Origin of the sequence: Peribacillus sp. NPDC097895 (assembly GCF_050277555.1) — a bacterium.
In the GTDB taxonomy this organism is placed as follows: Bacteria; Bacillota; Bacilli; order Bacillales; family DSM-1321; genus Peribacillus.
Genome location: NZ_JBNNSH010000002.1, coordinates 346,029 through 403,699, shown reverse-complemented (window position 1 = coordinate 403,699; position 57,671 = coordinate 346,029). Strand labels below are relative to the sequence as shown.

The 57,671-nt window shown below is 38.9% G+C and carries 53 protein-coding genes, 1 pseudogene and 2 riboswitches (2 of these 56 cut by a window edge); of the genes and pseudogenes, 35 read left to right on the top strand and 19 right to left on the bottom strand.

What is annotated here, in order from left to right:
* Positions 1-581 carry the 3' portion of an aldose 1-epimerase gene (locus ACQKMH_RS13245; protein WP_427587930.1) on the top strand. Its footprint begins 391 nt before the window's first position, so 581 of the gene's 972 nt are visible here — the last part of the coding sequence; its start codon lies off the left edge, out of view; it ends in the stop codon at positions 579-581.
* A gap of 41 nt (positions 582-622) precedes the next feature.
* On the opposite strand, the gene ACQKMH_RS13240 is transcribed toward ACQKMH_RS13245, so the two are convergent.
* On the bottom strand, positions 623-2,011 hold the full coding sequence (locus ACQKMH_RS13240) for an amino acid permease (protein ID WP_427587929.1): 1,389 nt from the start codon (positions 2,009-2,011) through the stop codon (positions 623-625).
* Between the two features lie 524 nt (positions 2,012-2,535).
* Here ACQKMH_RS13240 and ACQKMH_RS13235 point away from each other — a divergent pair.
* From ACQKMH_RS13235 to ACQKMH_RS13225, 3 genes are all read left to right on the top strand, one after another.
* Positions 2,536-2,703: a YezD family protein gene (locus tag ACQKMH_RS13235; RefSeq protein WP_230157719.1), complete on the top strand. Its 168-nt coding sequence runs from the start codon at positions 2,536-2,538 to the stop codon at positions 2,701-2,703.
* A gap of 180 nt (positions 2,704-2,883) precedes the next feature.
* On the top strand, positions 2,884-3,669 hold the full coding sequence (locus ACQKMH_RS13230) for a serine hydrolase (protein ID WP_427587928.1): 786 nt from the start codon (positions 2,884-2,886) through the stop codon (positions 3,667-3,669).
* A gap of 134 nt (positions 3,670-3,803) precedes the next feature.
* Positions 3,804-4,388 (top strand): YdcF family protein, encoded by a 585-nt coding sequence (locus tag ACQKMH_RS13225; RefSeq protein WP_427588504.1) that lies wholly within the window; start codon positions 3,804-3,806, stop codon positions 4,386-4,388.
* Between the two features lie 61 nt (positions 4,389-4,449).
* Here the strand turns inward: ACQKMH_RS13225 and ACQKMH_RS13220 are convergent, their stop codons facing one another.
* On the bottom strand, positions 4,450-4,710 hold the full coding sequence (locus tag ACQKMH_RS13220; protein ID WP_427587927.1) for a hypothetical protein: 261 nt from the start codon (positions 4,708-4,710) through the stop codon (positions 4,450-4,452).
* A gap of 335 nt (positions 4,711-5,045) precedes the next feature.
* Here ACQKMH_RS13220 and cspC point away from each other — a divergent pair, with 335 nt between their 5' ends.
* Entirely contained in the window at positions 5,046-5,246 is a 201-nt protein-coding gene (gene cspC, locus ACQKMH_RS13215) for a cold shock protein CspC (RefSeq protein WP_010331195.1), read from the top strand.
* A gap of 127 nt (positions 5,247-5,373) precedes the next feature.
* Here cspC and ACQKMH_RS13210 read toward each other — a convergent pair whose 3' ends face one another.
* Positions 5,374-5,541 carry a hypothetical protein gene (locus tag ACQKMH_RS13210; protein ID WP_169792904.1) on the bottom strand — a complete coding sequence of 56 codons (168 nt, stop codon included), beginning with the start codon at positions 5,539-5,541 and terminating at the stop codon, positions 5,374-5,376.
* A 1,127-nt stretch (positions 5,542-6,668) separates the two neighbouring features.
* On the opposite strand from ACQKMH_RS13210, the gene ACQKMH_RS13205 reads away from it, so the two are divergent.
* Positions 6,669-6,914: a hypothetical protein gene (locus ACQKMH_RS13205; protein WP_427587925.1), complete on the top strand. Its 246-nt coding sequence runs from the start codon at positions 6,669-6,671 to the stop codon at positions 6,912-6,914.
* 463 nt (positions 6,915-7,377) lie between these two features.
* Here ACQKMH_RS13205 and ACQKMH_RS13200 read toward each other — a convergent pair whose 3' ends face one another.
* Together ACQKMH_RS13200 and ACQKMH_RS13195 are read right to left on the bottom strand one after the other, a co-directional pair.
* Complete coding sequence (locus tag ACQKMH_RS13200) at positions 7,378-8,610, bottom strand: aminopeptidase (RefSeq protein WP_427588503.1); 1,233 nt, start codon at positions 8,608-8,610, stop codon at positions 7,378-7,380.
* 423 nt (positions 8,611-9,033) lie between these two features.
* Positions 9,034-10,521, bottom strand: a complete 1,488-nt coding sequence (locus ACQKMH_RS13195; RefSeq protein ID WP_427587924.1) for an aldehyde dehydrogenase family protein — start codon at positions 10,519-10,521, stop codon at positions 9,034-9,036.
* A gap of 274 nt (positions 10,522-10,795) precedes the next feature.
* Here ACQKMH_RS13195 and ACQKMH_RS13190 point away from each other — a divergent pair, with 274 nt between their 5' ends.
* Positions 10,796-12,001: an MFS transporter gene (locus ACQKMH_RS13190; RefSeq protein ID WP_427587922.1), complete on the top strand. Its 1,206-nt coding sequence runs from the start codon at positions 10,796-10,798 to the stop codon at positions 11,999-12,001.
* Between the two features lie 39 nt (positions 12,002-12,040).
* On the opposite strand, the gene thiE is transcribed toward ACQKMH_RS13190, so the two are convergent.
* The 5 genes from thiE to tenA are packed head-to-tail and all read right to left on the bottom strand — an operon-like array spanning position 12,041 to position 15,467.
* Positions 12,041-12,673, bottom strand: a complete 633-nt coding sequence (gene thiE, locus ACQKMH_RS13185) for a thiamine phosphate synthase (RefSeq protein WP_427587920.1) — start codon at positions 12,671-12,673, stop codon at positions 12,041-12,043.
* Positions 12,654-13,469: a hydroxyethylthiazole kinase gene (thiM, locus tag ACQKMH_RS13180; RefSeq protein WP_427587918.1), complete on the bottom strand. Its 816-nt coding sequence runs from the start codon at positions 13,467-13,469 to the stop codon at positions 12,654-12,656. Before thiM ends, thiE begins: the two co-directional genes overlap by 20 nt.
* Positions 13,466-14,272, bottom strand: a complete 807-nt coding sequence (gene thiD / locus ACQKMH_RS13175; RefSeq protein WP_427587917.1) for a bifunctional hydroxymethylpyrimidine kinase/phosphomethylpyrimidine kinase — start codon at positions 14,270-14,272, stop codon at positions 13,466-13,468. Before thiD ends, thiM begins: the two co-directional genes overlap by 4 nt.
* Positions 14,241-14,762 (bottom strand): energy coupling factor transporter S component ThiW, encoded by a 522-nt coding sequence (gene thiW / locus ACQKMH_RS13170; protein ID WP_427588502.1) that lies wholly within the window; start codon positions 14,760-14,762, stop codon positions 14,241-14,243. The genes thiD and thiW overlap by 32 nt, the downstream gene beginning before the upstream one ends.
* A gap of 15 nt (positions 14,763-14,777) precedes the next feature.
* The gene (gene tenA / locus ACQKMH_RS13165) at positions 14,778-15,467 is read right to left on the bottom strand and encodes a thiaminase II (RefSeq protein WP_427587916.1); all 690 of its coding nucleotides are present in this window, start codon (positions 15,465-15,467) and stop codon (positions 14,778-14,780) included.
* A gap of 98 nt (positions 15,468-15,565) precedes the next feature.
* Positions 15,566-15,670, bottom strand: a riboswitch (TPP riboswitch).
* Between the two features lie 161 nt (positions 15,671-15,831).
* Positions 15,832-15,936: riboswitch (SAM riboswitch) on the top strand.
* Between the two features lie 139 nt (positions 15,937-16,075).
* Between tenA and ACQKMH_RS13160 the strand changes: the two genes are divergently transcribed.
* Positions 16,076-16,288 (top strand): Fur-regulated basic protein FbpA, encoded by a 213-nt coding sequence (locus ACQKMH_RS13160; protein ID WP_427587914.1) that lies wholly within the window; start codon positions 16,076-16,078, stop codon positions 16,286-16,288.
* Positions 16,289-16,542: 254 nt separating this feature from the next.
* A complete protein-coding gene (locus ACQKMH_RS13155) occupies positions 16,543-16,737 on the top strand; it encodes an aspartyl-phosphate phosphatase Spo0E family protein (protein ID WP_427587912.1) in 195 nt (64 codons plus the stop codon).
* 91 nt (positions 16,738-16,828) lie between these two features.
* Here ACQKMH_RS13155 and ACQKMH_RS13150 read toward each other — a convergent pair whose 3' ends face one another.
* Positions 16,829-17,335 (bottom strand): N-acetyltransferase family protein, encoded by a 507-nt coding sequence (locus ACQKMH_RS13150; protein ID WP_427587911.1) that lies wholly within the window; start codon positions 17,333-17,335, stop codon positions 16,829-16,831.
* Positions 17,336-17,559: 224 nt separating this feature from the next.
* On the opposite strand from ACQKMH_RS13150, the gene ACQKMH_RS13145 reads away from it, so the two are divergent.
* From ACQKMH_RS13145 to ACQKMH_RS13130, 4 genes are all read left to right on the top strand, one after another.
* Positions 17,560-18,261, top strand: a complete 702-nt coding sequence (locus tag ACQKMH_RS13145; protein WP_427587910.1) for an SGNH/GDSL hydrolase family protein — start codon at positions 17,560-17,562, stop codon at positions 18,259-18,261.
* A 286-nt stretch (positions 18,262-18,547) separates the two neighbouring features.
* Positions 18,548-19,030: a DinB family protein gene (locus ACQKMH_RS13140; protein ID WP_427587909.1), complete on the top strand. Its 483-nt coding sequence runs from the start codon at positions 18,548-18,550 to the stop codon at positions 19,028-19,030.
* Between the two features lie 149 nt (positions 19,031-19,179).
* Positions 19,180-19,644 carry a M15 family metallopeptidase gene (locus ACQKMH_RS13135; protein WP_427588501.1) on the top strand — a complete coding sequence of 155 codons (465 nt, stop codon included), beginning with the start codon at positions 19,180-19,182 and terminating at the stop codon, positions 19,642-19,644.
* A 132-nt stretch (positions 19,645-19,776) separates the two neighbouring features.
* Positions 19,777-20,319 (top strand): acyl-CoA thioesterase, encoded by a 543-nt coding sequence (locus ACQKMH_RS13130; protein ID WP_230157678.1) that lies wholly within the window; start codon positions 19,777-19,779, stop codon positions 20,317-20,319.
* A 227-nt stretch (positions 20,320-20,546) separates the two neighbouring features.
* On the opposite strand, the gene ACQKMH_RS13125 is transcribed toward ACQKMH_RS13130, so the two are convergent.
* Positions 20,547-21,182, bottom strand: coding sequence for a Bax inhibitor-1/YccA family protein (locus ACQKMH_RS13125; RefSeq protein ID WP_427587908.1), 636 nt, complete (start codon positions 21,180-21,182; stop codon positions 20,547-20,549).
* Positions 21,183-21,676: 494 nt separating this feature from the next.
* Between ACQKMH_RS13125 and ACQKMH_RS13120 the strand changes: the two genes are divergently transcribed.
* The 7 genes from ACQKMH_RS13120 to ACQKMH_RS13090 all read left to right on the top strand — a co-directional run bounded on the left by ACQKMH_RS13120 (position 21,677) and on the right by ACQKMH_RS13090 (position 28,893).
* The gene (locus ACQKMH_RS13120) at positions 21,677-22,702 is read left to right on the top strand and encodes an ABC transporter ATP-binding protein (protein WP_427587907.1); all 1,026 of its coding nucleotides are present in this window, start codon (positions 21,677-21,679) and stop codon (positions 22,700-22,702) included.
* The gene (locus tag ACQKMH_RS13115; protein ID WP_427587906.1) at positions 22,680-23,606 is read left to right on the top strand and encodes an ABC transporter ATP-binding protein; all 927 of its coding nucleotides are present in this window, start codon (positions 22,680-22,682) and stop codon (positions 23,604-23,606) included. Before ACQKMH_RS13120 ends, ACQKMH_RS13115 begins: the two co-directional genes overlap by 23 nt.
* Before the next feature lie 15 nt (positions 23,607-23,621).
* Positions 23,622-24,587: an oligopeptide ABC transporter permease gene (opp4B, locus tag ACQKMH_RS13110; protein ID WP_230157674.1), complete on the top strand. Its 966-nt coding sequence runs from the start codon at positions 23,622-23,624 to the stop codon at positions 24,585-24,587.
* 22 nt (positions 24,588-24,609) lie between these two features.
* A complete protein-coding gene (locus ACQKMH_RS13105) occupies positions 24,610-25,509 on the top strand; it encodes an ABC transporter permease (RefSeq protein ID WP_427588500.1) in 900 nt (299 codons plus the stop codon).
* A 19-nt stretch (positions 25,510-25,528) separates the two neighbouring features.
* Positions 25,529-27,292, top strand: coding sequence for an oligopeptide ABC transporter substrate-binding protein (gene opp4A / locus ACQKMH_RS13100; RefSeq protein ID WP_427587905.1), 1,764 nt, complete (start codon positions 25,529-25,531; stop codon positions 27,290-27,292).
* A 112-nt stretch (positions 27,293-27,404) separates the two neighbouring features.
* Entirely contained in the window at positions 27,405-27,593 is a 189-nt protein-coding gene (locus ACQKMH_RS13095) for a hypothetical protein (RefSeq protein WP_427587904.1), read from the top strand.
* 253 nt (positions 27,594-27,846) lie between these two features.
* Positions 27,847-28,893 (top strand): M42 family metallopeptidase, encoded by a 1,047-nt coding sequence (locus ACQKMH_RS13090; protein WP_427587903.1) that lies wholly within the window; start codon positions 27,847-27,849, stop codon positions 28,891-28,893.
* Positions 28,894-29,030: 137 nt separating this feature from the next.
* Here the strand turns inward: ACQKMH_RS13090 and ACQKMH_RS13085 are convergent, their stop codons facing one another.
* Positions 29,031-29,453, bottom strand: coding sequence for a pyridoxamine 5'-phosphate oxidase family protein (locus ACQKMH_RS13085; protein ID WP_427587902.1), 423 nt, complete (start codon positions 29,451-29,453; stop codon positions 29,031-29,033).
* Positions 29,454-29,636: 183 nt separating this feature from the next.
* On the opposite strand from ACQKMH_RS13085, the gene ACQKMH_RS13080 reads away from it, so the two are divergent.
* Both ACQKMH_RS13080 and cphA read left to right on the top strand, forming a co-directional pair.
* Entirely contained in the window at positions 29,637-30,449 is an 813-nt protein-coding gene (locus ACQKMH_RS13080) for a cyanophycinase (RefSeq protein WP_427587900.1), read from the top strand.
* Positions 30,446-33,067, top strand: coding sequence for a cyanophycin synthetase (cphA, locus tag ACQKMH_RS13075; RefSeq protein WP_427587899.1), 2,622 nt, complete (start codon positions 30,446-30,448; stop codon positions 33,065-33,067). Before ACQKMH_RS13080 ends, cphA begins: the two co-directional genes overlap by 4 nt.
* A gap of 333 nt (positions 33,068-33,400) precedes the next feature.
* Here cphA and yidC read toward each other — a convergent pair whose 3' ends face one another.
* From yidC to ACQKMH_RS13060, 3 genes are all read right to left on the bottom strand, one after another.
* Complete coding sequence (gene yidC / locus ACQKMH_RS13070) at positions 33,401-34,186, bottom strand: membrane protein insertase YidC (RefSeq protein ID WP_427587898.1); 786 nt, start codon at positions 34,184-34,186, stop codon at positions 33,401-33,403.
* Between the two features lie 27 nt (positions 34,187-34,213).
* A complete protein-coding gene (locus ACQKMH_RS13065) occupies positions 34,214-34,501 on the bottom strand; it encodes a hypothetical protein (RefSeq protein ID WP_427587897.1) in 288 nt (95 codons plus the stop codon).
* 302 nt (positions 34,502-34,803) lie between these two features.
* The gene (locus ACQKMH_RS13060) at positions 34,804-35,631 is read right to left on the bottom strand and encodes a glycerophosphodiester phosphodiesterase (protein WP_427587896.1); all 828 of its coding nucleotides are present in this window, start codon (positions 35,629-35,631) and stop codon (positions 34,804-34,806) included.
* Between the two features lie 241 nt (positions 35,632-35,872).
* On the opposite strand from ACQKMH_RS13060, the gene ACQKMH_RS13055 reads away from it, so the two are divergent.
* The gene (locus ACQKMH_RS13055; protein WP_427587895.1) at positions 35,873-37,189 is read left to right on the top strand and encodes an MFS transporter; all 1,317 of its coding nucleotides are present in this window, start codon (positions 35,873-35,875) and stop codon (positions 37,187-37,189) included.
* Positions 37,190-37,244: 55 nt separating this feature from the next.
* Here ACQKMH_RS13055 and ACQKMH_RS13050 read toward each other — a convergent pair whose 3' ends face one another.
* The gene (locus ACQKMH_RS13050; protein WP_427587893.1) at positions 37,245-37,661 is read right to left on the bottom strand and encodes an organic hydroperoxide resistance protein; all 417 of its coding nucleotides are present in this window, start codon (positions 37,659-37,661) and stop codon (positions 37,245-37,247) included.
* Between the two features lie 194 nt (positions 37,662-37,855).
* On the opposite strand from ACQKMH_RS13050, the gene ACQKMH_RS13045 reads away from it, so the two are divergent.
* From ACQKMH_RS13045 to ACQKMH_RS13035, 3 genes are read left to right on the top strand one after another with little or no spacing between them, the layout of a single operon-like run.
* Complete coding sequence (locus tag ACQKMH_RS13045) at positions 37,856-38,218, top strand: GntR family transcriptional regulator (RefSeq protein ID WP_427587891.1); 363 nt, start codon at positions 37,856-37,858, stop codon at positions 38,216-38,218.
* A complete protein-coding gene (locus ACQKMH_RS13040; RefSeq protein ID WP_427587890.1) occupies positions 38,215-39,114 on the top strand; it encodes an ABC transporter ATP-binding protein in 900 nt (299 codons plus the stop codon). The genes ACQKMH_RS13045 and ACQKMH_RS13040 overlap by 4 nt, the downstream gene beginning before the upstream one ends.
* Positions 39,089-41,050, top strand: a complete 1,962-nt coding sequence (locus tag ACQKMH_RS13035; RefSeq protein WP_427587889.1) for a DUF6449 domain-containing protein — start codon at positions 39,089-39,091, stop codon at positions 41,048-41,050. Before ACQKMH_RS13040 ends, ACQKMH_RS13035 begins: the two co-directional genes overlap by 26 nt.
* Positions 41,051-41,164: 114 nt before the next feature.
* Here ACQKMH_RS13035 and ACQKMH_RS13030 read toward each other — a convergent pair whose 3' ends face one another.
* Positions 41,165-41,368 carry a cold-shock protein gene (locus ACQKMH_RS13030; protein WP_427587888.1) on the bottom strand — a complete coding sequence of 68 codons (204 nt, stop codon included), beginning with the start codon at positions 41,366-41,368 and terminating at the stop codon, positions 41,165-41,167.
* 450 nt (positions 41,369-41,818) lie between these two features.
* On the opposite strand from ACQKMH_RS13030, the gene ACQKMH_RS13025 reads away from it, so the two are divergent.
* From ACQKMH_RS13025 to ACQKMH_RS13000, 6 genes are all read left to right on the top strand, one after another.
* On the top strand, positions 41,819-41,962 hold the full coding sequence (locus tag ACQKMH_RS13025) for a hypothetical protein (RefSeq protein WP_427587887.1): 144 nt from the start codon (positions 41,819-41,821) through the stop codon (positions 41,960-41,962).
* 312 nt (positions 41,963-42,274) lie between these two features.
* Positions 42,275-43,849, top strand: coding sequence for a peptide chain release factor 3 (locus ACQKMH_RS13020; RefSeq protein ID WP_427587886.1), 1,575 nt, complete (start codon positions 42,275-42,277; stop codon positions 43,847-43,849).
* Positions 43,850-45,015: 1,166 nt separating this feature from the next.
* On the top strand, positions 45,016-46,620 hold the full coding sequence (dcuS, locus tag ACQKMH_RS13015; protein ID WP_427587884.1) for a DcuS/MalK family sensor histidine kinase: 1,605 nt from the start codon (positions 45,016-45,018) through the stop codon (positions 46,618-46,620).
* Positions 46,613-47,320, top strand: a complete 708-nt coding sequence (locus tag ACQKMH_RS13010) for a response regulator (protein WP_427587883.1) — start codon at positions 46,613-46,615, stop codon at positions 47,318-47,320. Before dcuS ends, ACQKMH_RS13010 begins: the two co-directional genes overlap by 8 nt.
* 237 nt (positions 47,321-47,557) lie before the next feature.
* Positions 47,558-49,252 (top strand): NAD-dependent malic enzyme, encoded by a 1,695-nt coding sequence (locus tag ACQKMH_RS13005; RefSeq protein WP_427587882.1) that lies wholly within the window; start codon positions 47,558-47,560, stop codon positions 49,250-49,252.
* A gap of 121 nt (positions 49,253-49,373) precedes the next feature.
* Positions 49,374-50,321 (top strand): AEC family transporter, encoded by a 948-nt coding sequence (locus ACQKMH_RS13000; protein ID WP_427587881.1) that lies wholly within the window; start codon positions 49,374-49,376, stop codon positions 50,319-50,321.
* A 299-nt stretch (positions 50,322-50,620) separates the two neighbouring features.
* Here ACQKMH_RS13000 and ACQKMH_RS12995 read toward each other — a convergent pair.
* A pseudogene (locus ACQKMH_RS12995) lies at positions 50,621-50,842 on the bottom strand (peptide chain release factor 3); the annotation flags it as partial.
* A 424-nt stretch (positions 50,843-51,266) separates the two neighbouring features.
* Between ACQKMH_RS12995 and ACQKMH_RS12990 the strand changes: the two are divergent.
* The 3 genes from ACQKMH_RS12990 to nhaC form a co-directional block, all read left to right on the top strand.
* Positions 51,267-55,466 carry a S8 family serine peptidase gene (locus ACQKMH_RS12990; RefSeq protein ID WP_427587879.1) on the top strand — a complete coding sequence of 1,400 codons (4,200 nt, stop codon included), beginning with the start codon at positions 51,267-51,269 and terminating at the stop codon, positions 55,464-55,466.
* Positions 55,467-55,535: 69 nt separating this feature from the next.
* Positions 55,536-56,798: a helix-turn-helix domain-containing protein gene (locus ACQKMH_RS12985; RefSeq protein ID WP_427587877.1), complete on the top strand. Its 1,263-nt coding sequence runs from the start codon at positions 55,536-55,538 to the stop codon at positions 56,796-56,798.
* A gap of 204 nt (positions 56,799-57,002) precedes the next feature.
* Positions 57,003-57,671 carry the 5' portion of a Na+/H+ antiporter NhaC gene (gene nhaC / locus ACQKMH_RS12980; RefSeq protein ID WP_427587876.1) on the top strand. The gene runs 711 nt beyond the window's last position, so the window shows 669 of its 1,380 coding nt (coding positions 1-669); it begins with the start codon at positions 57,003-57,005; its stop codon lies off the right edge, out of view.

Genomic DNA, 57,671 nt, shown 5'->3' with positions numbered 1-57,671 from the left:
TTTTTCCTTATCTAAGAAGTTGTTTTCCACAAGACCTCATCGTGACTATGTCTTTGTTTTTAATGGGTGAAACACTGGATATACATTTGGAAATCACCAATAAGGGCATTGAACCCTTTCCATGGGGGGCGGGTTATCATACGGTATTCAATTTTCCATTTGGGCCAGAAAGTAAGTTAGAGGATTGCAAAATAGCACTTCCCATCAATAAACAATGGAAGTTGAATGATAGGTCATTACCTACCGGTGAAATTCAGGAAACGGCCAATGCGTTGGAAATCCAAAACGGGTTCAGCATGGATGGTCGGCTGTTTGATGATCTATTTGGCTATGAAAGTGATTTGAAAAACGAATGTACACTTACTGACCAGAAGGCAGGCGTACAAGTCGTGTATCATGGCGATCAACATTTCAAGTTTTGGGTATTGTTCAATCAGGAGGGATTTGTATGCCCTGAACCATACACATGGGTAACGAATGCTCCCAATCTTGATCTACCGGCCGAATTGACTGGTTTAAGGGAGTTAAGCGCAGGGGAAACCGTTCAGCTTAATACAAAACTGGTGATGAAAGAAATATAAAAAAAACACCTTGGCAGATATGTTTGCCAAGGTGTTTAGGGTTATGCTTTCTTTTTCATCCAGAGTGGGTATAGAACGATTCCAAGGACATATAAGGCAATGCCAAGTATGAATGTTTTCAAATCAGCTGTACCTGTCTTGATGACCCAAATCGAGTAGACTAATGCCAGGATGGTGATAATGCCATCGCGAACCCTTGAGCCCTTCATGATGTCATACGTTTCCCCAGTCATGACTAATTTCAATTGATACAAAACAGATGCAAGATAAGGAATCAAATAAGCGAGTGTAGCGACGATCATTGAGAATTTATAAGCTTCTAAAATGGTTCCCGAAATAGTGGAGAATAAGAATATCTGTGTCATGATATTTGTTATTGTCATAGAACGGACAGGTGTGCCATTTTTGTTTGCTTTTGCAAAATAGGACGGAAAAAGATCGGATTTCGCTGCCTGATAAGGAACTTCAGATGCAACGACAATCCATCCGATAGTAGATCCTAATAAGGAAATGACGGCAAGAGCGGCCATTACATACGTTCCGCTTGAGCCAACTACAGCTTGTAATGCATCAACAAGTGGCTTTTGTGAAACTTTCAGATCTTCTTGTGATATAGCACCCATTGTCAATAACGTAATGCCGATATAAATGGCAACGGCGATAAATAAACCAAGAATCGTCGCTTTCTTTACATCATTTTGCGACTTGGCACGATTTGAAAGCATGACGGCAGCTTCAATTCCAATGAAGGCCCATAATGTTGAAATTGCAGCAGCATTAACTTGAGCACCTAAAGAGATGGAGGTACCAGCTTTATCGTAAAATTCAGCACCATTTCCTAGATTGGAAGAATCAAATATGAATATCGTGACAATGATGAAAAATAAGAAACCAAGCACTTTTGTAACTGTAGCAAAAAGATTCATTTTCCCAGCACTGTTAAAACTTCTTACCAAGATTGCCTGAATTCCCCAAAGGGCAATGGAACATACTGCAAATGTTAGGAATTTACCAAGTTCGAGTTGAAACGAACCTGCTGTATAAATCACTTTCGTACTATGCATCACCGGGAAAAACGTCGACAGGTAGCCAGCAAATGATATGATGACAGACGCTGTCGCAGCCCAATTCGCGGCCCAATACCCCCAAGCCATGCTATAACCCGAGATCCTTCCTTTAGCAGGTGATTTAAATAATGCTTGAGCATAACTTTGAGGCCCTGCCTTCAATTCAGGTTTCCGGACAGCCAAGTTACCAAATACAAGTGCTATTAAAAATACTCCCAGTCCAGTAACGATCCATGCAATTGTGGCTCCTAATGGACTGGATACTTGTGCTAATTGAGCGGGGAGCATAAAGATTCCGCCGCCGACCATATTTCCAATTACGAATGTGGTCAAAATCAATAAACCCCATTTTTTATTTACCATTTATAATCGAACCTTTCTTAAATGCAATATGTGTGTTTTATCTACGGACAACTTATACTAAAATAGTATATCTCAAATAGTTTAGTTTGGTAAAGTGGTAAATAAGTAAAATGTAAAACACAGATTAATCAGAAAATTAAAGTATGTTATTGACAAAAGGAAGAGATTGGATTATAGTAGTTAATACCAAGTTAGTTGGTAAGAATAGTGTATTTTATCGTGTTGAAACTCCTATTGCATAAGCAACTCCTGAATATTGCCGATTAGTCAACTAAAGGCACCCTTACATCTAAACTGTTAGATGGTGGGTGCCTTTTATTTTTTATAGTGAAGGGAGGGGAATATGGAGTTCCTATGAACGGGTTATTCTTATTCGCACATAAATTGATGAGGATATAACAGGTAAACCAAATTCCTCAAGAAGACATTGAAAGTGGGAAGAGTACGTGTGGTTTTCGTACGATCTCTTTTTGACATTAGGTATGAAACAGTAGCTTTATTACCAGTATTAAAGGGGAGATATTATGGAAAAGCAAGAAGAATTGAAAATCAGGCATATTATTTCAAGTCTGGAAGATCTACAATATGGATCCGTCATAATAACCGTACATGATGGGGAGATCACACAGGTGGATACAACTGAGAAGAAACGATTCCCGTTAGTGAAGGGGCGGGCTGTAAAAGCTAGATGAATACCAGTTATTAAAGGAGCTTTCGATACGAAGGCTCTTATTTTGCGTTCTTAAATAGAAATTTATTCAATCTGGAATTTCGAAGAAGATTGTACTGCTTTTTACATGGTAGAATAAGTTAAGGGATAGAGAAGTTTTTAAAGGGAATTAGATGTTATCTTAAGGAGGAATAGGGAATCGATGACCTTACAAACGATAGAAAACGATATCTTAGCTTTAGTTGAAACATTTAATGGAAAAATTGCTTTTAAAATTGAAAATGGTCATGGGGATGCGATTGGTTATCATGAGACAGACTCCTTTCAATCGGCAAGCTTGATCAAAATACCAATGATCATCGAAGGGTATCGACAAAGTGAACAAAAGAAAATCTATTTGAATCAACCAGTGACAATCCCACCTAATGAAGTGACTGGGGGATCAGGGGTCCTGCATGTCTTGTCGAATAAAGTTTTTTTGACTGTTGAAGATTTATTGACCTTAATGATAACGGTTTCTGATAATACATCGACAAATATGATGATGAGCTTGTTGGGAATCGATGAAATTAATCAATGCATCAAGGAGCTTGGTTTGAAAAATACCATCCTTGAACGGAAAATGCAGGATTTTAAGGCATTAAAGGAAGGGCGGGACAATATCATTTCCGCGGAAGATACGATTACTTGCCTTAAAGCTATACATACAGGTGACTTTTTAACGAAAGAAAGCCAGGAAAGAATTATGCGTGTATTTGACAATCAGCAATTGAGAGATAAACTTCCATCCCTGATGGGCAGAGGAGTGAAGATCGCAAGCAAAACAGGTGGAATTCGTGGAGTTGCCCATGATTGTGCAATCATTCGGTCAGAATCTCAAACTGTTTATGCTGCCGTTCTTACTGAAGATATAAAATCAGAGGAAGAAAGCCGTCAAGTAATCAGTAAAATTGGTAAGTTGATTTATGATGATATGGTCGCCGAATAGATTGTTTCCGATCCAGTACTCTTGGAATGGTTAAAAGGGTAGCACTATGATAAGAAGAAAGAGCGGGAAGTCAATCAGATTTCCCGCTCTTTTAAGCCTTACTGTTATATGTTGAAACGAAAATGAAACGGGGAATAACATTGAAAAAAGCAAGGAAGTTCTGTCTGATTAGTGCTGTTGTGTTACTAGGATATTTTAGTTTTTTACATATGAAGATTCAAGAAAGCATTCACAAGCCTATTGCGGATGATGCCGGTTACCTCATTATTCTTGGGGCAAGGGTCAAGGGATCGGTTCCATCATTATCTTTACAATACCGGATCGATAAAGCTGCTGAATACCTTATGGCGAATACACATACTGTAGTCATTGTATCCGGCGGCAAAGGACCAGGAGAAGACATTTCTGAAGCCAAGGCCATGCAACAGGGGCTAATCGAACAGGGAATTGAAGAAGGACGTATCATCATGGAAGATAAATCTACCACAACATATGAGAATATTGTTTTCTCTAAAGAACTCCTTCCTGATCCAACTGCTACCGGAGTGATTGTCAGTAACGATTATCATATTTACCGGGCAGTTGAAATGGCCAAAAAAGAAGGATTGGACATAAAAGGAGTGCCGGCTAAGACACCAAAAGTGGCATTGGTGAAATCATATTTACGTGAATATCTGGCCATTACCAAATACTATTTAAAAGAGTATATCGGGTGGTGACCATTGTTTAGATCATAATGTAAATTCCCTCTCTTTGGGAAAAAGGGAGTGGTAAATTTTCTTATTCGACTTCTACGAGAACATTAGGCACTTCCCAAAAACCTTTCTCTTGGTAAATCTCCTGAAGTGTCTTATAAACGGGATACCCAATGTAGGAAATCTCGACTCTTTCATCAGCATCTACTTCTTCCACATCTATAGCATCAACAAAACCAAGTTGATCATCGATTTCCATTAAGTAAAATCCAAGTGCCTCATACCCGCTATAGGCTACAATAACCTTACTGTCAAAACCGCTATTAGAAACTTTGTAATATTTCATTGATAGACCTCCTAGGTTGTTTACTCTTTAAGTGTAATGGTACTGTTTCTTATTCTCTGATATACCCGTTAATCAATATCTGAATCCAGTGATTGGAAAAATAAAGAAAAATGTTGAGAGGGAACCAAGGATATCAATTTAAATGGGCAATGATTAACACAAAAAAGGACAGGACGATTGTCATATTTTAAATATCTCTGGATAATTTGCTATCTGGATCATTTCATGTTAATCTAATAAAGAATTGTTTTTGATTGTGGAAGAGGATACAAGTTATTTTCCAAATGATTGAAAATAGTAATACATTGTGTGTTATGCACTAGGAGGCAACAAAAATGGAACAAGGTACAGTTAAATGGTTTAATGCAGAAAAAGGTTTTGGATTTATCGAGCGTGAAAATGGAGACGACGTATTCGTACATTTCTCAGCTATCCAAAGCGAAGGCTTCAAATCTTTAGACGAAGGTCAAAAAGTAACTTTCGACGTTGAGCAAGGTGCTCGTGGAGCTCAAGCTGCAAACGTTCAAAAAGCTTAATTTTAAACTTAAAATCGTAACCCAATATGAACAGACTCCTCGATGAGGGTCTGTTTTTTATTGTGCCTAAGAATGAAGGCAATAAAAAACCCACTCTGAGCTGAGTAGGGTTTAAGGCACGTATTTTTTAAGCTTTTTTTAATTCTTCTTCAAAGAAAAAAGTAGTTGGATGTTCTTTTACAGTATAAGAATATCGTTTCATGTTTTTTACATATGCCCATTTATTAATGGTTACTAATTCATCAGTATCCTGAATAGTTACTGTTTCGCCAGTATTATACTTATTACTTTTCAATTTATACACCCTCTTTACTAATAGTATAACATATTTGGATATAAAAGATGTGTCCAAGATATTCCACGTCGTCTTTTGTGACTATCCTAAACGGTATGGAAGGATGTTATGATCGATCGGAGCTATTTGAAAAGCTGTTGTACATTCGGAAATGATAAAGTGGGAAAAGAAAGGATCAAGGGTAGATCGCCTGAACCCATGTAATGAGAGGGTAGAGGGCAGGAATGAAAGTAACAGTTTGGGAATAAATGGAGTCTGGACTTGCTCAGTTAATATTCCTCATTAAATTAAAAATAGCCATATGTTCCCAGATATACTGGTAACACATGGCTAATGAATAATGTGGATGGTTTCAAGTAAAAAGTAAAATGCCCAATTGAAAGGACGCTTAAAACCCCTCTATATCCCCCTGTTAATTAAAACGCCCAATACCCTTTACGGAAGACAGGTTCCGAAGAGCCGTCCGGTTTGATGCCGTCGATGTTGGCTGAAAACGTTGATATATAAGGGTTTTGTGGTTTTTGAATAAAAGGATAAAAATGGATAAATGCTAGAGGGGCTACTTTTCTGTGACCACTGCGTGACCAGAGAAAGTGCAGTTAAATTAAGCCTAAACAATAAATTTGTTCCCTTACACAATAAGCCTCTCCCAATCTTAGAGAGAGGCTTATTTGTATTGAATCATTGTGTTTCTTGATCGGGTGTGCTTTTCACCAAAACCATGGTCTCGTTTTTATATTCAATGAGTAACCCTTCCACATCCACACTCGAAGTGCAATCTGTAATTAGGCGAATTAGAGTTCTTTTTCTCTCGCTGTAATACTCCGATTCATCGTACGTTTCCTTGAAATAAGGGTTTTAAAGCGGACTTATAAGTAAATCTGTATATATCCGCCCAAACCTTAAAACACACTTAAATCAGACGCAGTGGCTTCGACGACTTGGTGGATTTCAAAGTGTTCCTGGATTTCCCTTTTGTCGCTCGTTTCCTTTTGAATAAGTTGCTAGAAGTTTTCTTGAATAATCAGATAATAAATTTGCCTTTTTTTTGTGTTGCATGACAAAAGAATGAACCAAGCTGTCTGAAATTGCATTAAATATATTAACAATGAAAAGAGGTGAATTATATGTCTGGTTTAAGAACTGTTGATGTAGTTACGATTCTTTGGGAAAGAGCTTCGTTAATACCTTTAACTCAGCGTACAATTGTACAAGCTACAGTGATTGGAAGTGCTGCTCCTTGTGATAACAAATTAAATCCTGGTGATTCCTACAGAGCTGCTGTACTTTGTTTACTTGGACATAGATTTGTACAAGTATTGAACCTTGACTCGGGGCTAACCGGAGTTGCCGTGTTCATACGTTTATTCTAGGATATTAATTGGGGGACAAAGTATTTTTCATTTAAAATACTTTGTCTTTTTTATAAATACACAAAAACCACCAGTCATTAAGATTGGTGGTTTTATCAATTTTACTAATACAGGAATGTTAAGAAGGAAGCGGAACATTATCTTAGTGAATTTCTAGCTGGTGTTGATCCGATTACATTACATTTTGATCAATTTATTCAAGACATGTCGATTCAAATGAAATTGAAAGTAGCGGTAGTACATATCAAAACTTATATTTGCTTTAATAATTGTTGTATTAACCCTAGACTTGGTAGTATAGAATATTTTCAAAGCGGGTTGGTTATACCACTATTCAAAATTACGTTATATAAATAGCCAAGTGCTTCCTAGTATGCAGAAACACTTGGCTGATGAATAGTGACCATTTCTGTGTACACTCAAGGTATTAGACGTTCAACACCCTTCTAAATCAATGCTCTTCTTAAAACGCCCAATCCCCATTACGGAAGACAGGTTCCGAAGTGCCGTCCTGTTTGATGCCGTCGATGTTCATTTTCTCTGAACCAATCATGAAATCAACATGTGTAAGGCTTTCGTTCAGGCCATTTTCTGCAAGCTCTTCTGGACTCATGTTTTTTCCACCTTTGATACAGAACGCATAGGAGCTGCCGATAGCGAGATGGTTAGAGGCGTTTTCATCGAATAAGGTATTGAAAAATAACACATTCGATTGGGAAATCGGTGAGTTGAAAGGAACAAGTGCCACTTCACCAAGATAGTGTGAACCTTCATCCGTTTCAACCAATTGTTTCAGGATTTCTTCGCCTTCTTCAGCTTTTACTTCAATGATTCGTCCTTCCTTAAAGGTCACGGAAAAATTATTAATGATGTTGCCGCCATAACTAAGTGGTTTCGTACTGGAAACCGTACCGTTAACACCTGTTTTCAAAGGAACCGTAAACACTTCTTCGGTTGGCATGTTAGCCATGAATTCATGACCCTGTACGTTAACGCTTCCTGCTCCGACCCAAAGGTGTTTGTCGGGTAACTCGATTGTCAAGTCGGTTCCAGGAGCCGTGTAATGCAATTTTTGGTAATGCTTATCATTTAAATAATCTACCTTTTCATGCAGGGTATCATCGTGTTTTTTCCAGGCTTCGACAGGATCCTTCACATCAACACGAACTGCTTTGAAAATGGCTTCCCATAGCAAATCAACGCGTTTTCCTTCTGCCTCTTCAGGGAATACTTTATCAGCCCAAGCCTTTGAAGGGACGGCAACAATGGACCAGCTTACTTTATCCGATTGCATATATTGACGCCACTTTTTCAGTGCAGTCCCAGATGCTTTTTGGAAGTTAGCAATCCTTTCAGGTTTTACATTTTTCAATAAGTCAGGGCTTGAGGAGATGACGGATAGATAAGCAGCTCCGTTTTCTGCAAGTTCGATCGTTTCTTCTGCGCGCCACTTTGGATACTCATTAAACACTTCATCCGGAGCCAGTTCATATTTGGTACGTGAAACGATATCGTCATTCCAATTAACGATGACATTACGCGCACCGCTTTCATAAGCTTTTTTAACAATGAGACGGACAAGGTCAGCGCCCTCTAATGTAGTGTTTACGACTAAGGTTTGATCTTGTTGGATATTAACGCCGACTTTAACGGCAAGTTCTGCATATTTTTCTAAATTCGCTTGAAAATCACTCATCATTTCAAAACTCCTTTTCCATTTTCTACATTTATAATTGTACTTATTGTCATATAAAAAAGAAACTTTTTACGTCGTCTTGAGGAAAAACTTAAACCTAAAATCAATAATGGAGCTCTTCATAATCAGGAAGAAGCTGAATTCAGGGGATCATGATTATTTTTTTAGTACATCATGCTCCACATAACATTCAATAAGAAACTCTAGGACGATCCACCGGGAGTGACTATCGCATGAACAATTCACCGGCACCAGCTCTTTTTTTTACCTTTATTCCTATCTTTCATTCTACCAAAGCTAAAGAGGGAAAGACTATTGAAAAGGTTTGAATAATCTAAAAAATTCAATTAGTAAAATTGGTGAATCCACTTAAAGAAAGAGGGTCCCTTTTGAGACCCTCTTTCTAAATAAGTATTCAGAAAATCATTTACTTAAATTGATCCAGACGCTTTTCACTTCTGAATAGTTTTCAAGTGCATAAGATCCCATTTCGCGTCCGATTCCGGATTGTTTGTATCCGCCGAAAGGGGAAGCTGCATCGAATGCATTGTAGCAGTTCACCCACACTGTGCCTGCACGAAGTTTTCCTGCTACATAATGGGCATTGGCTAAATCGCTTGTCCATAAGCCAGCAGCCAATCCATATTCACTGGCGTTTGCACGGTCAATGACATCGTCTAGATCTTCATATGGCATTGCGGCAATGACCGGACCGAAAATCTCTTCTCTGGCAATGGTCATTTTCTCTTCAACACCAGCGAATATTGTAGGGGATACAAAGTAGCCTTGTTCACCCGGTTTATTGCCACCGACGAGAACTTCCGCACCCTCGTTTTTCCCTTTTTCAATATAGCCCATTACCCGATTTTGCTGCTCCTGGGAAACAAGCGGTCCAATTTGTGTGCTTGGATCTAAACCTGCCCCTTGTTTGATGTTTTTGGCATGGCTGGCCATATCGGCAACAACATTGTCATAATGTTTCTTTTGAATGTAAACCCTGGATCCGGCGCAACATACCTGTCCTTGATTAAACATGACCCCATTCAAAGCTCCAGGGATGGCTTTTGAGAAATCAGCATCTGGTAGGATGATGTTTGGAGATTTTCCTCCAAGTTCCAATGTGACACGTTTCAATGAATACGAAGCGGAACGCATGATTAATTTTCCAACTTCGGTCGAACCGGTAAATGCAATTTTATTTACCTGAGGATGGTCGACAAGTGCTTGTCCAGCTGTTTCACCAAAACCAGGTACGATATTGACGACTCCATCAGGGAATCCGGCTTCAGCGAATAATTCAGCTAAGTATAGGGCGGACAGAGGTGTTTGCTCAGCTGGCTTCAAAATGACTGTACAGCCTGTGGCAAGTGCCGCTCCAAGCTTCCACATCGCCATAAGAAGCGGGAAGTTCCAAGGGATGATTTGGCCAACAACACCAACGGCCTCGTGTTTTGTGTAGTTAAAATAGTTTCCGCTTACCGGAATGGTCTGTCCAACGATCTTGGTGGACCAGCCAGCAAAATATCTCATATGTTCAATAGCTAAAGGAATGTCAGCGTTGGTAGTTTCACTGATTGGTTTTCCATTATCCAAAGTTTCTAATTGAGCGAGTTCAGTTTTATTTTCTTCCATTAAATCTGCCAGTTTATACATAAGCCTGCTGCGGGTAGCTGCGCTCATTCTTGACCAAGGGCCTTCATCGAATGCTTTGCGTGCGGCTTTAACGGCTAAGTCAATATCTTCTTTATCTGCTTCATATACATCGGCAAGTTTTTGTCCTGTAGCAGGATTCGGTGTGGAGAAGGTTTTTTTTGAAGCACTTTCTACAAACTGACCATTAATAAAGAGTTTCTTTGGTCCTGTTAAAAACTTTTGCAACTTTCCACTTACTTCTAACGTTAGATTTGTCATAATTACCCTCCTGAATATAATGATTACCTTGGGCAAAACATGATGACTTATTGATAACGCTATGATTTATGCCAATTTTTATAATAAATGAAAAAAAAGGAATATTCAATCTTTATTATTCGACATAATATTCCAAACTTGATTAATTCACTATTTAACAAAGGTGAAGTTTTTTGTCATGACATGTGTAAATACTATAGCAAAAATGAAAGTTAATAGTTAAAATGAATAAGGATAAAATAACTAGAAGGTCTAAAAGTTTCAGGAGGATCATATGGGAAATAACGCTAAAACGATATCGCAGCGTAAATTACTTGGTGTTGCGGGGCTTGGATGGATGTTCGATGCACTAGATGTCGGCATGCTTTCTTTTATTATTGTTGCTTTGAAACAGGAATGGAGCTTAACCAGTGAACAGGTCGGCTGGATTGGAAGCATTAACTCCATTGGGATGGCTGTTGGAGCTGTTGTCTTTGGAGCGATGGCTGACAGGGTCGGACGCAAGAATGTCTTTATCATTACATTATTATTGTTTTCAATCGCGAGTGGCCTGTCTGCAGCAGTCAGTACACTCAGTTTGTTTTTGATTTTGCGATTTTTGATTGGAATGGGACTAGGGGGAGAGCTACCGGTTGCCTCGACGTTGGTCTCTGAAAGTGTTGAAGCAAGTAAAAGGGGGAGAGTCGTCGTCCTTCTTGAAAGTTTTTGGGCGGTTGGCTGGATATTGGCAGCACTCATTTCCTTTTTCGTCATTCCTGCTTATGGCTGGCGGGTTGCATTGATATTAAGCGCCGTTCCCGCTTTATACGCGTTGTACCTGCGCTTGAAACTACCAGATTCACCTAAATATACGGAACTTGAAAAAAAACAGAGACCTACTGTATTGAATAATATGAAAAGTATCTGGAAAAAGGAATATTCTCGTCAAACCCTGGTCTTGTGGATTCTATGGTTTTGTGTGGTCTTTTCATATTACGGGATGTTTTTATGGCTGCCAAGTGTCATGGTCCTAAAAGGGTTCAGTATGATTCAAAGCTTTGAATATGTTTTGATCATGACGCTTGCACAGTTACCAGGCTATTTTTCAGCTGCATGGCTGATAGAGAAGATGGGGCGTAAATTCGTTTTGATCACATATTTGGTTGGTACGGCCATAAGTGCTTTTTTCTTTGGTTCAGCAGATGGGTTAGCACTACTGATCGTATCGGGAATGTTCCTATCCTTCTTCAACTTAGGGGCTTGGGGGGCGCTATATGCGTATACTCCTGAGCAGTACCCAACCGCAGTTCGTGGTACAGGCACTGGTTTAGCTGCCGGTATAGGCAGGATTGGCGGTGTCTTGGGGCCATTGCTTGTTGGGTATTTAGTTGCTGCAGGCACCTCGATTTCAACAATTTTCACTGTATTTACAATTGCTATTCTAGTGGGGGCTGCTGCCGTTGCTTTTGGGAAAGAAACGAAGAATACTGTTTTGACATAAACAAAAGGGAGGGGACTGAAATTCAGTCCCCTCCTTGCGTTACTTAAAGTCTTTAATTATTTCTAAAAGGAATTCGGAGGCATTTTTCGGATTATCTGCATTCATGATGGCTGAAACGACTGCGGTACCCGCTAGCCCTCTATCAGAAAGTAAGGAAATGTTATCAGCCGTAATACCTCCGATGGCTACGGCAGGAATTGATACGCTGCGGCAAATTTCCTCCAGATCCCCAATTGCCATCAGGGTTGCATCTTGCTTCGTCTTTGTAGGGAAAACGGAACCAACCCCGATATAGTCCGCTCCATTTCGTTCGGCTCTCTGAGCTTCTTCCAGGGTGGAGACTGAAACACCGATAATCATATGGTCAGGAACCATTTGTTTGACGACGGGAAGTGGAAGGTCATCTTGCCCAATATGAATTCCGTCCGCTCCAACAGCAAGTGCTATGTCCACCCGGTCATTAATGATCAGGGGAATGGACATTTCGTTCAGTAACTGTTTTAATGCAACAGCTTTTTTATAAAAGGAGAGGGAGGAATTGTTTTTCTCTCTAAGTTGTACGATCGAGACTCCTCCTGAAACCGATTCTGCTATGATTTTGGTCAACTTTTCTATGGCGATCGATTCCTCTGTAACTAAATATAGGCTTAAATCAATTTGGGACTTCTTCATTTATTTTCACCTCATTCAGCCAAATTTCCTTATCCATTCTCGATATTGCATCGATTAATCGCACACGAAACGTTCCAGTTCCCTCATCTTTTTGAAGCTTTGCAGCAGCCAGTTCCCCTGAAATGCTCATGGTCGAGATCCCTGCAACTGCTGCAGAATAGAAATCGTCCGTAACTCCGGAAAAGGTGCCTATAAGAGCAGTGGCCATGCATCCCGTACCTGTAACATTAGTTAAAAGGAGATTCCCGTTATGGATAATGGACGTATTTTTCCCATCGCTGACAGCATCCTTTGCTCCGCTGACTACGATAACACTATTTAGTTTATTTGCAGCACATGCAGCCAGCTCTGCATTGCTAATCTGAAGTTCCCCTGAATCCACTCCGCGTGTAACGATATCCCCACCCATCAATCGAAGGATCTCACTCGCATTTCCGCGAATGATTTGGAAGGTAACCTTCTTCAGGAGCTCTGCAACTTTCTCTGTACGATAGGAGGTGGCACCAACTCCCACCGGGTCCAAAATAACTGGGATATTATTGGCATTTGCCGCCTTGCCGGCTATCTCCATTGCCTCCAAAGCTTTATCATCTATCGTACCGAAATTAAGGACCAATGCATCTGCTAAATTGACCATTTCCTCCACTTCTTTAGGGCTGGATGTCATTACAGGTGAACCACCGATGGCAAGAGTGGCGTTTGCACAGTCGTTGACCGTAACGAAGTTGGTGATTTGGTGAATGAGTGGTTTTCTTGCTCTTACCTTCCCGAACAAGTCAGCTGCAGAAATCTTCATATTAAGTCACTCCTTTCTTTTTTTAAAAACGAATGAAAATGATGGACAGGTCCATGACCCTTACCGATTGAAAAGCTATTACGTATCGCTTCAGAAATATAGGCCTTGGCCAGTTCAATCGACTCTACCAATGATAGTCCATTTGCCAGGTTGGATGTAATGGCGGAAGATAGAGTACAACCTGTTCCATGTGTGTTTTTTGTGTGAATGCGTTCTCCCTCGATCCAGTGGAAGTTCGTCCCATCATAAAAAAGATCGTTTGGATTGCCAGCTGCATGGCCTCCTTTAAGTAAAACGGCTTTAGGCCCTAGTTCTTGTATGGACATGCATGCTTTGTAAAAATCTTGTTTCGTTCGAATCGACAAGCCAGTGAGAGCTTCCGCTTCAGGTACATTCGGGGTTACAAGTGTTGCAAGCGGAAGCAATTCGGTTTTTAGAGCAGTGACAGCCTTTTCGTCGAGCAAATGATGGCCGCTTTTGGAAATCATGACAGGATCAAGGATAACGATGTCAGGTAAGAAGGTATTAAGAGACGCAGTGACTGTTTCCACGATTTCTTTTGAGCCTAGCATGCCTATTTTTACTGCATCTACATGAATATCTTCAAAAATAGCTGCTATTTGATCTGTGATGATAGCGGTTTCGATAGCCTGAACTGAACGCACTTCCATTGTGTTTTGTGCCGTTACGGCTGTAATGACAGACATGCCAAAAACCCCATGTGCAGAAAATGTTTTTAAATCTGCTTGTATTCCTGCACCGCCCCCTGAGTCAGAGCCTGCGATGGTTAATGCTGTTTTCATAAAAAAACCCCTTCATATAATTATTTTTGAATAGTATTTTCAGTAATATGAAAGCTAAAATGGCACCCGCAAATGAACTAATCATAAAAGCTGGCAAAAACCCAAAAAGGGCTGCTTTATCTCCCAAAATGAGAACCGCCAGTGGATAGCAAGCTAGGGACCCAAGAATCCCGGTTCCTATCACTTCCCCTAAACAAGCGAAATTTAAGCTTTGTGTTTTTCGATATAGAACGGCAGCCAAAAGTGCACCGATCATGCTGCCCGGAAAGGCGAAAATTGAACCGGTACCAGATATGTTTCTAATGATGGAAACTAAAAAAGCTTGTGTTACAGCATAAGCAGGTCCCAATAATACGGCTGTCATGACATTTGCGAGATGCTGAATAGGAAAGATTTTTGCAAATCCGGCAGGGATGTATATAAAGGAACTGGTTAGAGTCGTGATGGCCGTGATCATGGCGGTCAGCGTCATTTTCTTGATTGGATTCATCATCATGTCAACGACCTACAGTGGCCAATCCTGCTCGTTTTGAACCATTTCCCAAAATAAATATTCATAGCGGGAAGTCACCAAAAAGTGCTTTTCTAATCTAAGAAGTTCATTTTCAGGCATGCCTTCGATTAATTCTTCTAACAAACCAATTAGCCACTTGTGTGCTTCGCCGAATTCAGGAGATGAATAGGATTTAATCCAAGCGGCATAACGATTATTATCCAATGCTTCACCATTTTGTGCTTTTAATTTCAAACCGATTTCATAATAATCCCAAGCACATGGTAGGAGACAGGCGATCAGGTCTGCTAAAGTCCCATGCTGAGCGGCATTTAGCATGTAACCTGTATAGGCTAGCGTGGTTGGAGTTGGTTCTGTATTTTCTAATTCCTTTGAACTTATACCGAATTCCAAAGCATATTGCCGATGAATGTCCATTTCCACTTGAAGGGTTTCATTCAAGATACTCGCAAACTTTGCCATGGTTTCGACATTATGAGCTTTAATGACACCTAAGGCAAAGAGCTTGGAATAATCCATGAGATAGATATAGTCCTGCTTCAAGTAATAGGCAAATTTCTTTTCAGGAAGAGTGCCGTTGCCAATTGCCTGGACAAAAGGATGTGAATGGTTCCTTTTCCAAATTCCTTTTGCACGTTCGTGAAGTCTATCACTGAAGGTTCCTAAATTAGTATTCTCCATTGTTCATCCTCCTTTAGAATGGTCCCTTTTGTTTTAATCCAATAAAAAAACCCGATCCTAAAAAAACGGAACGGGGTAGATGGATAAAGTCAGTGTACGGACGATATCATCCACTTCCCTCCGCCGGTATGAGCCGGTTCAGGTTCAAAGGGTCCGGAACAAATTCCATCTCAGTCTTAAAAAAGACTCCCCTAGTGGTGTGAATTGTATGTAATTACTGACATCATATCAGAAAGCGAAGAAAATGCAACCCAAATTTGCATGAGGAAACCATATATAGCCTTGAAATAAGGGAAAACTGGGCAATTGACTTTTGTTGATAATTGGGATAAAATCATCTCTACATCAAATTATATAAATAGAATTCTTATCCAGAGAGGTGGAGGGACTTGGCCCAACGAAACCTCGGCAGCAGACCCATTTTGGGAACTGTGCTACATCCAACAAGCTAACGCTTGGAAGATAAGAAGAGCCGTACGGACACTGCAGCCTCTTCTTGAATTAGAAGGGGCTTTTATTTTTGTGAAATAACGTTTAGTGACATAATAGAAATGGTATATATAATTTGGTGATAATGAAATCTGTTACATTTTGAAGCAGGCTCTAAGATGAATAAGAAAGGGGCCATTTACATGGCAGAATTAATTAAGAGGATCGAACAGAGGAAGGCATTGCTGATTGAAGAGTTATTGGCAAATGGAGTATACAAAACTTCGGATGAAAGGCACCTTTATGATGCCCCGTTAAAAGTACTGGAAGATGAATATAAAATTGTTATAAATAGACCTAATAACGAGACACCTTCGGAATGGATGACTTAGTAAACGATAGATTATCTTGTGATAAGGGATATTTGAAAGCATTCGCAGTGTTACAAGGGGTGAATGCTTTTTTTATTTATGTCTATTTAGAGGGATGTCACAAAAAATACATATATTAAGAAAAAAGTAGGCTTTTTGTCACAATTATCATACAAAATAACACAATTAAATCCCTAAAAATGGTTGATTTTAACTATAAGTTTCATTATAGTGATAAGTGTAAAAAAATTGAATTAATGGGAGGTGTATATAGAATGCATTGTCGAAAGGTAACTGTTGAAAGAATAGAAGAGAAAAGACAGGAAATGATTAAATTGGCAGCAATTTATGGGTTTACCAGTTTTCTAACTATTCAAGCAAGTCAAGAACTGGATACCCTGTTAAATGCATTAGCCAAGAAAAGAGAATCTGAATATTTCGCGCATCAGAATGTTTATAGGCATTTTTAAACTCGCCGTTTGGGGTCAAGTTTCATAATAGACTTCTGCGTTTAAACTAAAAAAACTACTGCCGAAGGCAATAGCTTTTAAATAATTATATTTAAATATCGATACGTTTACCAAGAATGACCAAGTCCCGTTCAATGCCATCCAGTTCGGCAACTTGTGGTAAGTTTGCCCATTTTTCAAAACCGAATTTTGAAAAAAGCTTCAGGCTAGGTATATTGTGAGCAAATATGAAACCTAATAGAGTCTTCACCCCTAATTTTGGGCTCACTTCTATTGCCTTTTGAATCGAAATTCGTCCAATTCCTTTTCCCCGGAAATAATCATCAATATAAATGCTGATCTCCGCCGTAGAATTATAGGCGGGCCGACCATAGAAAGATTGAAAGCTCATCCACCCTGCAGTTTTTCCTTCTATAGTAATGATATACAGCGGTCGACTTTCTGAGTTATGTTTCTCAAACCATTCAATCCTCGATTGTACGGAAACGGGTTCCGTATCTGCAGTAACCATTCTTGAAGCAATTGTGGAATTATATATTTCAACAATTTTGGGTAAATCCGACCGTTCTGCTTCCCTAAACTCTATGTACTCGTCCATCATTTAAACTCCTATCTATCATATATTTTCAATTTCCGGAATAAAGAGTCATCAGCTCACGAATTATGAAGGAAAGGTGAGCGAAACCTATTCCATTGAAAGTTTTATATTATCATACACTTTTTACTCTTTATCTGACAATTTTTTTTATTGTTAAGAATGCAGAATTTTGGGTATTTAAAAAATGAAATACTTCATATTGAATATACAAAGGAGAAACAAAAATGAAAAAAATAGCAGGTTTATTAATTATTGTACTAGGTATTTGTTTTGTTGCGTATAAATTTCAAGCTTCCGAGTCGAAGGATATGCAAAGGGTGATGGCTTTTGGAGATTCATTAACCTATGGAAAAGGTGATAAGGATGGGGAAGGCTATGTAGAGGGGCTGGAGGATGAATTGAATAATCCTGACTCCAAACAAAAAGTGACTTTTTGGAATTACGGTATAAAGGGACAGGAAACGGATGGTGTTATCAAACAGCTTGATGACTATCGCATTAAAACGAAACTTGATAAAGCAAGTACTTTCATCGTTTATATTGGAACGAATGACTTTATCAATAGTAACGGTGGGAACTTGGAGGAAATAAGTGATCGTAAAATCGATAGGGGTAAACGGGAGTACATCAAACACCTGGATAAAATTACCTCAACTCTAATGAAGGAAAACGATAAAGCAATTATACTAGTGGTAGGACTCTATAACCCAATTAAAGACAATCAAAAACTTGAAAAGCACATCCAGGACTATAACCAATCAATAAAGAGGATAGTGGAAAAGGATAAGAACATGATATACATTCCTACCAATGATCTTTTTGAAAATAAAAAGAAATCGGAGTATTTCAGTGATATGATTCATCCAAATGAAAAAGGGTATCAGCTGATTACGAATCGGATTTTGGAAAGTTACGATTTCAAGTAATTCAATGCACAGAATTCTTTCTGTGTATTTGCCGCTTTTGTTAGTTCATTGATCTCCTCATCTGTATCAAATTTTCCATTCAGGATGTTATCACGAATTCAACCAGTAAATAAATGGATAGTTAGTGAAGGTTCAAAGGGATCTTCTTTGTCTCTGAGTTTTGGTTGTTTCTTCAAATTTCAGTGATCCGCGCTAAGGCGCAAAAAAGTATTATTATTTTACACATTCATATATAACATGGAATAATTAATGCAGACTAACCATGCCTAGAAGAGGGGATGCTAAAATGAATGATAATGAAAAAATCAGAGAAGAACTGTTAAATGCTGTAACCGGACTATCGGATGAACAGCTGAACGCCCATCCAGAAGAAGGCCGCTGGAGCATCATACAGGTATTGGATCATTTATATTTAATGGAGAGGGCCATAACAAAGAGCATTGCTGATAAATTGAAAAGCGATTCGAGGATTCCTGCAGGAGATAAACCGATCGAGCTCACTTTAAATCGCGAAGTGAAGGTACAGGCCCCGCCATATGTCATTCCGTCAGAGTCATTCCAAACTTTGAATGAGGTTAAGAATAAGTTATCCGAATCCCGTAAAGCATTTCTACATCTTGTTGACCATGCAAAAGAAAATGATCTCGAACAAAAGTCTTTCCCCCACCCGCTGTTTAAAGAATTAAGCTTGAAGCAATGGATTCCGTTTGTGGGACTGCATGAAAAAAGGCATTTAAAGCAAATAGAGGAATTGAAATCAAAGATATAAAGGAAGAAAAACTCATCCGTCTTTGGTTGAGTTTTTCACTTTCAGACAGTTATTCGTAAAGGAAGGATCGTTCAGTGAAAGTTAAATGGTTAAGGGCCTGTCTTGTATTGGGGTTATTCGGATTGTTGTTGGGACTCTTGATCAAGTATATGCTGCCACCTGATCTAGATGATATCAAACTGACTGACGAGCTGCACCCGGTCGTTGCCGAAAAAAAAGATGAACTCATTCAACAGGCTAATGCATTAGGCATCACGGTAATCATTACAGCAGGATTCCGTTCTTTAGACGAGCAAAATGCACTCTATGAAAAAGGCCGTTTAACTGAGGGGAACATCGTAACGAATGCAAAAGGCGGGGAGTCGCTTCATAATTTCGGCTTGGCAATAGATTTTGCCCTTCTAAACAAACAGGGCGAGGCCATTTGGGATATGGAATATGACGGCAATGATAATGGGAAATCGGATTGGATGGAAGTCGTCACAATCGCTAAAGGGTTAGGTTTTGATTGGGGTGGGGATTGGGCAGGGTTTAAGGATTATCCTCATTTACAAATGACATTTGGATTGAGCCTGCGAGAGCTGCAGCAAGGTAAGCAGCCAAATGGACAGTGAGTTAGGGGGCTGCTTTATTTTATGTCGAATAAATTTGACTGAAAGCAGGAAAATAAGCATGTGAATTGCTTTACAGGTAAGAATTCGATAAAGTGGACTAGTGAGAAATAGACATAAAGGAGTGCAGTCACCATGGAAGAAATAAAAAATTGCCGGGACTCTTTGGTCATAAAAACAAGCCTTGTCCTCCCGCCTGATACAAATAATATTGGTACGATGTTCGGAGGCAAATTAATGGCATACATTGATGATGTAGCAGCTATTTCCGCCATGCGTCATGCGAGAAGCAACGTTGTTACGGCATCAACTGATTCTGTCGATTTCCTGCACCCTATTCACGAAGGAAATGCAGTTTGCCTGGAAAGCTTCGTGACTTATACGGGCAGAACATCAATGGAGATCATCGTAAAGGTGATTGCAGAGGATTTAGTTACAGGGGACCGGAATTTATGCGTCATTTCCTTTTTGACCTTTGTGGCCATAAATGAGGAAGGTAAACCAATACCGGTTCCACGTTTGGTTCCTGAAACAGAGATGGAAATGAACTTAAATGAATCGGCAAAACAACGGGCACAAGTAAGGAAAAAAAGAAGAGAAGAAACACAGTTCATTGCAAGTACCTTCGGAGTGAAACTGCCTTGGACCGATCAATCGAATCCAGGATTATATAAATAAGAGACGAATAGCTCCACATTTCTTGTTTAATGAAAGAATCGTACCAATTGGAGACCAAATTGCATTGTGATTTGGTCTTTTAATCTTGTCATGGGAAGTAAAATGACTTGAGGGATATTCTTATCAAAGAAGGATGCTTTGCCAGTATTCGAACATTTACGTGAAAAGACGCTTGGTAAAAGTCCAAGCGTCCTTACATACTTTATCCTTTATAATTCACTTCATATTTAGTCATCGCTTGCTAAAATACCAAAGAAACGTAAGATGTTAATGAAAAGGTTAATGAAATCAAGATATAGATTCAAGGCCATGAGCGGTACTTCTTCAGCTGTCACCCCGTAATGCTTCATTCTATTGAAATCGTATAAAATATATCCACTGAAAACTAAAATCCCAATAAATGAAAAGATCAGCATCGCAGTAGAGCTTAAAGGAGAGAAAATGTTAAAAATACTAATGACCACTAACGCAAGCAAGGCCGCAAATAACATTCCTCCCAAGAAAGAAAGGTCCCTTTTGGTAGTTGTAGCATAAATTGCTAGACCGCCAAATACAACAGTCGTCGTAATACCCGCTAAGATAACCACATTAGCCCCTGCAACTGCTAAGTAATGAGCAATTATCGGATAGGTGGTAATTCCTGAAATAAATGTGAATAAATACAAGAATGTGTAACCGATCGCTTTTTTCCTCCGCATGATGAATGCTCCGATCAACATGGCAATTTCGAGGATCGCTAAGGGAAGAAACAAAGAGGGGGGAACAAGAGTGCCTAGTGCCATCCCTAATACGGATACGGCAAGAGATAAAGCGAACGTCCGCATGACGGATGGCATATATGTTTGTACAGTTTGAGAATACATTCAATCACCTCATTATTTATTTTATACCGTTTTCTACGAATTAGTTTCAAAAAGGTTTCATTGCCTGTAATTAAATAAAGGTGTTTTTTTCTAAGTCTTGAAATATATATGAAAGAAATGTGTATTTATGTTTGTCCTACCTTCGAACTAATTTTTCTGAAATATTAAAATATTTAACGTGTTTTTTTATTGATAGCAGTGGGAGCAACAAGTTCATTTAGTTCATACAAAGAGTGCTTTTTAATATCTTGAAATAATAAATTCAAAAATATTTATTCTATGCATTTTATATGACTGCATAACTTTACTGTATAACAGTTATAAAGGAAACGATTTTTTATACCAGAAAATTATTCCTAAAGTTATAAAAAATGAAATAAATGTAATTAATTTGCATCAAAACTATTGTGTAATTGTTAAAAATTGATTAAAATCTTAACTAATTATCAGAAGATTAATTATTTTCCCGATAAAATAGTTTAGGGGGAGCAAGGATGAATAAAGCTATATTGCAAATAGAAAACTTAACTACCTCATTTCGAATCCGGAACAAATATCATGCAGCGGTGGATGATGTTTCGTTTACAGTTAATGAAAATGAAATTGTAGCCGTTGTTGGAGAATCAGGTTGTGGAAAGAGTGCATTGGCCTTATCTATCATGCAATTACACAATAAACAAAGGACTAAATCCGAAGGAACCATAAAATATAAAAATCAAAATCTACTGACGTTGAATGATACGCAAATGAATAAGGTCCGAGGTAAGGAAATGGGGATGATATTCCAGGAACCTTTAACGGCTTTGAACCCACTAATGACCATCGGAAAACAGATCGAGGAAAATCTTGATTACCATACTGACCTTTCCGTGGATGAAAAAAGGAAAAGGACGATCGAACTTTTAACACAAGTAGGAATTCCTTATCCTGAGCGGACGTACAAGCAATATCCCCATGAGCTCTCGGGTGGAATGCGGCAAAGGGCAATGATATCGATTGCCATTGCTTGCAATCCAGCCCTGGTCATTGCCGATGAACCAACAACAGCCCTGGATGTAACGATTCAAGCGCAAATTCTTGATTTGCTGAAAGATATCCAAAGCAAGACCAAAATGGGGATCATTTTAATTACACATGATTTGAGCGTGGTAGCAGAAGTCGCTGACAGGATCGTTGTCATGTATGCAGGTCAGGTAGTGGAAACGGGAAGTGTTAAAGAGATTTTCAACAATCCGCTGCATCCATATACGAGGTCGTTATTAAATTCGATTCCTTCAGCTACAAATGAGAAAAATCGTTTACATGTTATTGAGGGAATCGTTCCATCAATCGCAAAAATGGATAGGGTTGGATGCCGTTTCCAGGATAGGATCCCATGGATTCCTAAACATGCTCATGAGGAAAGGCCTCAACTTCATGAAGTGGGCAAGGAACATTTTGTACGTTGTACCTGCTATAAAGAATTTTATTTCCAAGCTGAAGGAGATGCATCGACCCATGACATTACTCAAAGTAGATAATTTAAAAGTGCATTTTCCAATAAGGGGCGGTTTTTTCCGAAGAGTGGTCGATCACGTAAAGGCCGTGGATGGTGTTTCCTTTGAGTTGCAACAAGGGGAAACATATGGTTTGGTCGGGGAATCAGGAAGCGGCAAGTCAACGACTGGTAAGGCAGTTGTCAAGCTGAATGATGTAACATCGGGACAAATCCTGTTTGAAGGAAGGGATTTAGCAGCTTTAAGTAGAAAAGAGATTAAACCATTCAGAAAAGATATCCAAATGATTTTCCAAGACCCATATTCATCATTGAATCCAAAGAAAAGGGTGCTGGACATCATAGCTGAACCGTTGAGGAACTTTGAACGGTTATCACCTGCAGAGGAAAAGAAAATCGTTCAGGACTTCTTGGATAAAGTTGGACTTAGTCCGGAATCGATTCACAAGTATCCACATGAATTTTCAGGAGGGCAGCGCCAGCGGATTGGGATTGCCAGATCATTGACATTGAAACCTAAACTGATCATTGCCGATGAACCGGTATCAGCCCTTGATGTTTCCGTTCAAGCGCAGGTATTGAATTTTCTCCAGGATCTTCAAGCTGAGTTCAATTTGACTTATTTATTTGTAGGACATGATCTAGGCGTAATCAGGCATATGTGTGATCGGATGGGTGTTATGTATCGTGGGAGATTAGTAGAGGAAGGCAGAAGTGATGAAATCTATGAAAATCCCCAACATATATATACGAAACGACTGATTGCCGCCATCCCTGATTTAGAGCCTGAAGTTCGTGGGGATAAGGTAAAGCTTAGGAAAAAACTTACGGCAGAATATGAGTCTTCCTATTCAAAATTTTTCGATGAGAATGGACGTGCTTACGATTTGAAGCCAATTTCATCAACACATAGAGTCGCATTACTATAAGGAGGTGGAAAGAATATGTGGAAGTTTATCCTCAGACGTTTATTAGTTATGATCCCACAGCTCTTTTTATTGAGCATCATCGTTTTCATGATGGCAAAAGCAATGCCTGGAGATGCCTTATCAGGCCAGGAAATCAATCCTAGGGCAAATCCTGCCGAACTGGATAGGATCAGGGAAGAGCTGGGTTTGAATGACCCTTGGTATCAACAATATTTAAGGTGGGCATCCAATGCTGTACAGGGGGACTTCGGTATTTCCTATACACATAAAACACCTGTTATGGATGTTATCGAAGACAGGCTTTGGAACACGGTGTTCCTGGCGTTGGTCACTCTGATCTTTACATATATGCTTGCTATTCCATTAGGCATACTTAGTGGTAGGTATAATGATACCTGGGTGGATAAAACCGTTACAGGATATAGTTATGTAGGGTTTGGCACACCGATTTTCATCTTTGCGTTAATCATGTTATTCATATTCGGCTTTGCCCTGGATTGGTTTCCCTCTGGTGGCAGTGTCGATTCAAAAGTGGATGAAGGAACATTCGCCTATGTTGTTAGTAAGATCAATCATTTGATTTTACCAGCTTTAAGTACAGCGTTAATTGCAACAACAAGTACGATCCAATACTTACGAAATGAAATCATCGATAATAAAATCAAGGATTTCGTAAGAACTGCGCGTTCAAAGGGTGTACCTGAATCAAAAGTATATTCACGGCATATTCTTAGAAATTCCTTTTTACCGATAGCAGCATTTTTAGGGTATGAAATTACTGGATTGATCGGGGGCGCTGTCATAATCGAGACCATTTTCAGTTATCCGGGACTTGGGCAGCTTTTCCTTAGTTCAGTCAGTCTGCGGGATTTCAGCGTTGTCACGGCTATCGTCATGATGACGGGATTTGCCACTCTGCTTGGCACTCTTCTTTCAGACATCATACTTAGTGCGGTCGATCCGCGCATACGGATAGAATAGGGGCGGGGTGAGTCGTATGGAAATGAAAGTAGAAACCGGAAAGAACATACAAGTGAAAGATGTGAGCCCTTCAGGCATGAAAATCATTTGGCAGGAAATCAAAAAGGATAAACTTGCCATGGGCTCATTGATTATATTAGTGTCTATATTGCTTTTCGTTTACGGTGCCTCATTCTTCATGGATGCCAAGGAAATCGCTAAGGTAGATTTCCTCTCCATTTATTTGGAACCATCTTCAGACTATTGGCTCGGTACCGATTATGGTGGACGGGATGTATTCGGTCAATTGATCATCGGAACAAGGAACTCATTCACGATCAGTTTGTTCATTACCTTATTCACGGCTATCATCGGTTTAACATTAGGGCTTCTATCTGGTTACTTTGGAGGGGCCACCGATAATGTGATCATGCGTATTATCGATTTCGTGATTGCCCTTCCGCAAATGATGTTCATCATTGTTGTAGTGACGATTGTACCAGTCTTCAACGTATATGTTTTCATCATGATCATGACGCTGTTTTTATGGACAGGAAAGGCACGGCTGATTCGTTCAAAAGCTTTGTCAGAGCGTGAGTTGGACTATATCCACGCCTCAAAGACACTTGGGACGCCTCATTGGAAAATCATTCTTTTTCAGCTTCTGCCAAATGTCAGTTCACTGATTATCGTTAACTTCATTTTGAACCTCGCAGGCAATATTGGCCTAGAATCCAGTTTGACTTTCTTAGGATTCGGCCTTCCAGAGAGCACACCGAGTTTAGGGACGCTCATCAGTTATGCTCGAAATCCAGATGTTCTGGAAAACAAGTGGTGGATATGGGTACCCGCATCACTCATGATATTAGTGTTGATGCTGAGTATAAATTTCGTTGGTCAAGCGTTAAAACGCGCCGCCGATGCAAGACAAAGAAGAGGATAAAAAAAGGGGAGTGTATGATTTGAAGATCAAAAGCTATAGTAAGGTATTAAGTGCATTGGCCATTTCGTCTCTACTGCTTGCAGCATGCTCGGATGATACGGAGAAATCGTCAACGAAAGAGAAAAAAGGGAAAGCGGTCGAACAGGTCGATGCTTCTAAATTCCCGACAAAGACCACTAATCAAGGAGAGCCGATCAAAGGCGGCCACCTGACATATGGATTGGTATCAGATACCCCGTTTGAAGGGATATTAAACAAAGTTTTCTATCAAGGAGAACCGGATAACCAAGTTATCACATTCTTTGATGAAGATCTATTGGATACAGATGAAAACTATGTGTTCACGAATGATGGTGCCGCTACTTATGAGATTTCAGATGATCATAAAACGGTGACACTGACGATTAAGGATAATGTAAACTGGCATGATGGGAAACCTGTGACAGGTGAGGATTTAGAATATGCATATCTAGTCATGGGAAGCAAGGATTACAAAGGTGTACGCTATGATGAACAAATGGCTTTAATCGAAGGTATGGAAGAGTATCATGAAGGCAAAGCGGATAACATTTCAGGCATTAAGGTGGACGGAAAGAAAATCGTTTTCACTTTCAAGAAAGCGAATCCTTCGGTTACGACTGGATTGTGGACATACCCGCTTCATAAAGAATACTTAAAAGATGTTCCTATAGCAGACTTGGAATCTTCGGATAAAATCCGTAAAAATCCGATTGGTTTTGGACCATTTAAAGTGAAGAAAATCGTTCAAGGGGAAGCGGTCGAATTTGAAGCGAATAAGGATTATTACCGCGGTGAACCTAAATTGGACAGTATCACATTGAAAGTCGTGAATCCATCAATCGTCGTAAAGTCCCTTGAAAATGGTGACCTTGATGTAGCCGAGGTCTTGGCTGAGCAATATGATCAGGCTAAGGAATTGGATAATGTCGAATTATTGGGGAAAGTTGAATTGGCTTATTCCTATATTGGTTTCAATTTCGGCTACTATGATAAAGAAAAAGAAGAAAATATTATGGATGAGAATCCTAAATTCGGTGACAAACGCCTTCGTCAGGCGATGGCATATGCCATCAATAATGAAGAAGTGGGCGAAAAGATGTACAAGGGCCTTCGCTTCCCTGCCAACTCGGTCATTACACCAAACTTCAAATATAACAATAAAGATGTAAAAGCCTATGAATATGATCCTGAAAAAGCAAAAAAGCTTTTGGATGAAGCAGGATTTGTGGATACAAATAAAGATGGCATTCGTGAAGATGCGGATGGGAAAGAGTTTAAGATCAATTTTGCTTCCATGAGCGGTTCCGATGTTTCCGAGCCTCTTGCAAGGTATTATATCCAACAATGGGAACAGGTAGGTTTGGATGTTGAATTACAGGACGGTAGGCTGCATGAGTTCAATTCATTCTATGACCTATTGAAAAAGGATAATGATCAAGTCGATGTTTATTCAGCTGCATGGGGAGTCGCTTCCGATCCGGATCCATCTGGTCTATGGGCTAGATCTGCGGAATTTAACTATACTCGCTGGGTGAATGATAAAAATGATGAGCTTCTGGCTAAAGGGATTTCAGAGGAAGCCTTCGATGATCAATATCGGATCGATACGTATAATGAGTGGCAAGAATTGATCCATGAAGAGGTTCCAGTCATTCCGACATTATTCCGTTATCAATTGACGGGAGTGAATGAACGGGTTACGGGTTATGATTACCTTGCAGGTCGCCAATATCAATGGCATAATGTGGGCGTAACCAAATAATATTATTGATTGATTTCAATCGGCTGCCTGTATAGGTGGCCGATTTTTTGCGTTTCAACGGTGTGGTTTAAGGCTATATACATAATAGTAAGTAATTGGAAGGGTGATATGGATGGAAGTGAGAAATCCTAATGAAACAAAGAGAGAGTTAGAAATATTGTTTACTGAATCGGTTGGTCGATTGCTGAAACCTCTTGAAGAGGAAATCATTGCAGACATTGTAGCCTATCCAGACGAAAAGAGAATTGCCTTCTTGGAATTTATGAAGGAAATGTCCAACAACCAAAGACAGTTAAAGTAAGTTGAACGTTCATCATGGAGGAGGTTTCTTTATGAGTAACGAAGATATGAGCAGATATAAGGTATGGCGTGGAAAAGGAAAATGAATATGGAGAATGTGGCGTTATATGGAATTTCAACATTGGCTATGGCCATCATGCCTGTTCGTGCCCATATGAGTTAATTCAATCAAAGGACCGTCTTTTGGCGGTCCTTTGTATGTTAAAAGTTGGCATGAAAAGATATAATAAACAAAAGAGGAAAGGAGAGATGACATGAGTATAATCAAAGAAAAGGAAATCGTATCATACATAAAAGATTTAGTATCCATACCTAGTCCCTCCGGCTATTCGGAGCAAGCCATTAAATATGCAGCCGAATTCATGGAGAAAAGGCAAGTTGCATACAAGATTACGAATAAAGGCGCACTACTTGCCACATTAAAAGGCGAAGATGATAGCAGACATCGATTGCTGACTGCACATGTCGATACTTTAGGAGCGATGGTTAAGGAAATTAAGTCGAATGGCCGCCTGAAATTGACCATGATCGGTGGTTTCCGGTGGAATTCAGTTGAAGGGGAGTATTGTAAAATCCATACGGCTAACGGGACAACTATCACCGGAACCATTTTAATCAATCAGACCTCTGTTCATGTTTATAAAAATGCAGGAGAGGCCAAGCGTGATGATGAGACAATTGAAGTCCGTATAGATGCTGTCGTGAAAACTAAAAAGGAAACGGAGGCCATTGGCATTTCTGTTGGTGATTTTGTCTCTTTTGAACCAAGAGTGGAGGAGTCGGATACAGGCTTTTTGAAATCAAGGCATTTGGATGATAAAGCAAGCGTTGGCATCCTCCTTCATATCATTGACCTTATTTCTGCAGGAAAGATAAAATTGGCATATACGACCCATTTCCTGATATCCAACAATGAAGAAATCGGTTATGGCGGAAATTCCAATATCCCAGAGAAAACAATCGAATATCTGGCCGTCGACATGGGAGCGATCGGTGATGGACAATCAACGGATGAATTCAGCGTTTCAATTTGCGCAAAAGACTCCTCAGGTCCCTATCATTATAAATTACGTCAGCATCTTGTCGCACTTGCCCAAGCCAATGCTGTTGACTGCCGCGTCGATATTTATCCGTATTATGGATCGGACGCCTCAGCTGCGATCCGGGCAGGATACGATGTCGTACATGGTTTAATCGGACCGGGAATTGATGCTTCCCATGCCTTTGAGAGGACTCATATCTCTTCATTAAAGCATACAGCCAATCTGATTTTGCATTATATCCAATCGGAGTTGGTTTAATCATTAAAAACCCGCACTCATCTATGAGTGCGGGTTTTTAATTGGTTTTTTTAGCTGTAATTTTATTTTACTCGTGAATTTCAGTCATTTACTCGAAAGTTTTGCCTTATTACTTGTGGATGCCAAATACTAGTAATTTATAATGATAATTCTTGTGGAGCTTCGCCATTGTTGTTCATCAATCGGATGCTTTCAGGCTTAATTTGAAGGATTAAATAGTTTGGATCTTTCGGACCGTCAAACCAATTTTCAAATGACTCATTCCATAATTTATCCTTCAGTTCCTGTGAATCGTTAATTTTAGATGTCCCTGAGATTTCTAAGTAAGAATCGCCTAACCCTTCATTTTCGTAGCCGATCAGGATGTGAACATTAGGGTTCTTTTCAATTTCATCAATTTTTTCCGTTTTAGCACTCGTTGGTGTGTATAAAGTTAATTCGTCGTTAAAAAAAGTCATATAGCGTGAATGTGGTTTGTTATTTTCTACAGATGATAAAACTCCTATTTTATGATTACCGATGATGTTCAATGCTTTTTCTTTTAATTGGTTTTGGCTCATCTTTGCACACTCCTTATATTTTTTACTCTATTACTTTTCCTCTATTTTCATAAAGTTAAACAAATTTCTACAGTTTGCTAATTTTATGAATGAAGACTAAGGCAAGATGCCATACTAGTCATTATGTGTTCTTTAAAGAGCCATTTAATGATCTTAATCCATATGTAAAGGTGAGTATGAGGAATGAATTGTGGTGAATTACTTATCATTGGCGGGGCAGAGGATAAGTGCCTTGAAGGTGAAGTATTAAATAAATTTGTCGAGCTTTCAATCCGCTCCGATGGCGGAATAGGAATACTGCCGACAGCAAGTGAAATTCCTGAAGAAGTGAGTTTGGAGTATATCAAGATTTTTAGAGATTTAGGCGTGGGAAGGGTGGAAGTGATCAAGTTGGATTCTAGGAAAGATGCGGACGATCCGGCACTTTGTGAACAGCTGATTTCTTATTCCGCCATCTTCATTACAGGAGGAAACCAAAGCCGGTTGTCTGAATTGATCGGACAATCCAAATTCCACCATGCCCTTTCTAAAGCTTGGCATAATGGAATGGTGATAGCGGGAACTAGTGCGGGTGCTTCCATTTTAGGTAAAGATATGATTGTCGCCGCTGATACGATGCTGAATGATGATAAGTTAAAGGTAGAGCTTGGGCAAGGGTTCGGATTCCTGGACGGCCTGATCATTGATCAACATTTTTCCCAGCGTGGCCGCTTTGATCGTCTATTAAGCGCAATAGCGGCAAATAAAGAAATTATGGGTATTGGCATTGATGAAAATACAGCTATTTTAGTTAATGACGGCCATTTTGAAGTATTTGGACAACATCAAGTTTTAGTGCTTGATGGCAGTAAAAGCGATTATATCAATATCACATCTTCTGATAATGGCAGTGAAGAACTGACTCTCTCGGGATTTAATCTTCATGCACTTACCAGGGGCTATCGTTTTGACCTGCTTACCAGGAAATTGTTGATGAAGAAGGGGAGCCAACCATGATAATCAATCGAGTCCGTTATTTAAAAGGACCCAATTATTTTGCTTATACACCAACGATTTGCATTGAATTGGATATAGGTGAATTGGAAGAGAAACCATCTGATACCATTCCTGGGTTCAATGAAAAATTGTTAAAGCTGCTCCCTAATCTTGGAAGCCATACATGTTCAAAGGGGTATCGAGGAGGGTTTGCTGAAAGGCTCAAGAAAGGTACATGGATGGCCCATATATTGGAGCATATGACAATTGAGCTTCAAAACTTGGCCGGAATCGATGCCATTCGAGGAAAAACGATAATGATGGGAAAGAAGGGTCATTATTATGTTACATATGACTATCAGGAGCAAGAATCAGGTCTTCAAGCTTTTTTGGCAGCTAAAGAAATCGCGGAAGCCATCCTGAATGTTGAAAACAATATAAATGTACAATTATATGTAAAACAAATTGAACAGATCTATTATCAAAATAAACTAGGGCCAAGTACGGAAGCCATTTTTAAGGCAGCACAAGCAAAAAGTATTCCTGTCGAACGAATGGGTGATGATAGTTTACTGCGTTTAGGAACAGGTTCAAGGCAGAAGTATGTCCAGGCGACAATTTCAAGCCAGACTTCGAATATTGCCGTGGAGAACTCATGTGATAAATCATTGACCAAAGCGATCTTGAAAGGATGTGGCCTTCCTGTACCTGAAGGGGAAATTGCCCATTCCATTGAGGATATCTTTGACTCAGCGGACAGGCTTGGTTTTCCATTGGTTATAAAACCGTATAACGGTAGGCAGGGCCAAGGGGTCATCACTCATATCAAAAATAAGGATGAACTTTTCAATGTAATCAATTGTTTGGAATCGCATGTAGAGAAGTATATTGTCGAACGACATTTTGAAGGACATGACTACCGGTTATTGATTGTCAACGGAGAGCTTATAGCGTCAAGTTTGAGGCTTCCTCCCTATGTTATTGGAAACGGTAAAGAAACGATACGGAGATTGATAGAAAAGGAAAATCGTAATACGTTGCGGGGAGAGGGCCATGAAAAGCCGATGTCAAAAATTCCGCTTACACACACCGTGACTTGTTATTTGGAAAAGTCGAACAGGACGCTTAATACTATTCCAAAGCAAGGAGAATTGGTACAAGTTGTCGGCAATGCAAACCTTTCAACTGGTGGGAAGGCAATCGATGTAACCGACCAGGTCCATCCAACCATTAAGAACATGGCGGTTGCTGCCGCAAAAGCGATCGGGTTGGATATTGCCGGAATAGATTTTATCTGTGAGGATTTATCCAAACCAATCGACCATTCTCGGACAGCGATCATTGAAGTGAATGCTGCGCCGGGAATTCGAATGCATCACTATCCGAGTGAAGGGGAAAAAAGGGATGTCGGCAAAGCGATAGTGGATTATTTATTCCCGACTCGGGAAGAGGCCGCTATACCGATCATCGCAGTGACCGGAACAAATGGTAAGACGACAACGACTCGATTGGTTCATTACTTTCTTTCAAATGAAAAAACGAAGGTCGGAATGACGAATTCAGATGGAGTATATATCGGTGATGAGGTATTGGACCAAGGTGACTGCAGTGGCCCGATAAGTGCAAGGATGGTATTGGCCCATCCTGAAGTAGATTTGGCTGTTTTGGAAACGGCACGGGGAGGAATTTTGCGTGAAGGTCTGGCTTTTCGTCAATGTGATGTGGGCATCATTACAAATGTGAGTGAGGATCACCTCGGCAGTGATGGAATTGATACATTGGAGGATCTTGTAAAATTAAAGCGGCTGATTGCCGAAATCGTTCTGAAAACGGGATACTGTATACTGAATGCGAATGATCCGAATGTGGCAGCCATGGAAGCTTATACAGATGGGCAAGTCATTTACACCTCTACGGATGCCACTCAGCCACTGGTGAAGGCCGCAATTAAAGAAGGGTGTAAGGTTTGGTATGTCAATGAGCAAGGGATGATTCTTCATGCATCAGGTGGTATCATCCATCAATTTATGGATTGCAATAAGATTCCAATAACGATCTCCGGCATGGCACGTCATAATATCGCCAATTTACTTCAGGCGTTAGCCGCAGCTCATACACAAGGCATTTCCATGGAAGACCTAAGAAAGAAGGCTGTCTCGTTTATGCCTGATACGAATTTATCCAAAGGACGTTTCAATTTAAAAAAGTTAAAAGAGCGAACCATCATCATCGACTATGCACATAATGAAGCAGGATTAAAAGCCATATTCGAAACGGTCAGTGCCTATAACAGAAATCGTCTTATCACTGTTTTGGCAGGGCCGGGGGACCGGATTGATGAAGAGCTTATCAGGCTCTCCAAGGTGGCGGCAATGCATTCTGATTTGTTCATCATTAAAGAAGACGATGATCTACGGGGAAGGGAACCCTTTGAGGTAGCAAAACTGCTTCAGGAAGCTGCGATAGAAGAAGGGCTACATAAAGATCGGACTTGTATCGTGCTTAACGAATTGGATGCATTCGTTAAAGCTTGGGAAACATCACAACCAGGTGACCTATTATTATTCTTTTACACGGATTTCGGATATGTTGAACGGTTTTTCGAAAAAGTTTCAAAATATCCATTGCCGAAGAAATAAAAGACCGTGCATTTCGCCATGCGGAATGCACGATTTTATTTTATAATGTCCTTCCCAGAAATGAAGCAGTCAAGTTGATCTCGCTGAATGGAATCCTGTTTAGTAAGCATCCTCATCACCTCAAGTTTTAAACTTCTATTAAATAAAAAAGACTGTAGGAAAAAGGAGTTCTATCTAACTGTTAAATCAAAGTTGATTGGAACGGGTGTACAAGACTTCCGCAGAAAGCGAGTGCCTGGTGAGGAAATAACGGTCAAATTTTAAAAACAAAAAAAACTGTAGACAAACTCCATTATTATCGAGTTTGTCTACAGTCTAAAGCTAATCCATGGATTAGCTTTTTTTCATTACCGTTTCATTCCCAGCATGGACATTGACGTGGTCTTTTTTATATACTCGTTGCAGTACGATGGACTGAACAATCATGAACAATCCTCCAATTGACCAATACAGTGGCAATGCAGCAGGAGCGGAGAAAGAAATGAATAAAATCATTGCTGGTGATAGCAGGCTCATCAGCTTCATTTGTTTCTGCTGTTCTTCCGGCATTTGTCTCATGGAAATGACCGATTGGAAATAATAGATGATCCCAGCGATAACCGCCATGGCAATATTCGGCTGGCCAAGGCTGAACCAAAGAAAACTATGTGTCGCAATTTCATGGGACCCTTGAATCGCATAATAAAAGCCCATTAAAATCGGCATTTGTATTAAAAGGGGCAGACAGCCCATATTTAGTGGGTTGACTCCATGTTTTTGGTAAAGCTGCATCATTTCCTGTTGTAGGGCCTTTTGTTTAGCTGGATCTTTCGTTTCTTTAATTTTTTGCTGGATTGCTGCCATTTCCGGTTTCAGCCCATTCATCTTCGTTTTCATGCTGAGCTGTGTTTTATATTGCTTTGCAGTCAGTGGAAGTAAGACAAGACGGATGAAAAAGGTCATCATAATAATGCTTAAACCATAGTTACCATTAAATAAATCTGCATTGAATTCAAGCAATTTTGTCATAGGGTTAACCAATGCAGTGTGAAATGGGCCGCTAGTAGCTGCAGAACATCCTGTCAAAAGGGTTGTTGCTAAAAATAGTACGGTCATTAGAAACAAGTTTTTCTTCTTCAAAATAATTCCTCCTCGAATTGTTAATGATTAAACAACTAGAAGGAGGCTTGGCTCATCAGGATCATCGGGTGCATCCTTTTTCCTAATAAATGTGAAAAAGCGCTGTGCACCGCGCCAGTCAAAAATGCTGCCTGCATGAACAGGGGATTTACTTTTATCTGAATGAACGGAAGCTTGATGTTTATCGTTCAAGAGTGATTGATTTTTATTTAAGAAGTATAACGCAGCCAGTGGAAAGACAAAGGTAAATAAATAACCTGCCAATACCGCATGGCGAACGGTTTGATAATCGAACTCTAATAATAATTCCCACATAGGAATCCCTCGTTTTTTCTAAGATTAGAAAATTTAGTTCGGTTGGCCTCTGAATAATAAAACAGTTAGGGCCTAGAATATCTATCGATCTTACTGAACTTAAATCATAAGAACACTATATCAGATTCTAATGTAAGAAAGCTAAAAAATATAGGGATATTTTCAAAAAATACACAGGTAATATTTTCTGATAGAAGAATTTGATGCTAAAAGTGCATATAGAGTCAAGCTTCAAGTACTATGGAGCTTGATTGCACACATATTATAGAAGAAGCATTGTTTTTGCTTCTAATTCAAGAGTTTCAATCCAAAAGATAATCAGGGTAATCAGAAACGATGCCATCTAACTTCATCTTCTTGATCATGCGCATTTGTTTTTTATTGTTGACGGTCCATGTATATACTTTCATTCCATGCTCTTGGATTCGCATTTGCAGCTTGGTATTCAAAATCGTATGCTTAGGATTCAAAAATGAAGCAAACTCTGCTATTTCTTTTAATTTTTGGTCAGTAATACGCCGCTTTATCAAAACCCCAACTTGGATGTCAGGCATTAGTTGATGAAACCTTTTCATGGATTCCATATCGAACGAATGAACCATGATCCTATTATTATCTGACGGGTACTCGTGGAATTTACTTAATTCTTCTGCAAGTTTCTTTTCAATGCCGGGATAAAAAGAAGGATGTTTTATTTCGATCAAGATTCCAACTTCTGACCGGAAATGTTCCAATACCTCACTTAGTAAAGGAATCCTTTCGTTTTTAAAACGAGTATGATACCAGCTTCCAGCATCCAATTCCTGTAATTCAGCCGCTGTGTAATCACGGAGGTTCCCTTTACCGTTTGTCGTCCGATCCAGCGTAGGATCATGATGGATTACAAGTACACCATCTTTACTAAGGTGTACATCCACTTCTAGGAAGTCTGCTCCCAATTCAACTGCTTTATTATAAGATGCCATTGTATTCTCTGGGCAATATCCGGATGCACCGCGATGTCCGATTTTGAGGGGGGAATGTTGCTTAATGATGAAGTCCTCAGGGAAATCACGCTTCGTTCTATTAATGTAAAGAATGAACAAGACAAGGATGATTACCAAAATAATAAGAAAAAATACGATCACCATTTCACACTCCCTTTAGACAAATGATTGGAAACTCTTCGATATCCTATACCCTAACTTAAACGAAATAAAAAAAGTTTGTACTCTAACATCCTCATTTCATAATTTTACATGTTAGGCTGGGAAAAATCATGTTTTGATTCCTGATTCACGGAAATTCGGTTATCCATTTTCAGACTTAAAAGGATTTATTGGAAAGGTATGGAATACTTATAAATTAAGTATCAATAAGGGGGGAAAGCAGATGGAATTGCAAGTGAAACCGAAGTCTAAAAAGTGGAAGGGGAATCTTGGATTATATTTTTCCCTGCCCATTCTTTCTTGGGCCTTTTACGATTTTGCCAACACGATTTTTTCTTCTAATATCAATACGATTTTCTTCCCGTTTTTCCTCCAGGAACAGATTGGGGAAAATGCTGTCCTTGATCAGATCGCGAGCACCTTCATTTCTTACGCAAATGCAATTGCCAGTTTGTTTCTAGTTTTGTTTTCCCCACTTTTTGGGGTGATGATCGATCGAACGGGAAAAATGAAAAAATACATCATGATTTTCACACTCATTTCCGTTGCATGCACATTTACAATGGGGATTTTTGGGGGATTATCGTTCGATGGAAAAATTCTTGGCATTCCCATTTCGTTAGCGATCGTCATTCTTTTATTTGTGATTGCTAAGTTTTTCTATCATTCAAGTCTTGTTTTCTATGACGCGATGATGAGTGATCTGGGAACGAAACAGCAATTACCGCTTATTTCTGGGTTTGGGGTGGCTGTCGGATATCTAGGAACGTTAGTAGGGCTGTCCATCTATCCATTTATAAGTAAAGGGAGTTCACATGAAGCCTTTATGCCCACAGCCATTTTATTTCTGGTTTTTTCCCTTCCCTTATTCTTTTTTTTAAAAGAGACTCCAAAACAGCAAAAAGCAAAAGAACCTTTTATTTCAGGTTATAAGGAAATTAGGACAACATTTAAAGAGATGCAATCCTATCGATCGGTATTTACATTCATGATTGCTTATTTCTTTCTAAACGACGCAATTGCGACCACGATTGGTATGATGGCCGTTTATGCCAAGACTGTTGTTGGATTTTCTTCAAGCGGATTCATTTTGCTTTATTTGGTATCGACAGTATCAAGTATTGTCGGATCGTTTCTGTTTGGATACATCACTCAGTCAAAGGGACCGCGGCTCGCTGTGACATATGTGGGCATTCTGCTCTTAATCGCTTTATTTGTAGCGGTCTTTGCACAAACTTCTCTTTGGTTCTGGGTTGCGGGTAGTATGTTCGGCATTTCGCTTGGTTCGATGTGGGTGACATCAAGGACCTATATCATTGAATTGACTCCAAAGGAGAAGAGGGGACAGTTTTTTGGGCTATTTGCATTCTCTGGCAAAGTTTCTTCAATTATCGGCCCTCTTTTGTATGGAACGATTACGTTGATTTTCCATGACCTTGGTACATTGGCGAGCAGGATGGCATTAGGGTCATTGATCATCATGGCGGTAATAGGACTGGGCTTTCTGTTGAAATTAAAAAAATTGGAAGAAGTGAAATGAAAAAAAGGGAATGGAGCAAGCCTAATGCCGGGTCCATTCCCTTTTATTTTAATCCTTATACCAAATTTAAGGTGACGTCAATATTCCCACGAGTTGCTTTTGAATAGGGGCAGACCATGTGAGCCTTTTTGACAAAGTCTCCGGCTTCTTCCTTGCTTAGATCAGGAATTGAAACATCCAATTTCACAGCCAGCTTAAAGCCGCCGTCTTCCTCATCTTTACCAATTGTGACATTTGCCGTCACGGATGTATCAACTTTTTTCTTTTCTTTTTGCAGAACAAGATTCAAGGCACTGTCAAAGCAGGCCGCATAACCGGCTGCAAATAACTGTTCAGGGTTTGTTGCACTCTCGCCGGAACCACCTAACTCCTTCGGTGACCTTACATCGAAATCCAGGATTCCGTCCTCTGATTTAACATGTCCTTCGCGACCACCGTGTACGGTGACTGTAGCTGTATATAATGGTTTCAATCAAAACAACTCCTTTGTCTATTCTTACTATCATTTGTTCCCCACTGTAAGTCTGATTAAACAAAATGAAAGTGAGTTTATGAAGATTTTGCTTAAAAGTATTGTTTGAAAATGGTTTTAAATTGGAAAAATCTGCTTTATAATGGACTGTATTAGGAAGAATAATACACCCATTATTTAGGGGGAGGTCGATTATGTTTGAGTTGGATGTAGAAAATAGTAAACCCATATATGAGCAACTGATGGATAAGTTTAAGGAACTAATGATTAATGACGTTTTACAGGAGCATAATCAGCTTCCATCCATTCGAATATTGGCTCGGGAATTGACTATCAATCCAAATACAATCCAAAAGGCATACAAACAACTTGAATCTGACGGGTATATTTATACCTTACCAGGCAAAGGTAATTTCGTTGCCCCTCCTACATCTTTGAAAAATTCATTAGAAGAAAAGATTAGAAACGAGCTTGAAAAGGTTTTTGCCGAAGCTCTGTATATCGGAATCGATAAACATGAAATTTATAGACTATTAGAAAAGGGGGGAGATTCATGATTGATATAAAACAGGTGAGTAAACTATATGAAGGAAAAGAAGCTATCAAGAACGTCAGCTTGGTCATACAAAAGGGCTCCATATTCGGCTTGTTAGGTTCGAATGGGGCAGGGAAAACGACCCTATTAAAGATGCTTTCGGGTAATCTGATTCAAGATGCCGGTGAAGTTCTTATTGAACGATCACATGTGTTTGAAAACCGTGAAGTGAAAAGTCGTTGTTTCTTCCTGCCTGATACGCCTTACTTCTTGGCCAACTATACGATCTTGCAGATGGCGGCTTTTTACAGCCAGGTTTATAGTCAATGGAATCAAGAGCGTTTCTATCAATTACAGGAAGTATTCCCGATACCCTTACAATACAAAATACATAAACTATCAAAGGGGATGCAGAGACAGGTTGCTTTTTGGCTCGCTCTCTCGACGATGCCGGAAGTTCTGATCCTGGATGAACCTTTTGACGGGTTAGATCCGGTCATGCGTAAAAGTGTGAGACAGTTGTTGATTCAGGATGTTTCTGAACGGGATATGACGATTTTGATTTCGTCCCATAATCTACGGGAAATTGAAGATTTAGCCGATCATGTAGGCATATTGCATAAAGGGCAGCTTGTTATCCAAAAGGATTTGGACGATTTAAAAGCGGATGTACACAAAGTGCAGATTGCCTTTAAACATAAGATTCCCTATGGGTTATACCGCGGAATTCAAGTTCTTAACAAAGAAAGACGTGGCAGCGTGATCGTATGCATTGTGAAAGGAAAGGAATCCATGATTAAATCCCACTTTAATCAGTTTCAGCCAGAAATATTCGATATTCTCCCCCTTACTTTAGAGGAGATATTCATTTATGAAATGGGGGATATAGGTTATGTCATCCAGAATAACCTTGTTTAATAAAGAACTGATTATCTATATTTTCAGAAGCACAGGCTGGATTGGTTTCCTATATTTCATCGGCCTCATTTTTGCTTTGCCTCTGGAGATGCTAACGATTATTTTGAATGAGAATAATGAATATGTGAAATTCGAAAACCTTTTTTCCAGTCAGCAGATGATTCAATTTGTCTTGGTCATTGTTATACCAGTATTACTTGCCATCTTTCTTTTTCGATTTTTACAGTTAAAACAAGCCTCAGATTTTATTCATAGTTTACCGATTACTAGACGCAACATCTATTTTCATATGATTGGTACGGGAATTGGCTTCATCGTTTTGCCTATTTTACTTACAGGTTCAATATTGATGTTGTTCCACTCGGCAATTGATATAGAAAGGCTTTATACCATGGCGGATATTTGGTCCTGGATGGGAATTACATTCATTTTGGAAGCTATTATCTTTTCTGTTGCCGTTTTAATTGGAATGGTGACGGGATTATCTGCATTGCAAGGCTTGCTGACCTATGTTTTTCTTGCACTTCCGGTGGGTTTATTTATATTGACTACAGCCAACGTAAAGCTTTTGTTAGCAGGGTTTTCTGCAGATTATTATCTAAGTGCCAATATGAAAGGAATTTCACCCTTATTAGCTGCAACTGAGATGGAGAAAATTTCATTTTTATCGGTTAATACAGTAATCTACGCTGTATTGACCTTGCTCTTTTTACTTATTTCTCTTGTACTATATGAGAGGAGAAAGTTGGAGCATGTATCGCAAGCGTTTGTTTTTCCAAAGATTAAGCCATTATTTAAATTTGGCCTGACTGTATGCATGATGCTGTTTACAGGCTTTTATTTTAGCGAAACGACAGGAAAACTCGGATGGATTTTATTCGGATATGCCGTCGGTTCTTTGCTTGGGTATTATTTAGGGGAAATCGTCCTGCAAAAGACATGGCGAATAAGCTTCAATCTGAGAGGCTATGTAACATTTACGGTTGTGGTTATCGTGCTGGCGCTCATTTTAAAAATAGACCCCATTCGGTTTAAGTCCAAGATTCCTGAAGAGAAGATGATAAGCCAAATATATATTGGCAATTCTCCTTTGTTTATTGATGATGAAACAACGGATATTGCACCCACTTTTCTTAAAGAAAAGGAAAATATAGAAGCGATCCGGTTACTGCATCAACAAATTATCGAAAAGGGAAAAAAGGTTTCGTTTGGTGAATTGAATGATGGACAATCCGTATTCCTAATGTATGAACTCAAGAATGGAAAAAGGTTAGCAAGAGAGTATCATCTGCATAATTACGACTCATACCTGCAGCTATTGGCTAAAATTTATGAGTCCAGTGAATATAAAAAAACGGTGAATGAGTTATTGAATGTGTCAGCCAGTGACGTTTCCCAAATTAAGATAACCGCGAGCGGACAAGTGGACAAATTCGTATCGATCACGGATGGTCATCAGCTACAAGAAGCCGTGCAGGCATTGTCGGAGGATCTGAATAATCAGTCGTTGGCTCAAATGACAAATCCTTTTGGGGATTATGCCTCTATTGACATTCTTTTGAATAATAACAAAAGCATTAATCTGAATTGGGATTCTTCTTATTCTCGGTTTTCAAAATGGATGGAACAAACTGGGCAGGCAGAAGAAGCGAGGTTAATGGCTGACGATATCGATTATATTCTTGTGGTAAAGACCAATCCGCAAATTTATGATTCGATTTCTGAAAGTGAACTTGTACAACAGATTGAACAGCAGCGGAATCGTTTGAAAATCAACACGGCTTCAGAAATCGAAACAGCCATTGATCATGCTCAAATCAATTGGGATGGAGAGTATGCAGCTGCCTTTTATTATAAAGATAGCAGAAGTGTGGATATCAAGAGTTTTACTAGTGATCATGTTCCCGGATTTATTTTGGAACATTTTAACGAATGAAAGGGAAGGGGAAACCCGAGATAGAGCAAATTGATGATGAGTCCATAAAATATAAAGGATGCCACCGATGTCGGTGGCATCCTTTATCAGTGCATATGTTTGTGTGTCTATACTTTATAATTTTACGACGTTTTTAGCTTGAGGTCCGCGGCTTCCCTCTTCGATTTCAAATTCAACCTCTTGACCTTCATCAAGTGTCTTGAAACCCTCACCCTGAATGGCGGAAAAATGTACGAATACATCATCTTCGTTTGGTACTTCAATAAATCCAAATCCTTTGTCACTATTAAACCACTTAACTTTACCTGTTACTGTCATTCGATGAATCCTCCTAAAAAATTAAAAAATATTAATGGTGATGATTTTTCCTTTTTTGAAAAAATCAATTTCACACATTATCAAGTACCCTCATTCAATTTGAATTTATCATACGAAGATGCTTGATAATATGTGAATGCTTTCTGGATACACTTACAAAATACATATGTTTTATTTCTGGTGGAATTTCCAATTTTTTAGTATATACCCACCTTTATAAAGGATAAAACAAATGGAAGTAATTTATACATTTTCATTTGGGGATATAATAGTAGGGATGTTTTTATGGTGGAAAGGATAACGGATATGATGATAATGATTTTCCTATAAGGAAAATTTGACCGGGGTTTTTCATGTATAAAGGTAAAAGTGATGTTCAAATCATAAAAACAATGTGATATTAAAGTTTTTAGGGGAAATAATCGGGTATAGGTATGAAAGAAAGGACTGATGAATAATGAAGAAACTCTTAAAAAGGGCCGTCATTTTTGCCGCTCCCATCATCTTCAAAGAAGTAAAGAAGCGCTGGAAAAACAAACGAAATCAAAAAGCAATGAAAACAGTAAGATAGATCGGGAAATCATGAAAAAATGAACGATAATTATATGGATCGGGATAAGGGGCGCTGATGAGGCGTCTTTTGTTTTGTCAGCCGAACAAATCCTCTTACTGTGATTCATTCACCTCTACATCTTTCCTTCATATCGTGTTAAAATAGTAAGGTTGATTGAAATGAATGCCAAGTAGCCAAGGCCTAAGCCTTATGATATATTTCTTCTTACATATATTGTGTATGATCAGGAATTTTGCATACAAAGAAAGGTTGACATTCCAATGTAAAAATACAATTTACCCACCTATAAATTATAAATAAATTGATTACTTCAATAACGAAAGGAACATTTTATGACTACATTAAAAGACGAGGTTCAATCCCGACGGACCTTCGCAATCATCTCTCACCCGGATGCCGGGAAAACGACTCTGACAGAAAAATTATTGCTGTTTGGTGGCGCGATTCGTGATGCCGGAACGGTTAAAGCAAGAAAAACAGGGAAGTATGCAACTAGTGACTGGATGGAGATTGAAAAGCAACGGGGAATTTCCGTTACGTCTTCGGTCATGCAATTTGATTATGATGATTTCCGTGTTAATATTCTCGATACACCTGGTCACCAAGACTTCAGTGAGGACACATATCGTACGCTGATGGCTGTTGATAGCGCCGTGATGATCATCGATTCGGCAAAAGGTATCGAGGATCAGACGGTTAAATTATTCAAAGTATGTAAAATGAGGGGTATCCCGATTTTCACTTTTATCAATAAAATGGACCGACAAGGTAAAACGCCGCTCGAATTGCTTGCCGAACTTGAAGAAGTATTAGGTATTGAAACATACCCAATGAACTGGCCAATTGGTATGGGAAAAGACTTCGTGGGCATTTACGATAGGTTCAATAATCGGATTGAACAGTTCAAGACGGAAGGCGATGAGCGTTTCCTTCCTTTGAATGAAGAAGGTGAACTCGAAGCGGAACATAAACTTAAGGATTCCCAGTTGTATGAGCAAACTTTGGAAGAAATCATGTTATTGACGGAAGCGGGCAACCAATTCTCAGAAGAAAACATTGCGAACGGTACACTTAGTCCCGTATTTTTCGGAAGTGCATTAACGACATTCGGTGTTCAAACGTTTTTGGATGCTTATCTGCAATTTGCACCAGCTCCACAAGCCCGGATGACAACATCAGGTGAAAAGAGTCCTGTCAGTAATGATTTTTCTGGCTTCATTTTCAAGATCCAAGCGAATATGAACCCAAAACACCGTGATCGGATTGCTTTCCTTCGCATCTGCTCCGGTAAATTCGAGCGTGGAATGAGCGTTAACTTGAGCAGGACAGGTAAACCAATCAACCTTTCTTCTTCCACTCAATTCATGGCTGATGATCGTAATACTGTAAACGAAGCAGTAAGCGGAGATATCATCGGTTTATATGATACAGGGAACTACCAAATTGGTGACACGATTACGACAAGCAAAGACATGTTTCAGTTTGAAAAGCTGCCTCAGTTCACTCCGGAACTATTCATGAGGGTAACAGCCAAAAACGTCATGAAACAAAAACATTTCCATAAAGGAATTAACCAACTTGTACAAGAAGGGGCAATTCAGCTCTTCAAAACGGTTCGGATGGAAGACTATCTGCTTGGTGCAGTTGGGCAGCTTCAATTTGAAGTATTCGAGCATCGAATGAGGAATGAGTACAATGTTGAAGTCTTGATGGAGCGTATGGGCAGTAAAATCACACGCTGGGCTGAAGATGAAAAGCTTGATGAAAATCTTCATAGCTCAAGAAGCATTCTTGTTAAAGACCGGTTTGATAAATACGCATTCTTATTTGAAAATGAGTTTGCACTTCGTTGGTTCCAGGATAAAAATCCTGACGTTGAATTATATAATCCAATGGATTTGAAATAATGGAGTAGCCCGTGTGATGCACACGGGCTTTTTTCATTATCTGGAGCATTGTTTACATATCGAAAGGTTTTTTTGATAGTACCTTAAACATGTTTCCATAGTTATATTTACCTGTTAATATGTGAAATTACCTATAGAGAAATTTATTGAGGAACTTCATAATCAATAATTAATATATCTCGTGAAAACTGATATTCGATTTGGATAGCGGAGGTTGTTCAGCTTGTAGAATAAGGTCCCTTTTAGGGACTAAATCTGCAAGCTTTTTTTTTGTAATCAAAAATAACAGATTCCAGATAAAACTATTATAAACAATAAGGACTGATGTTATAAATACATAAGTAAGATTTGCATGTATTTTCGATTATAGGTTTCAATTGCCCCGTCTACATCCGCACTGAGGTCTACAATTACTGAACCTTATTTCATAATCATTAACATATCTCTAGTAATTAAATGATCTTTTCTAATGTTTAGGCCATTTTACACAATTGATGACTAAGTCTAAACCTTGAGTACTTTCTTAATACTTTGTTTGATGATTTGAAATCTGTTGAAAATGCGGGTATTTTAATCACTACCCCCTGTTTTAAACATGTCGATTTTAGATAAACGGAAACAGGGAGATAAAAGATGTTAAACAGCTGTATTTTTGAAAATTAAATAATAACTAATTGGAAAGGTTAAATAAGAAAATCGTAGTAACTTTTAGCATTTTAAGAACTGCTGGGATATTCCGCTAAACTTCTTATGAACTGCATAATACTAATAGAAAACTTGTGGCTTTAACCCTAGTGCAGGAGGAGTATTGCAAAATACCCTTATATTGAACTACTGAGGTATGTAGGAGTTAAGATATGAAAGGAGAATAATGATGGTGCGAGTAAGATATTGAATATTTATATCCAAGCCTACGAAGGTATAGTCTGTTTTATTATTTGGAAAATATTTCATTTAAATTGGCATCTTTAAGGATACTCTTGGCAAATGTTTAGATTATATATCTTTTCTCAATGGATATAAATCACTTGGCTTCCTTTTTGGAACTTGATAAAGTACCGAATAATTGTGTGAAGTAAGCGAAATGAATGAACATACTTAACATAAATGTATCTTCCTTAAAGTTTAAAGTTAATAGAGTTTTTAGACCAAAGAGGTGTGTAGAAGTGAAAAAAGGGAAATGGAGTCTACAGTTTACTATTATGATACTGGTGTGTGGGGTAGTAGCCCTCTCATTATTTATTACAGATATTCTTATTAGCCAAACAGTTTCGGATACCATAGAAAAGAGCCAGACTGAAAAAGCAGTAAACGTAGCACGTATGGCAGCACAAACGCCGCTTGTAATCGAAGCGTTAAGTGAAAGTGAGAACAATCAGGAAGTTCAGCAATTTACCAATAGGATAAAAAAATCGACAGATGTAGAATTTGTAGTAATAATCGATAATAATGGAATCCGGAAAACTCACCCCGATCCAAGTAAAATAGGAAAAAAATTTGTTGGAGGGGATGAGAAAGATGTATTAAAAGGTAGAGAGCACATTTCTATTTCCAAAGGAACTTTAGGCAGATCTTTGCGTTCTTTCACCCCTGTTTATGATTCAAAGGATAATCAAATTGGAGCCGTGGTGGTCGGTATTTCTCTTCAAAAAGTTAATGATGCTGTATTAAAAAGCCGTTTAAATATTTATGTAGGAACAGTTTTTGGAATATTAACGGGAATTGCCGGCGCAATACTTTTGGCAAGGTATATTAAGAAAATATTATTTGGGCTGGAACCTTTTGCTATTGCGAAGGTTTTAAAAGAGCGAAATGCCATTTTACAATCAGTTCGGGAGGGAATCATAGCGGTAGATCAGAATTCAACCATTACTCTCGTAAACAAGGCAGCTTTAAAGATATTTAAAAAAGCGGGTATTAATGAAAATCCAACGGGTAAAAAGGTAACTAGTTATATGCCTGACTCAAACCTGGATAGAATCCTAGAGACCGGAAAAGTCGAATTAGATAAAGAGCAGGATTTAAAAGATAGTGTCTTACTAGTGAATAGGGTACCAGTATTTGTGAAGGATGAAATCGTAGGTGCCGTGGCTACATTTCGTGATAAAACAGAAATACATCTCCTGGCGGAACAGCTGACTGGAGTCCGTTTATATGCTGAATCGTTAAGGGCACAGTCGCACGAATTCATGAACAAACTGCATGTAATACTTGGTATGGTGCATATGCATTATTATGATCAGCTTGCAGCATATATTAGTGATCTTGTTGACCACAGAGAAAACGAGATTGGCTTTATTACCAAAACCGTTAAAGATCCCGTACTAGCCGGTTTTTTAATTGGAAAACTAAGTTATGCCAGGGAAGCAGGTGCTAGGCTGGAATTATCCTCTGACTTTCAATTGCCAGAACCAGAAAATGCAGCTATTACTCATGAGTTAATTACGATAATAGGAAATTTGATTGATAATGCTATAGAAGCAGTGGAAAAAAGGCCCGTTAAACGAATTGAATTAAAGTTTGATTATGCAGATGATATTTTAACTATTGAAGTTCATGATACTGGACAGGGAATATCTGATGCCAATATTAATCATATCCTTCTAAAAGGATTTACAACAAAAGGAGAGGACAGGGGGATTGGTTTATATTTGGTTAAGGCAAGCCTGGATAAGCTAGGGGGAGATCTCAATATTAGTTCAAAAGAAGGTCAAGAAACAACGTTTGTGGTTTATATACCATACAAAGCAAGGATGATGCAGGATGATTAAGGTAATGATCGTAGATGATGACCCGATGGTTGCAGAGTTCAATAAGCGCTATTTGAATCAAGTCGATGGTTACGAATTAGCTGCTGTCTGTTCCTCAGTGGATCAAGCTCTGAATGTATTGGAAGATCAAAGTATAGGGTTAGTTCTATTAGACATTTTCATGCCTGGGAAAAATGGACTCGATTTACTCTCACAAATTCGAGAAAATGAAAAAGAGATAGATGTTATTGTCATTTCTGCTGCGTCGGACATTGAGAGGATTCAGAAAGCATTAAGACTAGGTGCTGTTGATTATTTAATTAAGCCGTTTGAATTTGAACGTTTTAACGCGGCCTTATCAGCATATCGGAACAAATCAGATTTTATTCAAGATAAAAATAGGCTAAATCAAGAAGAATTGGATTATCGAATTTTGCATCAAGAAGAAATGCATTTACCAGAGGAATTACCGAAAGGATTGGCTCAAGATACCTTGAAAATTATATGGAATGTGATACTGGTATTTAAAAATGCTCCCTTTTCAACAGAGGAAGTTGTAAATGTGGCGGGTATATCCAGGGTATCAGTAAGGAAATATTTAAAATTCATGAAGGATATCGGTGTCCTTGATGTTAAGGTAATCTATGGAGCGGTTGGCCGACCAGTCTCCCAACACAAATTTAATGATGACAAGAGCCATATTATTCAACGTTATCTGTAAGTAGCCAAATGGCTGCTTACTTTTTTTAATTACATAATACTAAAATTAGTTAAATAAGCTAGTGTCCTCCGTAAATGACTACTAAGATATAGACTGGCGATTGAGTTATTTATAAATTTTTAAGCAGTAATGAGGAAATTTTTCTTTTTTACAGTTTTCTTTTAGTAATTACACTTCCCCAGGGAAGAATATACTCTATTGCTTGGTAATGATCATTTTTAGGAAGAGGGAACGTCTATGACAGCTTATGAAAAGACAATAAGGGGTTTGGAAACAACTTTAAGAGGAAAAGGTGTTCTGTCAAACCCTTTTATAAATAAAGGGGTTGCTTTCACTAAGGAAGAAAGAATGGAACTAGGATTGGTAGGCTTGCTACCATCCCAGGTGCTTACTCTTGAGGAACAAGTAAAAAGAGCTTATGAACAATTCTCCACTCAACCAAGCAATATTCGGAAGAATGGAATGTTATATGATTTATTTAATAGGAATGTGGTGCTGTTTTACCGTCTACTTAAAGACCATCTAAGTGAAATACTGCCGATCATTTACACACCCACTGTAGGAGAGGCTATTCAACAGTATTCCCAAGAATATCAACGTCCAGGAGGTCTATACCTATCTATTGATAATATGGAGGGAATGGATGATGCATTTAAAAACCTGGACCTTTCATCTGATGATATCGATTTAATAGTTGTTACAGATTCTGAAAGTATTCTTGGAATCGGAGATCAGGGTGTTGGTGGAATTAACATAGCCATTGGCAAATTGGCAGTCTACACAGCAGCTGCGGGAATTGATCCAAGCAGGGTGCTACCTATTGTCCTGGATGTTGGGACAGACAATGAAAGCCTGATTAGTGATCCACTGTATATTGGTAACAGGTTTGGCCGGGTTCGCGGTGATGAATACACCGAATTCATTGATTTATTTGTTAAAAAGTCTCAAGCCTTCTTCCCAAAGGGATTACTTCACTGGGAAGACTTTGGAAATATAAATGCACGAAATATAATAGATAATTATGGCGACAAAATGCTCACTTTTAATGATGATATACAAGGTACAGGTGCAGTAACACTAGCCGCCGTAATGTCTGCCTTACAAGTAACTGGTGTTCCTTTAAAGGAACAAAGGGTTGTTGTTTTTGGTCCAGGTGCAGCAGGAATCGGTAATGCTGATCAAATGGTTGAAGCCATGATCCTAGATGGCGTTTCCAGAGAAGAGGCATATGGTCACTTTTGGGCAGTCGATTATCGTGGATTGTTGATAGATGACATTCCAGATGTTTTGAAATTCCAAAAGTCGTATTGCCGGAAAGCTGAAGAAGTCGAGGAATGGGATCGGAATGAAGTCGGAATTATTCCATTATTAGAGGTAATAAAAAAGGTTAAACCAACCATCTTAATCGGCACTTCTGGTCAAACAGGGGCTTTCTCAGAAGAAGTTGTAAAAGAAATGGCAAAGCACGTGGAACATCCTATTATTATGCCGATGTCAAATCCGACTCCCTTAGCGGAAGCTGTTCCTGAAGACCTTATAAAGTGGACTCAAGGTAAAGCCTTAATAGCGACAGGAAGCCCGTTTGATGATGTTGACTATAATGATGTGATTTATACAATCGGACAATCTAATAATGCATATATTTTCCCAGGACTTGGACTTGGCGCAATTGTCGCAGAAGCAACAAAAATCTCTAATGGCATGCTTGCAGCAGCCTCATCTGCTGTTTCAAGATTATCGGATAGCAGTAAGCATGGTGCTTCTTTACTCCCTTCAATCAAACAATTGCAGGAGGTTTCTAAATCTGTAGCCATTGAAGTGGCAAAGACAGCCATTGAAGAAGGAATTGCGAAAGCGGATATAACAGATATTGAAAAAGCAATAACAGAATCTATGTGGAAGCCGGAGTACAAAACTATTCATGGGAAATAAAGTCAGCCTATTTTGTTGTCTCAAAAGAAAGGGGATCCGTTTTAGGAGAATCTCCGTATAAGTCAGCCTTAGTAGAATCTTTTAAATTGGACAATTTTTTGGAAAGAGAAGTGCATCTCGAGTGAATATTGGGAATATATTTTTAACATTAATACCAATCTTTTTTACAATTATTATTGGTTATTTGGGTGGCTATTTTAAAATTTTTAATTCAGAATCCTCCAAAGGGCTGAATACGCTAGTTACAAAATTTGCTTTACCTGCACACTTATTCATTGGGATCACAACAACCTCAAAACAAACCTTAATTAATCAATGGTCATTTTTCTTAACTATGACCATAGGTGTTATTGGCTTTTACATTATCCTGTTAATAGTGGCTCGTTTGGTGTTTAAATACGATTTAACTGCAGCATCTATGTTTTCATTAAACGCAACTCAGCCAGCCTTTGCTTTTATGGGGATTTCTGTATTAGGCAGTTTGTTTGGGGCGCAAGAGATAGCTATACCTATTGCGATTACGGGTATTGTGGTGAATGCCCTTCTGGATCCGTTAGCAACAATAGTTGGTACGGTCGGACAATCCAGATTGGGTAAATCTAAAGATGAAAAAACAAACATTCTGGGTATCGTTTTGCATGGTCTTAGCGAACCGCTTGCATGTATTCCCTTACTTGCTGTTGTATTGACACTATTAGGGTTCCAGGCACCGGATATCATAAAAAATGCGCTCGATCAAATTGGGTCAGTGACATCTGGTGTTGCCTTATTTGCTGTAGGTGTAACCGTGGGCATCCGTAAGATTAGCTTACGACCAATTGCTTTTGGTATTTCCATTTTAAAAGTTGTAGCTATTCCATTATTTATGATTCTGGTTGCTCATCTAATTGGCCTTGATCATGCAGATACAATTAAAGCTATTTTGCTAGTATCATTTCCAGGATCTGCTGTAGCAGCCATGATTTCAACTAGATTTGATTCGTTATCAACTGAAACAGCATCTTCATTTGTAATTAGTACCATTCTATCTTTAATTACATTACCTATCTATATATCCTTGTTAATGTAGCCTTCTAAGTATCCATCCATCTTGGATGGATACTTTTCAACGGAAGTTTGTGAAACACTTAACAAACTTATTGTATAACCTTTTTTGAAAAGAGGAGATGTTGGCTATTTTTATTTAAGGCTATGTTAAAGGTAAATTAATAAAATAGATAGATGGTTTAAAAGATTTGGATGGCGTTTGAATAAAGGTGTAAGCCCAGGAAAATGCGTCGCAAATAGTATCAATTGCAAAAATCGCTATTAATCAAAATAGGATCCATTGGATTATATAATTTCAACGTCAGAATTTTTATCTTGGAACTAACGAAGTGCAAACTCATTTTAAAATAAGAATGTGTATTTATCAAACCGTTCCTTAACTAGAATGCTTCTTGAGCTATGAAGATTCTCATCCAGCTTATCATCTTCAGCCCAACGTGTGATTTTACTGCTCAAACGCTCCATCAAGACTTCAACATTGTACTCATTCCTCATTCGATGCTCGAATACTTCAAATTGCACAACTGCACCAAGCAGGTATTCTAGATTTAGAATTTAAATTTTTAAATAATGAAGAAGTCCGTGTGATGTACACGGTTTTTTTTCATTATCTGGATCTTTTTAAATATTCAAACTTTCTGTTCGTACATAATACAATATACTATTACTTCAATTGTCTAACATTATGACCTTCCTGTATGTTGGCACTCGTAACGTACTTTCGGAAATGTGGGGTAATTTCCTCGATTGATATAGTTCTTTCGGCCTGATAGAATGCATGCTAGTGAAAAATGGATGGATAGAAACACAACATAACCCTCCAATTGTCATGACAATAAAGGGGGTTTTTCTCGTTCCATAGGGAGATACAACCAAGATTATTACCCCAATTTACAGCATTAACATGTATCCTCTATTATTTAACAGAAGATACTAAATCTTCTAAAAAATAAGGAGGAACGGAAAAATGAAATTTTCTAAAGGGAAACATGTTTTATCAGGCACCCTTGCTGCCGGGCTTCTTCTATCTACAACCTTTTCGATTCATCCATTGGCGGAGAAACCAGAAGTGACGGTTACCCATAAAAATGTTGAAGACATTTTATCGAACTTATCCAAGGAACAACGACAAGCAATTCAGAAGCTAAACGCTGGTCCTAACTTCACCATTTCTCCAGATATAAAAACAAATAGCCCGGAGCTGGTTTCCGTAATTGTTGAGTTCGAACAAGCTCCTGCACAGGTCACCGTCAAAAAACAAGCGGTGCTTGGGAAAAAAATGACGATTGCTTCCGCAAAAAATAACGTAGACCAGTCACATCAAGAATTTAATAGTTATATTAAATCTTTGAAAAAGAAAAAAGATTTTTCCAAGTATGATTCCAGTAAATTAACGATAAACAGAGAATATAAACATGCATTTAACGGCGTTTCCATGACGTTGCCTGGAGTTGCGGTAAAAGATTTACTTCAATCAGGGGCAGTTAAACGAATCTGGAATAATGCAAAAATCCAATTGGAGCTTCCGGTTCAAGAAAAAGGGATCACTCCAAAAATGGCTGATAGCATTCCTCAAATTGGAGTAGATAAACTTCATGAAGAAAATATAAAAGGAAAAGGGATCAAAGTTGGTGTCCTTGATACTGGCATCGATTACAATCACCCCGATTTAACCAATGCATATAAAGGATACAGAAGTAAAAAAGGCGAGAATCCTAAGGACATTGAGCCTTCTTCGGTTAAGGGCTGGGATTTCGTCGATAATGATGCTGACCCGATGGAGACAACCTATGAAAACTGGAAATCATCCGGTCAACCGGAATTCACCAGCAGTGGTTCTGCTTACTATACAGCTCATGGTACACACGTTTCAGGAACGATCGCCGCAACAAAAACAAATGAAGTGGATTATGCAGTGAAAGGTGTTGCTCCTGAAGCTGACCTCTATACATACCGTGTGTTAGGACCGTATGGTTCCGGTTCCAATGAAGGTGTAATAGCAGGAATTGATAAAGCAGTCAGTGATGGTATGGATATCATGAATTTATCACTTGGATCATCTGTCAATGATCCGCTTGATCCTACTTCTGTAGCGATCAACAATGCAATGCTTTCTGGAGTTGTCTCCGTTGTTGCTGCCGGTAATGCGGGGCCAGGTGCGAAAACTTTAGGATCTCCTGGAACAGCTGCCCTTGGCATTTCAGTTGGGGCAAGTGATTCTGCCATGAAGATCCCTACCATAACTGCTGAGGCTGGAAAGAATACATTTGAAAACATGAAACTTTTAGGTAAAAACTTTTCGGATCGGATTGAAGAATTAACTGGTCAATCGCTTTCGGTCGTTTATACCGGCATTGGACAGGAAAGCGACTTTAAAGGGAAAGATGTTCGAGATAAAATCGCTCTTATTGAGCGGGGAACGCTTACGTTTGATGTGAAAATAAAGAATGCAAAGGCCGCTGGGGCAAAAGCAGTTATCATCTATAACAATGTGGATGGCGAAATCACCTCATATGTTGGGGAAGGAACTGATTTTATCCCTACTTTCCGATTAACCAAAGAAGATGGGGAAAAATTAAAAGCTGTTGAAAATGGATCCCTTACATTTAAAGATACAGGGAATACGAAAACAGTCGGAGATAATTTGGCAGACTTCAGTTCCAGAGGTCCAGTTAATGGAAATTATGATATTAAGCCAGATTTAGTTGCGCCGGGCGTAGCCATTTTCTCCACAGAGCCGGAATATATCAATAGTCCAGATGATGGAATTGATTACACAACATCTTACGGACGTATGCAAGGCACTTCAATGGCTACACCGCATGTTACGGGTGTTGCTGCTTTAATATTACAAGAACACGGGGATTATGACCCATTTGATGTGAAAGAAGCACTCATGAATACATCCGTTGATTTACAAAAAGATCATTCGGTGAATGAAGTAGGGGCAGGCCGTATCGATGCCTATGATGCCGTGCATGTGGATACTTCGATAAAAGTATTAGATAAAACCGAAATTGTCGAAGGTGATAAAACGACAGAAATTAACGAGGAAACGGGCTCACTTGCATTTGGCCGGGAATATATAAGAGACAATGATGAAGCGATTGAACTCACGAAAAAAGTGGAAATTGAAAATAAGGGAAAAAAGAAGAAATATACCATTGATGTTGAATACCATAAAAATATAAAAGGTGTACAAGATGCCAATGCAAATGGCGTAAAGGTAAAAGTGAAGAAGTCGGTTACTGTGGCCAAAGGTAAGTCCAAAATAATCGAACCAACCATCAGCGTTCCTGCAACAGCAAAAGAAGGGGCATATGAAGGATACCTTCACATCACAAATTCTGAAAATGATGAAGAAACGTATCAAATTCCATTTTCAATCACCGTAACGGATAAAGGGATTGATTATGTTGAAACGGACAGTCCATCAATTGCTAATGATTTTCCGTTTTGGCAATACTATAATCCATTTATGAACGCAATGTTTCAGTTGAAAAGCCCAATGGAAACAGTGGATGTTATCCTAAAAGATACGAATTCCGGTAAGCCATTAGGATTCGTAGGGAGCCTCAATGCTTCTAGGTTCGAACCAGATAGACCATATTATATTCTTTTTGCGTTTACTGGTCATGTCTATCCATTTACAAACGATCCAGAGCATCCGATTTCCGATACGTATAAGAAACTCCCAGAAGGGGACTACACTCTAGCGTTCATAGGAAGTGATGAGTCGGGAAAAACCTACTCAGCTGGCACGGCCGCAATAGTCGATAACACCCCTCCAGACGTAAAATGGGACAAAGAACCAGGCGTATATGAAATAAATGACTCGATGTTTACAGAAGAAGATGGTCAGAAGGCTTTCTATGTACACGGAAATGTCAATGATGCGACAGTAAAAGTACTTCAAGAGAAAGGTTTGGACTATGACCAAACTTCCAATACTATGTTTTACGATACGAGCAAATACGCATATTTTGGCAGGGAATTCCCAATCGATCCTGATGGAAATACGAAATTCGGAATCGAAGAAAGTGATATTGCAAATGATGCACTTTATCTAAAGTTGGCAACTACAGATATGGCAACAGCAATGAATCCTCAAGATTATGTGTTCTTAAAAGAAGGGACTGAATATGTCACATCGAACTATGATAAAGAAGTGCTGAAAAAGGATGATACCTTTACCATGACTTTATCAGTCAATAATGTAAAACAGTTCCTTTCAGGAGAATATACGATCAAGTATGAAGGTGACCTTTATCAATTTAAAAATGCGAAACTTTCTAGTGAAATAAAAAAATATGCAAAAGAAAAAGGGTTGGATGTTTCTTTAACCAAACCTGTCGTTAATGATGATAATCAATCTAAAGAAGTCAAGGTTGGCGCTGAATTGACAGGAAAGGCATTTAAAGGTTTAAACGGAGATATGCCTCTACTGGATGTATCCTTTAAACTTGTCGACGATACCTTTTATCATTTATATGCGGGAATGGATGTAGGAGAAGCTTCTTATATAAAACAAGGGGGCAATACTGCAACCGATCTTCCATATTACAGTGTTGACCGATATAAAATCATTTCTAAGCACTCAACTTTGAACGGATCGATTTCTCCAGAAGCGTTTTTAAGTGAGGAGGGTTATATAAAGCCAGGAAATATCACCAAAATAGGTGTGAAGGTTTATGCACAATCAAAAGCAGGGAAAAAATATCCTGGAACACTTGATGATTGGGGACAATATATAGTCAAAGGGATTCCTGCATCAAACCAAGAATATACGCTTGTCGTTGAAACGCCATCACATCTTAAGAGCTATACAAACTTCGTTCCAGGTAAAGAAAAAGATGGCACACTTCTAGGACAGAATATTAGAATCAGGCCAAATATGAATCTAGCAGGAGATATCAATAAAGATAAAGTCATCGACATTAAAGATATTCAGGAAGTCGTTGATGCATATGGTATTAAAGATAACTCCTTAGTGAAAGAAGATATTAATCAAGACGGTATCGTTGATGAATTGGACGTCCGCTATGTCGAGAAAAACTTCTTGACGAAAGGGTCGGATGCACCAAGTAATAAAGTGCCGAAAGAAAAAATCGGCAATAAAGGTTTGGAATACTTTTTACGTCTCATAGGACTAGAAACGAATCAATAGCATTTGCCCCAGGAAAGAAATTTTCCTGGGGCTTTTACTTTTTTTGCTATAATGGGAGGAAAAAGTTACATGGGGGAATTTTTGGTGGAGGGTAAAATCATTAAGTTTTATCGGGAAAAAGCTCAAATGACACAAAAGGAGCTTGTACAAGGAATTTGTTCCATTACACATTTAAGCAAGATTGAACGTGGAATTACCGAGTATTCCAAAGAGATGATAACCCTGTTATCCGAGAGGCTGCAAATTGATATAACAGAAGAAGTGAGAAAATACCATTTGTTGAGCGGAAAGCTTGATGAGTGGCAGAATGCTTTGATTTCACAACAGACGGAAGACACCGCTAGATTAAAAAAAGAAATAGAAGATGAGCCGCTTAGAGAGCTTCCTGATTTTCATGCTTCCTATAATTTAATTCTATCAAGGTATCATCTATTCATGAACCTTCCGGAGAAAGCGTTTGAAACGATACAAATCATCCAAGGGAAAGAGTCACAGCTCTCATCATACGAACGCAATTATTTAAAACATATTATGGGCATCTATTATTTTCTGACTGGACAATTCAAGGATTGCATCAACATCCTTACGAGCATTGATCATACCGGATACCATCACAATGAGTATTATTATCATCTTGCACTGGCACACCATTCAACACATTCCAATATTGCATCCTACTATTACGCTGAAAAAGCGCTAGCCTATTTTCGGAAAACATTGAATGTACTAAGAATCATCGATACCGAAACAATGATGCTTGTTCAGTTGAACTCAAGGGAACTTCACGACTTTGATGATACCAAGAAAAAATACGATTCCTTAATAAAAATGTGTGATACGTGCCAGGCGTATGATCGTAAATCCAAACTCCTTAACAATCTTGCTTTCGAATGTTATAGAAGGAAAAGGTTTGATGATGCACGAAAATTATACGAAAGGGCGCTTCAACTCGTTGATGAAGATAATCCTTTTTACACGATGTTTTTGGATGGATACATCAACAACGCGATAAAAGGAAAGTTATTGAATAATACAGAGCTCACGGACCTAGCTAAAAAAGGATTGAGACTTGCCCAAAAACATAATGGCATGCCACCCTTTTATTTTCAATTGCATCTATATGCAATCCAGGAAGAGGAAGAAAAATTCTACCGTTTAATAGAAGAAGAAGCTCTGCCCTATTTCCGGAAAACAGGCTACATAGTCCTGATCGATCATTATGAGAAAAAGCTGTTTCATTATTTAGTAAAGATCAATGAGACAACCAAGGCATTGCAATTAGCCCAAATAATCATCGAATCACATAAAAGTCATTATGATGGAATGAATTGAACATATATCATGGAAGGAGTGTGGTAAAGGTATATATCATTGGTAAATTTAAAAACTACTAAATTAATCCTTTGACAATCTCCCGAAACTCCTTTATATTTAGCTAGTACTTTAGTACTTAAAAGCGTTTCAGTAATTATGAGGAGTGAAAAGGTCCGATCCTTACCTCAGAGAATACACAACATGAAAGCGGGGAAATACATCATGCGTCTTGAAGATGCAAAGCTAAAACTCTCCTTACCTGAAGCAATCGGAGTTTTGGCAGTTCTTTTCTTAATCATTGCAACTGGTATCATACATTATGGACTAGCCCCCCATATTCCAATAATAGCGGCCATCCTATTTCTATTTGTTTATGGAAAGATCAAGAAGCTGCCATTTTCGATTATGGAGGCTGCTATCGTCAAAGGTGCAGTTTCTGGTATGGGAGCCATCTATATTTTCTTTTTCATTGGAATGCTAATTTCGATCTGGATGGCAAGCGGGACGATCCCTACCATCATGTACTATGGGTTTGACTGGATTTCTGGTGAGTATTTCTATGCGGTCACATTTCTGGTGTGTTCGCTAATTGGGCTCTGTATCGGGAGTTCACTTACAACATCAGCCACGATTGGAGTTGCTTTCATAGGTATGGCGGCGGCGATGGATTTATCGTTGGCGATTACAGCTGGTGCAATCATTTCCGGTGCATTTCTTGGGGATAAAATGTCTCCATTATCCGACTCGACCAACCTTGCTTCGGGAACGGTTGGAGTACCATTATTTGAACATATTAATAATATGCAGTGGACAACGATTCCAGGTTTTTTAATATCTCTTATCATCTTTTACTTCCTTTCACCGAATGTCAAACTGGCTCGTGTTGAGGAG

Bases quoted from the DNA above. Each gene is read 5' to 3' on its own strand.
- ACQKMH_RS13235 (WP_230157719.1), top strand. From the start codon at position 2,536: ATGGAAAAGCAAGAAGAATTGAAAATCAGGCATATTATTTCAAGTCTG.
- ACQKMH_RS13140 (WP_427587909.1), top strand. From the start codon at position 18,548: ATGAATGATAATGAAAAAATCAGAGAAGAACTGTTAAATGCTGTAACC.
- ACQKMH_RS13155 (WP_427587912.1), top strand. From the start codon at position 16,543: ATGCATTGTCGAAAGGTAACTGTTGAAAGAATAGAAGAGAAAAGACAG.
- ACQKMH_RS13020 (WP_427587886.1), top strand. From the start codon at position 42,275: ATGACTACATTAAAAGACGAGGTTCAATCCCGACGGACCTTCGCAATC.
- thiM (WP_427587918.1), bottom strand. From the start codon at position 13,469: ATGAAGATTTCTGCAGCTGACTTGTTCGGGAAGGTAAGAGCAAGAAAA.
- ACQKMH_RS13190 (WP_427587922.1), top strand. From the start codon at position 10,796: ATGGGAAATAACGCTAAAACGATATCGCAGCGTAAATTACTTGGTGTT.
- ACQKMH_RS13055 (WP_427587895.1), top strand. From the start codon at position 35,873: ATGGAATTGCAAGTGAAACCGAAGTCTAAAAAGTGGAAGGGGAATCTT.
- ACQKMH_RS13035 (WP_427587889.1), top strand. From the start codon at position 39,089: ATGTCATCCAGAATAACCTTGTTTAATAAAGAACTGATTATCTATATT.
- ACQKMH_RS13125 (WP_427587908.1), bottom strand. From the start codon at position 21,182: ATGTATTCTCAAACTGTACAAACATATATGCCATCCGTCATGCGGACG.
- ACQKMH_RS13045 (WP_427587891.1), top strand. From the start codon at position 37,856: ATGTTTGAGTTGGATGTAGAAAATAGTAAACCCATATATGAGCAACTG.
- ACQKMH_RS13115 (WP_427587906.1), top strand. From the start codon at position 22,680: ATGACATTACTCAAAGTAGATAATTTAAAAGTGCATTTTCCAATAAGG.
- cspC (WP_010331195.1), top strand. From the start codon at position 5,046: ATGGAACAAGGTACAGTTAAATGGTTTAATGCAGAAAAAGGTTTTGGA.
- ACQKMH_RS13090 (WP_427587903.1), top strand. From the start codon at position 27,847: ATGAGTATAATCAAAGAAAAGGAAATCGTATCATACATAAAAGATTTA.
- ACQKMH_RS13195 (WP_427587924.1), bottom strand. From the start codon at position 10,521: ATGACAAATCTAACGTTAGAAGTAAGTGGAAAGTTGCAAAAGTTTTTA.
- tenA (WP_427587916.1), bottom strand. From the start codon at position 15,467: ATGGAGAATACTAATTTAGGAACCTTCAGTGATAGACTTCACGAACGT.
- ACQKMH_RS13030 (WP_427587888.1), bottom strand. From the start codon at position 41,368: ATGACAGTAACAGGTAAAGTTAAGTGGTTTAATAGTGACAAAGGATTT.
- thiD (WP_427587917.1), bottom strand. From the start codon at position 14,272: ATGAAAACAGCATTAACCATCGCAGGCTCTGACTCAGGGGGCGGTGCA.
- ACQKMH_RS13120 (WP_427587907.1), top strand. From the start codon at position 21,677: ATGAATAAAGCTATATTGCAAATAGAAAACTTAACTACCTCATTTCGA.
- ACQKMH_RS13145 (WP_427587910.1), top strand. From the start codon at position 17,560: ATGAAAAAAATAGCAGGTTTATTAATTATTGTACTAGGTATTTGTTTT.
- ACQKMH_RS13010 (WP_427587883.1), top strand. From the start codon at position 46,613: ATGATTAAGGTAATGATCGTAGATGATGACCCGATGGTTGCAGAGTTC.
- ACQKMH_RS13205 (WP_427587925.1), top strand. From the start codon at position 6,669: ATGTCTGGTTTAAGAACTGTTGATGTAGTTACGATTCTTTGGGAAAGA.
- ACQKMH_RS13230 (WP_427587928.1), top strand. From the start codon at position 2,884: ATGACCTTACAAACGATAGAAAACGATATCTTAGCTTTAGTTGAAACA.
- ACQKMH_RS13135 (WP_427588501.1), top strand. From the start codon at position 19,180: ATGCTGCCACCTGATCTAGATGATATCAAACTGACTGACGAGCTGCAC.
- ACQKMH_RS12985 (WP_427587877.1), top strand. From the start codon at position 55,536: ATGGGGGAATTTTTGGTGGAGGGTAAAATCATTAAGTTTTATCGGGAA.
- ACQKMH_RS13065 (WP_427587897.1), bottom strand. From the start codon at position 34,501: ATGTGGGAATTATTATTAGAGTTCGATTATCAAACCGTTCGCCATGCG.
- ACQKMH_RS13200 (WP_427588503.1), bottom strand. From the start codon at position 8,610: ATGAGTGATTTTCAAGCGAATTTAGAAAAATATGCAGAACTTGCCGTT.
- thiE (WP_427587920.1), bottom strand. From the start codon at position 12,673: ATGAAGAAGTCCCAAATTGATTTAAGCCTATATTTAGTTACAGAGGAA.
- ACQKMH_RS13150 (WP_427587911.1), bottom strand. From the start codon at position 17,335: ATGGACGAGTACATAGAGTTTAGGGAAGCAGAACGGTCGGATTTACCC.
- ACQKMH_RS13105 (WP_427588500.1), top strand. From the start codon at position 24,610: ATGAAAGTAGAAACCGGAAAGAACATACAAGTGAAAGATGTGAGCCCT.
- ACQKMH_RS13060 (WP_427587896.1), bottom strand. From the start codon at position 35,631: ATGGTGATCGTATTTTTTCTTATTATTTTGGTAATCATCCTTGTCTTG.
- ACQKMH_RS13025 (WP_427587887.1), top strand. From the start codon at position 41,819: ATGAATAATGAAGAAACTCTTAAAAAGGGCCGTCATTTTTGCCGCTCC.
- opp4B (WP_230157674.1), top strand. From the start codon at position 23,622: ATGTGGAAGTTTATCCTCAGACGTTTATTAGTTATGATCCCACAGCTC.
- ACQKMH_RS13160 (WP_427587914.1), top strand. From the start codon at position 16,076: ATGAATAAGAAAGGGGCCATTTACATGGCAGAATTAATTAAGAGGATC.
- ACQKMH_RS13040 (WP_427587890.1), top strand. From the start codon at position 38,215: ATGATTGATATAAAACAGGTGAGTAAACTATATGAAGGAAAAGAAGCT.
- ACQKMH_RS13080 (WP_427587900.1), top strand. From the start codon at position 29,637: ATGAATTGTGGTGAATTACTTATCATTGGCGGGGCAGAGGATAAGTGC.
- ACQKMH_RS13130 (WP_230157678.1), top strand. From the start codon at position 19,777: ATGGAAGAAATAAAAAATTGCCGGGACTCTTTGGTCATAAAAACAAGC.
- ACQKMH_RS13240 (WP_427587929.1), bottom strand. From the start codon at position 2,011: ATGGTAAATAAAAAATGGGGTTTATTGATTTTGACCACATTCGTAATT.
- cphA (WP_427587899.1), top strand. From the start codon at position 30,446: ATGATAATCAATCGAGTCCGTTATTTAAAAGGACCCAATTATTTTGCT.
- ACQKMH_RS13085 (WP_427587902.1), bottom strand. From the start codon at position 29,453: ATGAGCCAAAACCAATTAAAAGAAAAAGCATTGAACATCATCGGTAAT.
- ACQKMH_RS13095 (WP_427587904.1), top strand. From the start codon at position 27,405: ATGGAAGTGAGAAATCCTAATGAAACAAAGAGAGAGTTAGAAATATTG.
- thiW (WP_427588502.1), bottom strand. From the start codon at position 14,762: ATGAATCCAATCAAGAAAATGACGCTGACCGCCATGATCACGGCCATC.
- ACQKMH_RS12990 (WP_427587879.1), top strand. From the start codon at position 51,267: ATGAAATTTTCTAAAGGGAAACATGTTTTATCAGGCACCCTTGCTGCC.
- ACQKMH_RS13220 (WP_427587927.1), bottom strand. From the start codon at position 4,710: ATGAAATATTACAAAGTTTCTAATAGCGGTTTTGACAGTAAGGTTATT.
- ACQKMH_RS13005 (WP_427587882.1), top strand. From the start codon at position 47,558: ATGACAGCTTATGAAAAGACAATAAGGGGTTTGGAAACAACTTTAAGA.